Annotated in this window: 56 protein-coding genes and 1 pseudogene (2 of these 57 running past the window's edge); 35 read left to right on the top strand and 22 right to left on the bottom strand. The window is 70.1% G+C overall.

Annotated features, from left to right (window positions below):
* Together ACIBHX_RS35610 and ilvD are read left to right on the top strand one after the other, a co-directional pair.
* Positions 1–457, top strand: partial view of a thioesterase family protein gene (locus ACIBHX_RS35610; protein ID WP_397071876.1) — the 3' portion only. Its footprint begins 314 nt before the window's first position; only the last 457 of its 771 coding nucleotides appear in the window; its start codon lies off the left edge, out of view; it ends in the stop codon at positions 455–457.
* 114 nt (positions 458–571) lie between these two features.
* Complete coding sequence (gene ilvD, locus ACIBHX_RS35605) at positions 572–2,410, top strand: dihydroxy-acid dehydratase (protein WP_397071816.1); 1,839 nt, start codon at positions 572–574, stop codon at positions 2,408–2,410.
* Positions 2,411–2,912: 502 nt separating this feature from the next.
* Here the strand turns inward: ilvD and ACIBHX_RS35600 are convergent.
* Complete coding sequence (locus ACIBHX_RS35600; RefSeq protein WP_397071815.1) at positions 2,913–3,806, bottom strand: MBL fold metallo-hydrolase; 894 nt, start codon at positions 3,804–3,806, stop codon at positions 2,913–2,915.
* A gap of 82 nt (positions 3,807–3,888) precedes the next feature.
* On the opposite strand from ACIBHX_RS35600, the gene ACIBHX_RS35595 reads away from it, so the two are divergent.
* Both ACIBHX_RS35595 and ACIBHX_RS35590 read left to right on the top strand, forming a co-directional pair.
* Complete coding sequence (locus tag ACIBHX_RS35595; protein WP_397071814.1) at positions 3,889–4,740, top strand: LysR family transcriptional regulator; 852 nt, start codon at positions 3,889–3,891, stop codon at positions 4,738–4,740.
* A 531-nt stretch (positions 4,741–5,271) separates the two neighbouring features.
* On the top strand, positions 5,272–5,766 hold the full coding sequence (locus ACIBHX_RS35590) for a helix-turn-helix transcriptional regulator (RefSeq protein WP_397071813.1): 495 nt from the start codon (positions 5,272–5,274) through the stop codon (positions 5,764–5,766).
* Positions 5,767–6,323: 557 nt separating this feature from the next.
* On the opposite strand, the gene ACIBHX_RS35585 is transcribed toward ACIBHX_RS35590, so the two are convergent.
* The 3 genes from ACIBHX_RS35585 to ACIBHX_RS35575 all read right to left on the bottom strand — a co-directional run bounded on the left by ACIBHX_RS35585 (position 6,324) and on the right by ACIBHX_RS35575 (position 7,930).
* A complete protein-coding gene (locus ACIBHX_RS35585; protein ID WP_397071812.1) occupies positions 6,324–6,527 on the bottom strand; it encodes a zinc ribbon domain-containing protein in 204 nt (67 codons plus the stop codon).
* Positions 6,528–6,536: 9 nt separating this feature from the next.
* Entirely contained in the window at positions 6,537–7,343 is an 807-nt protein-coding gene (locus ACIBHX_RS35580) for a GNAT family N-acetyltransferase (RefSeq protein ID WP_397071811.1), read from the bottom strand.
* Positions 7,344–7,423: 80 nt separating this feature from the next.
* Positions 7,424–7,930 (bottom strand): HNH endonuclease, encoded by a 507-nt coding sequence (locus ACIBHX_RS35575; protein ID WP_397071875.1) that lies wholly within the window; start codon positions 7,928–7,930, stop codon positions 7,424–7,426.
* A gap of 293 nt (positions 7,931–8,223) precedes the next feature.
* Between ACIBHX_RS35575 and ACIBHX_RS35570 the strand changes: the two genes are divergently transcribed.
* The 4 genes from ACIBHX_RS35570 to ACIBHX_RS35555 are packed head-to-tail and all read left to right on the top strand — an operon-like array spanning position 8,224 to position 11,828.
* Positions 8,224–10,272, top strand: a complete 2,049-nt coding sequence (locus ACIBHX_RS35570; protein WP_397071810.1) for a prolyl oligopeptidase family protein — start codon at positions 8,224–8,226, stop codon at positions 10,270–10,272.
* Positions 10,269–10,682 (top strand): NUDIX hydrolase, encoded by a 414-nt coding sequence (locus ACIBHX_RS35565; protein ID WP_397071809.1) that lies wholly within the window; start codon positions 10,269–10,271, stop codon positions 10,680–10,682. Before ACIBHX_RS35570 ends, ACIBHX_RS35565 begins: the two co-directional genes overlap by 4 nt.
* An 8-nt stretch (positions 10,683–10,690) precedes the next feature.
* Positions 10,691–11,473 (top strand): helix-turn-helix domain-containing protein, encoded by a 783-nt coding sequence (locus tag ACIBHX_RS35560; protein WP_397071808.1) that lies wholly within the window; start codon positions 10,691–10,693, stop codon positions 11,471–11,473.
* A gap of 4 nt (positions 11,474–11,477) precedes the next feature.
* Positions 11,478–11,828 (top strand): VOC family protein, encoded by a 351-nt coding sequence (locus ACIBHX_RS35555; RefSeq protein ID WP_397071807.1) that lies wholly within the window; start codon positions 11,478–11,480, stop codon positions 11,826–11,828.
* Here ACIBHX_RS35555 and ACIBHX_RS35550 read toward each other — a convergent pair.
* Both ACIBHX_RS35550 and ACIBHX_RS35545 read right to left on the bottom strand, forming a co-directional pair.
* Positions 11,756–12,286 carry a DUF1772 domain-containing protein gene (locus ACIBHX_RS35550; RefSeq protein ID WP_397071806.1) on the bottom strand — a complete coding sequence of 177 codons (531 nt, stop codon included), beginning with the start codon at positions 12,284–12,286 and terminating at the stop codon, positions 11,756–11,758. The two genes, ACIBHX_RS35555 and ACIBHX_RS35550, sit on opposite strands and share 73 nt — an antisense overlap.
* Positions 12,286–13,095, bottom strand: a complete 810-nt coding sequence (locus tag ACIBHX_RS35545; protein ID WP_397071805.1) for an NAD(P)H-binding protein — start codon at positions 13,093–13,095, stop codon at positions 12,286–12,288. The genes ACIBHX_RS35550 and ACIBHX_RS35545 overlap by 1 nt, the downstream gene beginning before the upstream one ends.
* A gap of 61 nt (positions 13,096–13,156) precedes the next feature.
* Here ACIBHX_RS35545 and ACIBHX_RS35540 point away from each other — a divergent pair, with 61 nt between their 5' ends.
* From ACIBHX_RS35540 to ACIBHX_RS35490, 11 genes are all read left to right on the top strand, one after another.
* Positions 13,157–14,080 (top strand): LysR family transcriptional regulator, encoded by a 924-nt coding sequence (locus ACIBHX_RS35540; RefSeq protein ID WP_397071804.1) that lies wholly within the window; start codon positions 13,157–13,159, stop codon positions 14,078–14,080.
* 607 nt (positions 14,081–14,687) lie between these two features.
* Positions 14,688–15,377 (top strand): B3/4 domain-containing protein, encoded by a 690-nt coding sequence (locus tag ACIBHX_RS35535; protein WP_397071803.1) that lies wholly within the window; start codon positions 14,688–14,690, stop codon positions 15,375–15,377.
* A gap of 25 nt (positions 15,378–15,402) precedes the next feature.
* Positions 15,403–15,735 carry an antibiotic biosynthesis monooxygenase family protein gene (locus ACIBHX_RS35530; RefSeq protein ID WP_397071802.1) on the top strand — a complete coding sequence of 111 codons (333 nt, stop codon included), beginning with the start codon at positions 15,403–15,405 and terminating at the stop codon, positions 15,733–15,735.
* Positions 15,736–15,747: 12 nt separating this feature from the next.
* Positions 15,748–16,692, top strand: a complete 945-nt coding sequence (pip, locus tag ACIBHX_RS35525; protein ID WP_397071801.1) for a prolyl aminopeptidase — start codon at positions 15,748–15,750, stop codon at positions 16,690–16,692.
* Between the two features lie 110 nt (positions 16,693–16,802).
* Positions 16,803–17,903 (top strand): pyridoxal-phosphate-dependent aminotransferase family protein, encoded by a 1,101-nt coding sequence (locus ACIBHX_RS35520; RefSeq protein ID WP_397071800.1) that lies wholly within the window; start codon positions 16,803–16,805, stop codon positions 17,901–17,903.
* Positions 17,904–17,907: 4 nt separating this feature from the next.
* A complete protein-coding gene (locus tag ACIBHX_RS35515; protein ID WP_397071799.1) occupies positions 17,908–18,825 on the top strand; it encodes a LysR substrate-binding domain-containing protein in 918 nt (305 codons plus the stop codon).
* Positions 18,822–21,191, top strand: coding sequence for an FAD-dependent oxidoreductase (locus ACIBHX_RS35510; protein WP_397071798.1), 2,370 nt, complete (start codon positions 18,822–18,824; stop codon positions 21,189–21,191). Before ACIBHX_RS35515 ends, ACIBHX_RS35510 begins: the two co-directional genes overlap by 4 nt.
* The gene (gene purU, locus ACIBHX_RS35505) at positions 21,188–22,039 is read left to right on the top strand and encodes a formyltetrahydrofolate deformylase (protein ID WP_397071797.1); all 852 of its coding nucleotides are present in this window, start codon (positions 21,188–21,190) and stop codon (positions 22,037–22,039) included. The genes ACIBHX_RS35510 and purU overlap by 4 nt, the downstream gene beginning before the upstream one ends.
* Positions 22,040–22,180: 141 nt before the next feature.
* On the top strand, positions 22,181–24,220 hold the full coding sequence (locus ACIBHX_RS35500) for a phosphocholine-specific phospholipase C (RefSeq protein WP_397071796.1): 2,040 nt from the start codon (positions 22,181–22,183) through the stop codon (positions 24,218–24,220).
* Positions 24,221–24,404: 184 nt separating this feature from the next.
* On the top strand, positions 24,405–25,334 hold the full coding sequence (locus ACIBHX_RS35495; RefSeq protein ID WP_397071874.1) for an anion permease: 930 nt from the start codon (positions 24,405–24,407) through the stop codon (positions 25,332–25,334).
* 100 nt (positions 25,335–25,434) lie between these two features.
* Complete coding sequence (locus ACIBHX_RS35490; protein WP_397071795.1) at positions 25,435–26,067, top strand: DUF47 domain-containing protein; 633 nt, start codon at positions 25,435–25,437, stop codon at positions 26,065–26,067.
* A gap of 394 nt (positions 26,068–26,461) precedes the next feature.
* Here ACIBHX_RS35490 and ACIBHX_RS35485 read toward each other — a convergent pair whose 3' ends face one another.
* Positions 26,462–27,343, bottom strand: coding sequence for an LLM class F420-dependent oxidoreductase (locus ACIBHX_RS35485; RefSeq protein ID WP_397071794.1), 882 nt, complete (start codon positions 27,341–27,343; stop codon positions 26,462–26,464).
* A 33-nt stretch (positions 27,344–27,376) separates the two neighbouring features.
* On the opposite strand from ACIBHX_RS35485, the gene ACIBHX_RS35480 reads away from it, so the two are divergent.
* Complete coding sequence (locus tag ACIBHX_RS35480; protein WP_397071793.1) at positions 27,377–27,724, top strand: ArsR/SmtB family transcription factor; 348 nt, start codon at positions 27,377–27,379, stop codon at positions 27,722–27,724.
* Between the two features lie 268 nt (positions 27,725–27,992).
* Positions 27,993–28,418: an NUDIX hydrolase gene (locus ACIBHX_RS35475; RefSeq protein ID WP_397071792.1), complete on the top strand. Its 426-nt coding sequence runs from the start codon at positions 27,993–27,995 to the stop codon at positions 28,416–28,418.
* Here ACIBHX_RS35475 and ACIBHX_RS35470 read toward each other — a convergent pair.
* Positions 28,376–28,675, bottom strand: coding sequence for a hypothetical protein (locus ACIBHX_RS35470; protein ID WP_397071791.1), 300 nt, complete (start codon positions 28,673–28,675; stop codon positions 28,376–28,378). The genes ACIBHX_RS35475 and ACIBHX_RS35470 overlap by 43 nt on opposite strands.
* A gap of 157 nt (positions 28,676–28,832) precedes the next feature.
* On the opposite strand from ACIBHX_RS35470, the gene ACIBHX_RS35465 reads away from it, so the two are divergent.
* A complete protein-coding gene (locus ACIBHX_RS35465) occupies positions 28,833–29,651 on the top strand; it encodes a Scr1 family TA system antitoxin-like transcriptional regulator (RefSeq protein ID WP_397071790.1) in 819 nt (272 codons plus the stop codon).
* Entirely contained in the window at positions 29,648–29,884 is a 237-nt protein-coding gene (locus ACIBHX_RS35460) for a DUF397 domain-containing protein (RefSeq protein ID WP_397071789.1), read from the top strand. The genes ACIBHX_RS35465 and ACIBHX_RS35460 overlap by 4 nt, the downstream gene beginning before the upstream one ends.
* A gap of 93 nt (positions 29,885–29,977) precedes the next feature.
* Here ACIBHX_RS35460 and ACIBHX_RS35455 read toward each other — a convergent pair whose 3' ends face one another.
* Genes ACIBHX_RS35455 through ACIBHX_RS35445 form a run of 3 tightly spaced genes read right to left on the bottom strand, consistent with a single transcriptional unit; the run spans position 29,978 to position 32,046 of the window.
* Positions 29,978–30,814 (bottom strand): alpha/beta fold hydrolase, encoded by an 837-nt coding sequence (locus ACIBHX_RS35455; protein ID WP_397071788.1) that lies wholly within the window; start codon positions 30,812–30,814, stop codon positions 29,978–29,980.
* On the bottom strand, positions 30,815–31,534 hold the full coding sequence (locus ACIBHX_RS35450) for an MBL fold metallo-hydrolase (protein ID WP_397071787.1): 720 nt from the start codon (positions 31,532–31,534) through the stop codon (positions 30,815–30,817).
* Positions 31,531–32,046, bottom strand: coding sequence for a TetR/AcrR family transcriptional regulator (locus tag ACIBHX_RS35445; RefSeq protein WP_397071786.1), 516 nt, complete (start codon positions 32,044–32,046; stop codon positions 31,531–31,533). Before ACIBHX_RS35445 ends, ACIBHX_RS35450 begins: the two co-directional genes overlap by 4 nt.
* A gap of 72 nt (positions 32,047–32,118) precedes the next feature.
* Between ACIBHX_RS35445 and ACIBHX_RS35440 the strand changes: the two genes are divergently transcribed.
* Positions 32,119–32,535, top strand: coding sequence for a nuclear transport factor 2 family protein (locus ACIBHX_RS35440; protein ID WP_397071785.1), 417 nt, complete (start codon positions 32,119–32,121; stop codon positions 32,533–32,535).
* 19 nt (positions 32,536–32,554) lie between these two features.
* Positions 32,555–33,517, top strand: coding sequence for an ornithine cyclodeaminase family protein (locus ACIBHX_RS35435; protein ID WP_397071873.1), 963 nt, complete (start codon positions 32,555–32,557; stop codon positions 33,515–33,517).
* Between the two features lie 10 nt (positions 33,518–33,527).
* Here the strand turns inward: ACIBHX_RS35435 and ACIBHX_RS35430 are convergent, their stop codons facing one another.
* Positions 33,528–34,310, bottom strand: coding sequence for a hypothetical protein (locus tag ACIBHX_RS35430; RefSeq protein ID WP_397071784.1), 783 nt, complete (start codon positions 34,308–34,310; stop codon positions 33,528–33,530).
* Between the two features lie 201 nt (positions 34,311–34,511).
* Between ACIBHX_RS35430 and ACIBHX_RS35425 the strand changes: the two genes are divergently transcribed.
* Positions 34,512–35,477, top strand: coding sequence for a zinc-binding dehydrogenase (locus ACIBHX_RS35425; RefSeq protein WP_397071783.1), 966 nt, complete (start codon positions 34,512–34,514; stop codon positions 35,475–35,477).
* Between the two features lie 106 nt (positions 35,478–35,583).
* On the opposite strand, the gene ACIBHX_RS35420 is transcribed toward ACIBHX_RS35425, so the two are convergent.
* Genes ACIBHX_RS35420 through ACIBHX_RS35400 form a run of 5 tightly spaced genes read right to left on the bottom strand, consistent with a single transcriptional unit; the run spans position 35,584 to position 40,762 of the window.
* Entirely contained in the window at positions 35,584–36,735 is a 1,152-nt protein-coding gene (locus ACIBHX_RS35420; RefSeq protein WP_397071782.1) for a pyridoxal phosphate-dependent aminotransferase, read from the bottom strand.
* A 49-nt stretch (positions 36,736–36,784) separates the two neighbouring features.
* Positions 36,785–37,621 carry a citrate/2-methylcitrate synthase gene (locus ACIBHX_RS35415; RefSeq protein WP_397071781.1) on the bottom strand — a complete coding sequence of 279 codons (837 nt, stop codon included), beginning with the start codon at positions 37,619–37,621 and terminating at the stop codon, positions 36,785–36,787.
* A 29-nt stretch (positions 37,622–37,650) separates the two neighbouring features.
* Complete coding sequence (locus ACIBHX_RS35410; protein ID WP_397071780.1) at positions 37,651–38,436, bottom strand: CoA-transferase subunit beta; 786 nt, start codon at positions 38,434–38,436, stop codon at positions 37,651–37,653.
* Positions 38,433–39,329: a CoA transferase subunit A gene (locus ACIBHX_RS35405; RefSeq protein ID WP_397071779.1), complete on the bottom strand. Its 897-nt coding sequence runs from the start codon at positions 39,327–39,329 to the stop codon at positions 38,433–38,435. Before ACIBHX_RS35405 ends, ACIBHX_RS35410 begins: the two co-directional genes overlap by 4 nt.
* Positions 39,314–40,762: an aldehyde dehydrogenase family protein gene (locus ACIBHX_RS35400; protein ID WP_397071778.1), complete on the bottom strand. Its 1,449-nt coding sequence runs from the start codon at positions 40,760–40,762 to the stop codon at positions 39,314–39,316. The genes ACIBHX_RS35405 and ACIBHX_RS35400 overlap by 16 nt, the downstream gene beginning before the upstream one ends.
* A 335-nt stretch (positions 40,763–41,097) precedes the next feature.
* Here ACIBHX_RS35400 and ACIBHX_RS35395 point away from each other — a divergent pair, with 335 nt between their 5' ends.
* The 5 genes and pseudogenes from ACIBHX_RS35395 (at position 41,098) to ACIBHX_RS35375 (ending at position 44,921) form a co-directional block, all read left to right on the top strand.
* Entirely contained in the window at positions 41,098–42,132 is a 1,035-nt protein-coding gene (locus ACIBHX_RS35395) for an extracellular solute-binding protein (RefSeq protein WP_397071777.1), read from the top strand.
* Positions 42,133–42,269: 137 nt separating this feature from the next.
* Positions 42,270–43,097 carry an ABC transporter permease gene (locus ACIBHX_RS35390; RefSeq protein WP_397071776.1) on the top strand — a complete coding sequence of 276 codons (828 nt, stop codon included), beginning with the start codon at positions 42,270–42,272 and terminating at the stop codon, positions 43,095–43,097.
* On the top strand, positions 43,094–43,912 hold the full coding sequence (locus tag ACIBHX_RS35385) for an ABC transporter permease (protein ID WP_397071775.1): 819 nt from the start codon (positions 43,094–43,096) through the stop codon (positions 43,910–43,912). Before ACIBHX_RS35390 ends, ACIBHX_RS35385 begins: the two co-directional genes overlap by 4 nt.
* Positions 43,909–44,324: pseudogene (locus ACIBHX_RS35380) on the top strand (ABC transporter ATP-binding protein); the annotation flags it as partial. The gene ACIBHX_RS35385 and the pseudogene ACIBHX_RS35380, both read left to right, overlap by 4 nt.
* Before the next feature lie 195 nt (positions 44,325–44,519).
* Positions 44,520–44,921 carry a TOBE domain-containing protein gene (locus tag ACIBHX_RS35375; RefSeq protein WP_397071872.1) on the top strand — a complete coding sequence of 134 codons (402 nt, stop codon included), beginning with the start codon at positions 44,520–44,522 and terminating at the stop codon, positions 44,919–44,921.
* A gap of 137 nt (positions 44,922–45,058) precedes the next feature.
* On the opposite strand, the gene ACIBHX_RS35370 is transcribed toward ACIBHX_RS35375, so the two are convergent.
* The 4 genes from ACIBHX_RS35370 to ACIBHX_RS35355 form a co-directional block, all read right to left on the bottom strand.
* Positions 45,059–46,690: a tetratricopeptide repeat protein gene (locus tag ACIBHX_RS35370; protein ID WP_397071774.1), complete on the bottom strand. Its 1,632-nt coding sequence runs from the start codon at positions 46,688–46,690 to the stop codon at positions 45,059–45,061.
* 269 nt (positions 46,691–46,959) lie between these two features.
* Positions 46,960–48,165, bottom strand: a complete 1,206-nt coding sequence (locus ACIBHX_RS35365) for a DMT family transporter (protein ID WP_397071773.1) — start codon at positions 48,163–48,165, stop codon at positions 46,960–46,962.
* Between the two features lie 484 nt (positions 48,166–48,649).
* Positions 48,650–49,141, bottom strand: a complete 492-nt coding sequence (locus ACIBHX_RS35360; RefSeq protein WP_397071772.1) for a GNAT family N-acetyltransferase — start codon at positions 49,139–49,141, stop codon at positions 48,650–48,652.
* Positions 49,138–50,697 (bottom strand): XRE family transcriptional regulator, encoded by a 1,560-nt coding sequence (locus tag ACIBHX_RS35355; RefSeq protein WP_397071771.1) that lies wholly within the window; start codon positions 50,695–50,697, stop codon positions 49,138–49,140. The genes ACIBHX_RS35360 and ACIBHX_RS35355 overlap by 4 nt, the downstream gene beginning before the upstream one ends.
* Positions 50,698–50,973: 276 nt before the next feature.
* Between ACIBHX_RS35355 and ACIBHX_RS35350 the strand changes: the two genes are divergently transcribed.
* From ACIBHX_RS35350 to ACIBHX_RS35335, 4 genes are all read left to right on the top strand, one after another.
* Positions 50,974–51,258: a hypothetical protein gene (locus ACIBHX_RS35350; RefSeq protein WP_397071770.1), complete on the top strand. Its 285-nt coding sequence runs from the start codon at positions 50,974–50,976 to the stop codon at positions 51,256–51,258.
* 466 nt (positions 51,259–51,724) lie between these two features.
* Positions 51,725–52,591 (top strand): mechanosensitive ion channel family protein, encoded by an 867-nt coding sequence (locus tag ACIBHX_RS35345; RefSeq protein ID WP_397071769.1) that lies wholly within the window; start codon positions 51,725–51,727, stop codon positions 52,589–52,591.
* Positions 52,592–52,600: 9 nt separating this feature from the next.
* Positions 52,601–52,981: a globin gene (locus tag ACIBHX_RS35340; protein WP_397071768.1), complete on the top strand. Its 381-nt coding sequence runs from the start codon at positions 52,601–52,603 to the stop codon at positions 52,979–52,981.
* 17 nt (positions 52,982–52,998) lie between these two features.
* Positions 52,999–54,489 (top strand): alpha-amylase family glycosyl hydrolase, encoded by a 1,491-nt coding sequence (locus tag ACIBHX_RS35335; RefSeq protein WP_397071767.1) that lies wholly within the window; start codon positions 52,999–53,001, stop codon positions 54,487–54,489.
* A gap of 11 nt (positions 54,490–54,500) precedes the next feature.
* Here ACIBHX_RS35335 and ACIBHX_RS35330 read toward each other — a convergent pair whose 3' ends face one another.
* Positions 54,501–55,549: the 3' portion of an MFS transporter gene (locus ACIBHX_RS35330; protein WP_397071766.1), read on the bottom strand. It continues 127 nt past the right edge of the window; only the last 1,049 of its 1,176 coding nucleotides appear in the window; its start codon lies beyond the right edge, outside the window — the gene reads right to left on this strand; its stop codon occupies positions 54,501–54,503.

Here is a 55,549-nt window from a genome sequence, read left to right as displayed (position 1 = left end):
GAGCGAGGAGCCGGTCGAACTGCCCGACATTGACGCCTGCTTCCTGGCGCCGGTCGACCCGCCGGGCGCCGACTTCCCCGTCCCGCTCATGGACGTCGTCGAGGAGCACATCAACCCCGCCCACCTGGCCTTCGCCTTCGGCAACCCGACGCGGCGCGGCGAGATCGCCTCCTGGCAGCGCCTCGCGGACGGCTCGGACTGGGACCCGCTCAGTCTCCTGGTCGCCCTCGACCCCGTCCCCCCGGTCTCCTTCGACCTCGGTGCTCCAGGCTGGGTCCCGACGATCCAGCTCACCGCCTACATCCGCCGCCTCCCGGCCTCCGGCCCGGTTCGCGTCCGTCTCCGCGCCACGGACGTGACTTCCGACCGCATGGACGAAACCGCCCACATCTGGGACGACAAGGGCCGCCTGGTAGCCCAAGCCACTCAACTAGCCGCCATCCGCCTCCCCTCCTGACCAACCGCAGCCCCCGCCGTACACGGGCTGCGGTGTCCGGGCTGTGGACAGACGTCTCAGTTGCCGGGCGATAGCCGTACCATGTGAAGACTCGACAGCGATGGGAGAACCACCATGCCCGCCCTCAGGTCTCGTACGGTTACTCACGGCAGGAACATGGCCGGAGCCCGGGCGCTGCTCCGGGCGACTGGTGTAGCCGGGAGCGACCTCGGCAAACCCATCATCGCCGTGGCCAACAGCTACACGCAGTTCGTCCCCGGGCACGTGCATCTGCGCGACGTGGGTGACGTGGTCTCGGCCGCGATCCGCGCGGCGGGGGCGATCCCGCGCGAGTTCAACACGATCGCGGTGGACGACGGGATCGCGATGGGCCACGGCGGCATGCTGTACTCGCTGCCGTCGCGCGAGTTGATCGCCGACTCCGTGGAGTACATGGTCAACGCGCACTGCGCCGACGCGCTGATCTGTGTCTCCAACTGCGACAAGATCACGCCGGGCATGCTGCTGGCCGCGTTCCGGCTGAACATCCCCACGATCTTCGTCTCCGGCGGGCCGATGGAAGCCGGCAAGACCCCGGGCAAGAAGCTCGACCTGATCGACCCGATGATCGCCGCCGCCGACAGCAACGTCTCGGACGCCGAGCTGCTGGAGATGGAGGAGAACGCCTGCCCGACCTGCGGTTCGTGCTCGGGCATGTTCACGGCCAACTCCATGAACTGCCTGGCCGAGGCGATCGGTCTGGCGCTGCCCGGCAACGGCACGATCCTGGCCACGCACAAGCGCCGCAAGCAGCTCTACGAGGACGCCGGCCGTACCATCGTCGAGCTGACCAGGCGCTACTACGAGGAGGACGACTCCTCGGCGCTGCCGCGGTCGATCGCCACGAAGGACGCCTTCGAGAACGCGATGACGCTGGACGTGGCGATGGGCGGCTCCACCAACACGATCCTGCACATCCTGGCCGCGGCCCGCGAGGCGGGCGTCGACTTCGGGCTCAAGGAGATCAACGAGATCTCGCTGCGGGTGCCGTGCCTGTGCAAGGTGGCCCCGGCCACGGACAAGTACCACATCGAGGACGTCCACCGCGCCGGCGGCATCCCCGCCATCCTCGGCGAACTGGACCGCGCCGGGCTGCTGCACCGCGACGTGCCCACGGTCACCGGCGGCACGCTCGCGTCCACGCTGTCCGACTGGGACGTCCGCTCCCCGTCCGCCCTGCCCGAGTCCCTCGACCTGTGGCACGCCGCGCCCGGCAACGTCCGGACCGTCAAGCCGTACTCCCAGGACAACCGGTGGGACTCGCTCGACGTCGACCGCGCCGCCGGGTGCATCCGCGACCTCGAGCACGCCTACTCGGCCGACGGCGGGCTCGCCGTGCTGTACGGCAATATCTCCCGCGACGGCGCGGTCGTGAAGACCGCCGGGGTCGACGAGTCCATCTGGAAGTTCTCCGGCCCGGCCGTGGTCTTCGAGTCGCAGGAGCACGCGGTCGAGGGCATCCTCGGCGGCAAGGTCAACCCGGGCGACGTGGTCGTCATCCGCTACGAGGGTCCCAAGGGCGGGCCCGGCATGCAGGAGATGCTGTACCCGACCTCGTTCCTCAAGGGCAAGGGCCTGGGCAAGGCGTGCGCCCTGATCACGGACGGCCGCTTCTCGGGCGGCACGTCCGGCCTGTCGATCGGCCACGCCTCTCCCGAGGCGGCCGAGGGCGGCACGATCGCCCTGGTCGAGGACGGCGACATCATCGACATCGACATCCCGAACCGCTCGATGGAGCTCCGGGTCCCTGAGGCGGAGCTCGCGACGCGCCGTGAGCGCCTGCTCGCGGACCTCGGCGGCTACCGCCCGAAGGACCGCCAGCGCCCCGTCAGCGCCGCCCTCCAGGCCTACGCCGCCATGACCACCTCCGCCTCCACCGGCGCCTCCCGCGACCTAACCCAGCTGTCCCACTAACTCCCCGCTCCCGGAGCGGCAACTCCTCCCCTCGCATCGGCGGGCATCTTCCCGCCCTGCAGGGGCAAGCGTTCTGTCGTCCTCGTAGGGACGGGCGTCGCCCCGTCCCTACGAGGACGGACGTCTCATCGTCTCGGCAGGGCGCGGCGCCTCATCGTCCCGGCAGAGACAAGCGTCCTATCGCCCCAACAGGGCGGCGTCTCATCGTCCCGGGCAGCGCGGCGTCTTGTCGTCTCAGGCAGCGCGGCGTCTTGTCGTTCTGTACGGCGCGTGGCATGCCGTCCTGCGGGGTGGGGGTTTTGTCGTTCTGTACGGCGAGCCGCTCAACCGGCCGGCCGCCATACTTCGGCTGGCGGCCCGTGGGCGGCGCTCCTGGCGAGTCGGTGCACCTCCTCACCGCTACGACTCCGCTCTAGGCCCCCGATGGTCGAGGGGCTGGAACGAACGCGAGTGTTGGCGTGGCGGTTACTACGGCGGTAGCCCAGGCGTGGCGGGACGAGGGTCATGCGGCGTGCTCGGTGCACAGGCACCCGACGCCGCGTTCGATCCACTCCTGGCCGACCCACTCGGGATGCCGCTCGATCAGCAACGCCCGGACCTCGGCGACGATCTCGGCCTCACCCATCTCGGAGTCACGCCGCCGCCAGGTCTCGTCGCGCAGCTCGCGCAGATAGTCGCGGACGTCGTCGAGGATCTGCGGTCCACCGAGGTCCCCGTGACCGGGAATCACCACCCGGGGTCCGGCGGCGGCCAGCCGGTCCATCACCTCCAGCCAGCGCACGCCGGACACGTCCGTGTCGTACGGCGGAAACCACGGGAAGATGGCGAACTGCCCGGTCTCGGCAAGATCCCCGGTGAACAGCACGCCGGCGTCCGGCACCTCGACCACCTGGTCGCCCTTCGTGTGGCCCCGGCCGGTGGACCGCAGCCGTACGGTCCGATCGCCGAGGTCCAGGTCGTACCCGTTGTCGTAGACCACATCGGGGGTGGGCAACCGGACGCCGTCGAGGCGGTCGGCGATCGGCCCGCCGAAGCCACGGAACATCTCCAGGTAGCCCGGCCCCTTGATCTTCAGGTCGTCCGCCTGGGCGCGGTTGACCAAGTACGTGGCCTGGCCGGCGAACACCTGCGCGCCGAAAGCGTGCTCGGGGTGGAAGTGCGTCGTGGTCAGGTACAGCCGACGGCCCTTCGCCACCTCGGACGCGAAAGCGAGGACCTGCTCGGCGTTGGCCGTGCCGATGCCCGTCTCGACGACCAGTACGGCCTGCGTACCGCCGATGACGCCGATGTTGGGTACCAGCGCGACCCGGTCGTTCGGGATCACCAGCAGGTCGGGGGCGATCTCCCTGGCGCCGGCAACCTGCACGGCAGGGTCGGTCATCGGTTCGTCAGTCATGCTCCGATTCCACCGCCCGGGCACCGAGGCCGTCCAAGACCGATTAGGTGGCGTCGATACCGTACGGGTATCGTCGCCGATCATGGAGCTACGCACGCTGCGCTATTTCGTGGCCGTCGCCGAGGAACTCCACTTCGGCCGGGCCGCCGCCCGGCTGCACATGAGCCAGCCGCCGCTGAGCCGGGCGATCAAGCAGCTGGAGACCGACATGGGTGCCGTTCTGTTGCACCGCTCCGCCGCGGGCGTCACGCTCACCCCGGCCGGGGCGGTGCTGCTGGACGAGGCGCGTGCCCTGCTCGAACAGGCCGACCGGGTACGCGTGCGGGTGGCCGTGGCGGCCGGCGCGGCGACCATCACCGTCGGCATCCTGGGCGACAGCTCCGACCAGGGCGTGACGCGGCTGGCCGCCGCGTACCGGCGGCGGCACCCGGGCGTCGAGGTCCGCATCCGCGAGACCGACCTGACGGATCCGACCTGCGGGCTGCGCGCCGGACTGGTCGACGTCGCCCTGACCCGCGGGCCGTTCGACGAGACCGGCCTGACGGTGCACGAGCTGCGCGCCGACCCGGTGGGCGCGGTGCTGCGCGCCGACGATCCGCTGGCCCGCCGCGACCACCTGAAGCTGGCCGACCTGGCCGACCGGCGCTGGTTCCAGTTCCCGGACGGCACCGACCCGAACTGGCAGTCGTACTGGAACGGGGGCGAGCCTCGCGAGGGTCCGGTGGTGCGTGCCGTTCAGGAGTGCCTGCAGGCCGTGCTCTGGAACGGCACGGTCGGGATGAGCCCGCTCGATCTCGACCCACCCGAGGAGCTGACCGTGGTACCCCTGACCGACATGGCACCAAGCCGCGTGCTAGCAGCATGGAACGAAGGCGACCCGAACCCCCTGATCCAATCCTTCATCCAGATCGCCACAGCCGCCTACCGCAACTAACCCCCCATCCCCGGGTCTCCTGGACCCCGGACCCCTGGAGCTGGGAACGCGGTCCCGGAAGGTCCCTGGTCCGGAACTCCATGAGCTCCCGGGGTCCCGCGCCGCCTCGTCCGGGGCAGAGGGAAGCCGGTGTATGCGCGCATGCCGGCGGTCCCTGGCGCCGGGGCGGCGGGGTGGGGCGGGGCGGAGGTCGGCGCCCATGTACGGCGGAATGGGGACCGTGGTGCCCGGGGTACGAGGTGCCGTGGCGGCGGGGAAGCGGCGTCGACTCGCCGGCAGCGCCCGGGGGCGGGCCGCCAGCCTGAGTGCGGCGGGCGGTCGGTGGCGGCTGCTTGCCGTAAAAGCGCAAGAAGCCGTCCGAGAGCAAGAGGCCACACCACCGCAGGACACCGCACGAGCGCAAGACCCTGCACGAGGGCAAGACGCCGCACGAGGGCTGGAGGGCGCGGGAGGGGTATGTGGCCTGGGCGGGGGAGGAGGATATCGTCAGCGCGTTCGAAAACTGTCGGTGGTGGAGCGTAGTGTCTGGGTATGGCTACAGTCGTGAAGCCCTCCTCCCAGCTCCTGACGACCGCCGAGATCGCCGCGCTGGCGCTGTCCCTGGCCCATCTGGGCACGGGGCCGCAGGCCGTGACCGCGCGCCGCGGGCTGCGGCTCGCGCTCGAACACCTCGAGATCGACGACGACGTCATCGCCACCACGCTCGCGACCCTCACCGATCCGCTGCCCGCCGACGTCGCCGCACGGGCGCGGGTGTCGGCCGACGCCATCACCAGCCGTCTCGTCGTACGCCTGCACTATCGCGACGCCGCCGGGCGCGTCACCTCGCGTGACGTGGAGCCGGTGACGTGCCTGGTGCACCGCGAATACTGGTACCTGGTCGGCGTGTGCCGGATGCGCCGGGCGATCCGCGCCTTCCGCTTCGACCGGATCATCGCCGTCGAACCCACCTTGACGCCATCCCGTCCCCACCTGGCCGACCGTTTCCTCCCCTTCCAGCGCCGCAAGCGCCCCCGCGCCGCATAGCCCCCCGGCTTACGAGGGTGTGCCGTCGATGCCCGCCTGCCTGGGCGGGCGTCGGCCGCGCACCCCCGCTCCGCTCTGATAACGGGGCGCAGGATGTGCCGTCGATGCCCGCCTGCCTGGGCGGGCGTCGGTCGCACACCGCCGCTCCGTTCTGGCAAAGGGCCGCAGCTACAGCTCGGGCGAGTTGTATCGGGCGCAGGCGGCAGGTTGGGGGTACGGCACACGTATCCCGGACCCAGCTCGCGTTGAGGCATGACCACGAGCGTCCCGACGGAGCAGGTGTCTGTGACGGGACCCCGTCTCGAGGCCGATCCGGCGTTTCGCGATACGGCTCGCGTCGGGGCGCGACCACGAGCCTCCCGACGGAGCAGACGTCTGTGACGGGACCCCGACTCGAGGGCAACCCGGCGTTTCACGTTACGGGTCGTGCCCGACCAGCGGTGGGGCACGTCGCGGCTCATGTCAGGGGTCGTGCCCGACCAGCAGTGGGCGTGATCGCGGGGAGACGGAGTTCAAGAACGGCCGGCTGCCCGCGCGGATAGACGCGACCACGCGGGTTAGGAGCAGCAGGAGCCGCCGCAGCAGCCGCCGCCGGAGGGGCGGGGTGCGGCGGCGGAGCCGGTCATGCCGACCGTGGTGAGCAGCTTGACCGTGTCGTCATGGCCCTCGGGGCACGACGCGGGGTCGCCTGAGGACGCCATCGGGCGCGACACCTCGAACGTGGACCCACAGGCACGGCAGCGGAAGTCGTATCGCGGCATGACCACAGATTACGGCCTGTACATGACGTGGGCATAGTCGGTCAGCGGCTCGTACCCGATCGACTGGTAGACGGAGTTGCTGGTGGGATTGGCCAGGTCGGTGAAGAGCACGACCTGCTCACACCTCTCCTCCACCCCGGTACGGCTGGCGAAGGCGGTGACCGCGGCGCCGTAACCGCGGCGGCGGCACGAGGGCGGCGTGTAGACGGGCCCGATCCGGCACACCCCGCCGGCGGGCGGCTGGAGTGCGGCCAGCGAGACCGGTGCGCCGTCGTCCTCCCAGACGAAGAACTCGCGCCCGGCCAGGCGGCGCTCGACGTAGGCGACCACGTCGCCCGGGTTCAGCTCGACCTCCTGATGGAAGGCCTGGCACCAGGCCACCAGCAGCGGGAGGTCGGCGGCCGTGGCGAGCCTGCCGTGCCCGGGGACCGAAGGGATCTCGAGTGTGCCCAGGGCGTACAGGCGCTCCGAGACCACACGCACGACCTGCCCGCCGGAGGCGGCGGTGAACGCGTCGGTGAGCTCGACGGGGCCCACGACCTCGGGGACCTCGCGGTCGCGCAAGGCCTCGACGAGCGCGGGTATCGCCTCGACCGGCATCCTGGCCAGCCCGAGCGGGTGCGGCGGCGTGCGGAAGACGGCGCCACGGACCTGGCCGTCGGGGCGCCACCAGCCGAAGTAGGCGCCCTCCACGCGTATGCCCGCCTTCATCCCCACCAGGACGGTGAGCGGCACCGTGTTACTGATCGGGTCAGCGGTCAGGAAGGCCTCGGCGGCCTCGGCGTACTCATCGACGTCCTGTGTGAAGGTCCACATGCCCAAATGGTGGCAGCTCCCGAAATTTCGGTACAAAGGTTTTTACCCGGACCCGCGTAGGGTCCGGGCAAAACCTGTGCTCAGGCCGCGGCCTCCAGGTAGGGAGCCCACTGTGGGTCACCCACCTGCGACGCCCCGATCAGCCGCCAGTGGGCCCCTCGTGGCACCGCCGGAGCGAAGCGCAGCGCCCACCCCAGCTCCTCCAGGAACTTGTCGGCCTTGCGATGGTTGCACGGAGTGCAGGAGGCGACGCAGTTCTCCCAGGTGTGCGCACCACCGCGGGACCGCGGGATGACATGGTCGATGGTCTCGGCCCGCTGGCCGCAGTAGGCGCAGCGGAAGTCGTCGCGCCGCATGAGCGCCGCCCGGGTGAGCGGGATGCGCGACCGGTAGGGAATACGGATGTATCTTCGGAGCCGGATCACCGACGGCACGTCCAGCGTGCAACTGGCCGAGCGGAGCACGGCGCCCCGCCCGTCACGATGGATGACGTCGGCCTTCTCGCGCAGCACCAGCACGATCGCGCGGTGCAGGGAGAGGGTGGTGAGTGGCTCGTAAGTTGCGTTGAGCAGCAGGACCTGGCGCATCATCGTGCCTCTTCCCGCTGCACGGGTATCAAAGGGGACATGCCGCGGCATGTCCCGGCTGTCGGTCCCTCCTGGGGGACTGTCGCTTCCGTCACGTGGACCTCCGCCGGACGGCCCAGCGGATGGTCACCACGGCACCGTCCTTCACCCAAGTCTGGCGTTTCCCGACCGGTTCCCGCCACCCCATAACCTCCAGCCGATATGACCAGAGGGGCACACGATACGTTTTATGCCCGCAACACCAGGCCTTTACGCGCCCCGACCGGCATCGGGCTTGCCATAGGGTTCGGGGCATGACGCGAGAGCCGTATCCCACCGCCCGCCGTACAGAAACAGTCGATGACCTGCACGGCACGCCCGTCCCCGACCCCTACCGCTGGCTCGAAGACGCCGAGGGCGCCGAGACCGAGGCATGGCTGCTCGCGCAGCAGGACCTGTTCAAGCGCGAGAGCGAGCCGCAGCGCTTCAAGGAGCGGATCGCGGAGCTGCTGCGGTCGGGCTCGGTCGGCGTGCCGGCCTGGCGCGGCGAGCGGCACTTCTTCTCCCGCCGCACGCCCGACCAGGAGCACGCGGTGTACTACGTGGTCGACGCCGACGGCACCGAGCGGGCGCTGATCGACCCGATGGCGCTCGACTCCAGCGGCCTGACCACGCTGGACGCGGTGCAGCCCGACAAGGAGGGGCGCCTGCTGGCCTACCAGCTGTCGGTCGGCGGCGACGAGGAGTCGAAGCTGTACGTCATGGACGTGGCGACCGGCGAGAACATCGAGGGGCCGATCGACCGCTGCCGCTACTCCCCCATCGCATGGCTGCCCGGCGGCGAGTCGTTCTACTACGTGCGGCGGCTGCCGAGCGACCAGGTGCCGGAGGGCGAGTCGCAGTTCCACCGCCGCGTCTACCTGCACCAGGTCGGCGCCTCCCTCGACGACGACGTGATGATCTTCGGCGAGGGCCTGAAGATGACCAACTACTACGGGGTGTCAGTCTCGCGTGACGGCCGCTGGCTGCAGGTCTCGGCGAGCGAGGGTACGGCGCCGCGGAACGATCTCTGGGTGGCCGACCTGACGGCCTCGCCGACCGAGGCCCCCGCGCTGAAGGTCGTCCAGGAGGACGTGGACGCGCAGACCGGGCTGTACTTCGGCCGCGACGGGCTGGTCTACGTGCACACCGACCGTGACGCGTCCCGCGCGCGGGTCTGCGTGGCGGATCCTGAGACGCCCACCGAATGGCGGGACCTGATCCCCGAGGATCCGGAGGCCGTGCTGTCGGACTTCGCGATCCTCGACGATCTGGACAGTCCGGTCATGCTGGTCGGCTGGACCCGCCACGCCATCTCCGAGATCTCCATCCACGATCTCAGGACCGGCGAGCGCATCGGCGAGGTCCCCGCGCCCGGGCTCGGCACGATCGGCGGCATCTCCGAGCGTCCCGAGGGCGGGTACGAGGCGTGGTTCGGCTACACCGACAACACCACCCCGCCCACGATCCAGCGCTACGACGCCCGCACCGGCGAGACCACGCTGTGGGCGGCCTCCCCCGGCGCGGTCGAGGTGCCGCCCGTGCGCACCGAGCAGGTCGTCTACCAGTCCAAGGACGGCACCGACGTGCGCATGCTGATCATCTCTCCGGTCGACGGCGACGGGCCGCGCCCGACGATCCTGTACGGCTACGGCGGTTTCGGCCTGTCGATGACGCCGGGATACGCGGCCTCCGTCCTGGCCTGGGTCGAGGCGGGCGGCGTCTACGCCATCGCCAACCTGCGTGGCGGCGGCGAGGAGGGCGAGGACTGGCACCGCTCCGGCATGCTGGCCAACAAGCAGAACGTCTTCGACGACTTCCACGCCGCGGCCGAGCACCTGATCGCCACCGGCGTCACCACCTCCGAGCACCTGGCGATCTCCGGCGGCTCCAACGGCGGGCTGCTGGTCGGCGCGGCGCTCACGCAGCGGCCCGACCTGTATGCCGCGGTGGCCTGCTCGGCGCCGCTGCTGGACATGATCCGCTACGAGAAGTTCGGCCTCGGGGCGACCTGGAACGTGGAGTACGGCTCGGCCGACGTGCCGGAGCAGTTCGGCTGGCTGTCGGGATACTCGCCCTACCACCACGTCCGCGAGGGCGTGGAGTACCCGGCGACGCTCTTCACGGTCTTCCAGTCGGACACACGGGTGCACCCGCTGCACGCGTGGAAGATGTGCGCGGCGCTGCAGCACGCCTCGACCGGCGACAGGCCCGTCCTGCTGCGCAACGAGACCGAGGTCGGCCACGGCGCCCGCTCGATCAGCCGCTCGGTGGACCTGTCCGCCGACACGCTCACCTTCCTCGCCAAGCACACGGGTCTGTGAGGCGCCAGCGGGTCTCCGCGTACGCGATCTGCGTGCGCGGGGACGACCTGCTGCTGGCCCGCTGGATCGAGGGCGAGAGCCCACTGTGGACGATGCCGGGCGGCGGCGTCGAGCACGGCGAGGATCCCTTCGACGCGGTGGTGCGCGAGGTCGAGGAGGAGACGGGCTACCACATCGAGGTCGACGGGCTGCTCGGGATCAACAGCTACCACCCGCGCGAGGAGTTCCACGCCGTGCGCGTCTTCTACGCCGCCAGTGTGGTGGGCGGCGAGCTGCGGCACGAGGTCGGCGGGTCCACCGACCAGGCGGCGTGGTTCCCGTTGAGCGAGGTGAAGGGGCTGGCGCGGTCCGAGGTCATCGACCGGGCCCTCGAGCTGTACCAGGCGCGGCCGGTCACCGGCCACCTATAGTCGGACGTGTGAGCCTGGTCATGGTGGAGGCGCCGCCCAGCAGGGCGCTGGCTCCCTATGTGACCAGGCTGGCCGCCTACCGCGAGGACTACGGCGAGCCCGTGGCGCGGTCCGAGATGGCGATGCCCGGGGTGGTGCTGGTCCTGGGGCTCGGCGGGCCGATGGAGGTGAACGGGGTCCGGATGACGTCGTTCACCGGCGGGCTCGGCGACCGGTTCGCGGCGACCCGGGTGACCGGGGCGTCCGAGGGGGTCGAGGTGTTCCTGACCCCGTTCGGGGCGCGCAGGCTGTTCGGGATGCCGATGCGGGAGCTGGCCAACCTGATGGTCCCCGTGACGGACGTGCTCGGAGCCTGGGGCCTGGAGCTGCTCGAGCGGGTCGGCGAGATCGACGACTGGGGCGTACGGCTGGCGGTGACCGACACGCTGCTGGCCTGCCGGATCCGGCGGAGCCCCGAGGTGGGGCCCGAGATCGCCTGGGCCTGGGGCGAGCTGCTGGGCAGCGGCGGCGCGGTCAGCTCGCGGGTGCTGGCCGAGGGGCTGGGCTGGAGCCACCGGCACCTGGTCTCCCGCTTCCACGACCAGGTGGGGCTCGCGCCCAAGGCCGTCGGCCGGGTGATCAGGTTCGGCCGTGCCGTACGGCTCCTTCAGCAAGGCCGGCCCATCGCGGACGCGGCGCTGAAGTGCGGCTACTACGACCAGGCGCACATGAACCGCGAGTTCAGAACGCTGGGCGACACCACGCCCGGTCAGATTTATCCAAGACCCCAGGTGAGCGGCCTCGCACACTGAGAGCATGACGCGAACGGTTTACGCTCTGGCCAGGTACCAGGACTGCGCGGCGGCGATCGAGTTCCTGACCGCCGCCTTCGGATTCGAGCCGCACGAGGTGTCCAAGAACGACGAGGGCGTGGTCATCCACGCCGAGATCCTCGTCGGTGACGACATGATCATGATTGGGCAGGGCAAGCAGGGCGGGCCCGGCGTCTATGTCGCCGTCCAGGATCCCGATGCCCACCACGACCGGGCGAAGGCCGCGGGGGCCGAGATCACGATGGCGCTGACCGACCAGCCCTACGGCTCGCGCGAGTACGCCTGCACGGACCCGGAAGGCAACCCCTGGTTCTTCGGCACGTACCGCCCGTAGAGGACGAGCGCCCAGCTGAAGGCGGCGAACGAGCCGACGCTGGCGAGGGTGCGGACCAGGTTCCAGGTGTTCCACGGCCCTTCGAAGCGCTGCCGCACCGCCGCCAGGTGGGCGTTGCCCGCCTTGGCGAGCGCGTCGTTCAGCGGCACGTTGAAGGCGCTGGTGATCAGGAACATCACCACGAAGAGGGCGAGCCCGGCGGCCGTCCAGACCAGGACGGCCCGCCCGGAGCGACGGTGGACGATCAGCGCCGCGATGCCGACCACCGCCCCACCCATGAAGCAGACCATGAACCACGGATTCAGGATGGCGACGTTGATGTTGCGCATCGCCTCGACGAAGGTCTTGTCGCTGGACATGCCCAGTCCTGGCATGACCGCGTAGGAGAAGGCGGCGAACAGCCCGGCCATCAGGCCGGCGGCCAGGGCGGCCGCCAGCAGCATTGCGGATTTCATCATCAGCCCCAGATTCCCGCCGCCGCGCTCTCGCGGGCGAAGTCGGCGAAGTCGCGCGGCTCGCGGCCGAGCGCCCGCTGCACCCCGTCGCCGAGGTGTGCGTTGCGGCCGTCGAGCACGGTGGTGAACAGGTAGGTGAGGAAGTCGGTGTACTCGGCGGGGACATGCTCCACGTAGGCCTCGACCGGGATCTGCGTGTAGCCGATCTCCCGGCCGACGGCGGCGCCGATCTCGGCGGCGGCCTGCGCGAAGGTGAGCAGCCGCGGCCCGGTCATCTCGTAGATCTCCCCGGCGTGCCCGTCCTGGGTGAGCGCGGCCACGGCCACGTCGGCGATGTCGTCGGCGTCCACGAAGGGCTCGCCCACGTCCCCGGCGGGCAGCACGAGGTGCCCTTCCTGGATGGGCTCGAGCAGGTAGTTCTCGGTGAAGTTCTGGTTGAACCAGCTGCAGCGGACCACCGTCCACTCGGCGCCGGAACGGGCCAGGAGCTCCTCGGCGTGCTGCGCCTCCTCCTCACCCCGGCCCGACAGCAGCACCAGGCGCCGGGTCCCGGTCGAGACGGCCAGCTCGGAGAAGGCCGCGATCGCCTCGCCCGCACCAGGAACGGCCAGGTCGGGGTAGTAGGCGAGGTAGGCGGCGGAGGTTCCGGCCAGGGCGGGCGCCCAGGTCGAGCGGTCCTCCCAGTCGAAGGGGACGCCGCCCTTGCGGGTGCCGATCCGCACCGGCCTGTCCATCGCCGTCAGCTTCTCGACGACGCGCCGTCCGGTCTTTCCCGTACCCCCGGTGACCAGGGTCATCGTGTTCTTCGTCATGCCTTAACGATCGCGTTGTCCGGGATCGGCAACAATGAGAGCATCAGCAACGATCGTTAACGTGGAGGTTCACGAAGTGGAACGGCGAGACCTCGAGATCTTCCTCACGCTCGCCAAGGAGCTCCATTTCGGCCGCACCGCCGAGCGCCTGCACGTCTCGACGGCCCGGGTCAGCCAGACGATCAAGAAGCTGGAGCGCCGCATCAGCGTCCCGCTGTTCGAGCGCACCAGCCGCCAGGTCGCCCTCACCCCGGTCGGGCAGCGCCTCTTCGACGACGTGGGGCCGGCGTTCCAGCAGATCGAGGAGGGCATCGCCCGGGCCGTCGCCGCCGGCCGGGGCGTGGACGGCGTGCTGCGGGTGGGGTTCATCGGCACGGCGGTCGGCCAGTTCGTCATCGAGGTGGCCGACCTGTTCCACGGGCGCCATCCCGACTGCGAGGTCCAGATCGTCGAGTGCCGCTACTCCGAAGGCGTAACGCTCCTGCATTCCGACGAGATCGACGTGATGCTGGCCGGCGCGCCGTCGCTCAAGCCGGACGTCACCGAGAGCGCGATCCTGTTCCGGGAGCCGCCGGTGCTGGCGGTCTCGTCCCGGCATCCCTTCGCCCGCCGCGAGTCGGTGTCGATGGACGACCTGGCCAGGGACAAGGTGCTGCGCCCGCGCTCGTTCGCCGACGAGGAGGACGCGCTGGTCGTGCCCCGCACCACGCCCGGCGGCCGTCCCATCGAACGGGGCACCACGTTCGGCACGATCCAGGAGATGCTCGCCCTGATCGGGGCGGGCAAGGGCGTCTTCGTGGTGCCGGCGCACGCGCGCCGCTACGACGCGCGGCCGGACGTCACCTACGTCCCGATCCACGATGGGCAGCCGTTCGGCTGGCGCCTGACGTGGCTGACCTCAGGCGAAAGCGCCAGAATCCGCGCCTTCGTCCACACCGCCACCGACCACGTCCGCCTCCACCCCAATCCCCTCCTCGCCCCCTAGCTCTTTTGTCCAGTACGGCAAGCCGCCGCCCCCGGCCGCCCACCGCACTTCGGCCGAGGACCCGCGACCGGCGCTTCCGGCGAGTCGGGGCCGCTTCCCCCCGCTACGGCGCTTCGTTCTCCGGGCACCCCGGTCCCCGCTGCCCCACCACCACCCGCGCTCCCTTCCCCGGCACCACGGTCCCCCTGGGCCGCCGTGCAGGGCGCCGGACAGCCGCCGCGGTCCTCCTCGCCGACCCCGGCGCGGGAAGACCCTGCGGTTTTCCAGGCGCCGGGTCGGCGAGACGTGGGGCGGTGAAAGGCGGCGCCCTGTGCGGCGGGGCACCCGGGGCCGCGGCGCCCGTGTCACGGAGAGCCGTGGCGGCGGGCAAGAATCCCCGACTCGCCGGAAGCGCCGGTCGCGGGCCCTCGGCCGAAGTACGAAGGGCGGCCGGGGGCGGTGGCTTGCCGTACCCGAGAGAGATTATGAAAGGCGGCGGGGCATGCCGTACCCGAGAGGGATTATGAAGGGCGGCGGGGGCCTGCTGTGCGTGAGAGGGATTTGGACCAGGCGATCGGGGTTGGTTTGGTCCTGTGGGGCGGGGTGGGGAGGGGGCAGGATGGCGGGCATGCTGTTCGGTCATGCTGATGAGATGTGGCGGGACTTTCCCGAGCTGGTCCCCGGTGTGCTGCATGTGGAGGGGATCACGAAGGACGCCGTTCCCGAGGTCGAGCCGTACCTGATGATCGCGCGGGAGAGGCTGGCGGAGGCGTCCGAGAGCGAGTTGCCCGAGATCCAGGCGTGGCGGCGGACGTTCTCGCGGATGGGGTTGAAGCCGACCCAGTACCGCTGTGCCTCCGAGGCGTTGCTGCGGCGGTTCCGCAAGGAGGGGACGCTGCCGCGCATCCATCCCCTGATCGACCTGTGCAACGCGATCTCGATGGCGTTCGCGATGCCCGTTGCCGCCCTGGACCTGTCCGAAATTTCGGGAAACCTGGAGGTCAGGTATGCGGTGGGCGACGAGTCGTATGAGACGTTCTCCGGGGAGATCGAGCACCCCGACCCCCGGGAGGTGATCTTCGCCGACGACGCCCGCCGGGCGCACGCGCGCCGCTGGACGAACAGGCAGAGCGGCTCGTCGGCCATCCGCGACACGTCGTCGTCGGTGCTGATCGTGGCCGAGGCGATGCACGACTCAGCGGAGAGCGACGTGCCCAAGCTGGTGGCCACGATCGCCGGCGAGCTGACCGCGCTCTGGCCGGTCACGGCGAGGACCGCGATCCTGACCCGCGCGGAGCCGGAGTTCTCGGTCACATAGTCGATCGGCGCTCCGTCATAGGGGTATGAGCGATTCCATCACCTTGATCAACGCGTTCAGCGTCCCTCCCGCGGAGTCCGACAGGTTCCTGCTGCGCTGGAAGGAGCACGCGAGCATCATGACCAGGCAGCCGGGCTTCATCAGGGCCTGGCTGCACCGCGCGATCTCCGACGACGCCGAGCTGCGCTTCGTCAATGTGGCCGAGTGGGCGAGCGCGGAGGCCTTCGAGGCGGCGCTGGGGAACCCGGTGTGGCAGGCCTCCGTCCAGGTCATGCTGGAGGACCCCGAGCTGCACATCACCCCACGTCCCTCCACCTACCACGTGGAAATCGAGCTGCACCCCGGCGACGACGCCTAGTAGCTTGGCCGGGTGTATCCCGCGATAGAACCCTATGACCACGGCCATCTCGACGTGGGAGACGGCAACCTCGTCTACTGGGAGGCGTGCGGCAACCCTGACGGCAAGCCCGCACTCGTAGTCCACGGCGGCCCGGGGTCGGGATGCGGCCCGGGCCAGCGCCGCGGCTTCGATCCCGAGCGCTACCGCATCATCCTGTTCGACCAGCGCAACTGCGGCCGCAGCCTGCCCCACGCCAGTGACCCGGCCGTCGACCTGTCGGCCAACACCACCCACCACCTGGTGGCCGACATGGAGCGGCTGCGCGAGCACCTGGGCGTGGACAGGTGGCTGCTCTACGGCGGTTCGTGGGGTTCGACGCTGATCCTGGCCTACGCCGAGGCGCATCCCGAGCGGGTGTCGGAGATCGTCATCACCGGTGTCACCATGACCCGCCGCTCGGAGATCGACTGGCTCTACGACGGCGTCGGCCGCTTCTTCCCGCAACAGCGGCAGCGCTTCCGCGAGGGCGTTCCCGAGTCCGAGCGTGACGACGTGCTGGCCGCCTACGCCCGGCTCATGGCCGACCCGGATCCGGCCGTCAGGGCCAAGGCCGCCCACGACTGGACGGCGTGGGAGGACACGGTCATCTCCCTGGAGGTGAACGGCAAGCCCGACGCCTACAGCGACCGCCCGGACGACGCGCTGGCGGCCTTCGTCCGCATCTGCGCCCACTACTTCTCCAACGCCGCCTGGCTCGAGGAGGGCGTCCTGCTGCGCGAGGCGCACAAGCTCGCCGGCATCCCCGGCCTCCTCCTGCACGGCCGCTTCGACCTCGGCTCGCCCCTGGAGTACGCCTGGGACCTGGCCCAGGCCTGGCCGGACGCCCGCCTGGTGATCGTGGAGGACTCCGGTCACACCGGCAGCGACACCTACCGCAAGGAGGTCGGCAAGGCGCTGGACGGCTACGCCGGCTGAGCGCGTCAACCTCGGATGGGGCTATCGCGCGTATAGGGAAACGCGCCTGTCGTCCGCTGCGGGTCCTGGATAGCGTCCGTTATGCCGGATAACTACCCGAGATCGAGTGGATGATGGACGAAGAGCTCATTCTGCTGAACCCCGGTCCTGCCTGTACATCGAAGCGGGTCAAGGATGCCCTGCTTCGTGGTGACCTGTGCCACCGCGAGCCGGAGTTCACGCAGTTGCTGTTCAGGATCCGTGAGGCGCTGCCCCGCTGCCTGAACCTCGGCGACACGCACGAGGCGCTGCTGGTTACGGGGTCCGGGACCTCGGCCATGGAGATGGCGGTCATCAGCTCCGTCCGCGAGGGACGCAGCGTGCTCGTCGTGAACAACGGCGTTTACGGCGAGCGGATGATCAGGATCGCCAAGGCGAACGGCATCCCGTTCCACGAGGTCAAGAGCGAGTGGACGGTCCCGGCCGACCCGGCGGAGATCGAGCGGGCGCTGGCCGCGCACGACGACGTCGACGCGGTCGTGGCCGTCCACCACGAGACCACGACCGGGCTGATCAACCCGATCAAGGAAATCGGCGAAGCAGCGGCGAGGAACGGCGCGCTGTTCGTCGTCGACGCCATCTCCGGGACGGCGATCGAGGATCAGGACCTGGCCGAGGTCAAGGCCGACATCGTGTGCGGCACCGCGAACAAGGGTCTGCACGGCCTGCCCGGCATGTCGTTCATCCTGTGCAGCGAGCGCGCCGTCGAGCGCCTGCAGCAGGTGCCCGAGCGCAGCCTCTACCTCAACGCCGCCAGCTACCTGAAGGGTCAGCGCAAGGGCGACGTGCCCTTCACGCCGGCCGTACAGGTCTGCTACTCCCTCGACGAGGCGATCAAGGAGTACGAGGAGGCGGGCGGCTTCGCGGCGCGCACCAAGCTCTACCGCGAGCGGGCGGCGCTGGTGCGCGGCCAGTTCGAGCGGCTGGGGCTGCGGATCCTGGTCGACGAGCAGTACCGCGCCAACACCGTCACGATGCTGCACCTGCCGGATGGTGTGACGTACCCGGCGCTTCACGATGAGTTGAAGAAGCGTGGATATGTTATCTACGCCGGTCAGGGGCAGCTTTCAGCGGATTTCTTCCGCATTTGCACGATGGGAGAGATCCCCTGGCACCGGCTCGAGCAGCTGGAAGACGCGCTGCGCGAATCGATCGAGGCGGCTAGGGGTTAGATAGATGCAGCTCAACCTGCACCGGCTCTGGATCTTCATGACGGTCGTGGAGTGCGGCGGCTTCTCGGCCGCCGCGCAGAAGCTCTACCTGAGCCAGCCGTCCGTGTCACACCAGGTCAGGCAGCTTGAGCAGTCACTGCGCAGCACGCTGATCGACCGCAGCGGCGCCAGGATCCGGCTCACGCCCGAGGGCGAGGTCATGCTGGAGTACGCCAAGCGCGTCTTCCTGCTGGCCGACGAGGCCGTGGCCGCGATCAGGCAGGTCTCGGGCCTGCAGACGGGCAAGCTGGTCGCCGGGGGCACCACCACGGTCGGCACGTACCTGCTGCCGCCGCTGCTCGCGGCCTTCCGCGACCGGCACCCCGGCATCGAGATCGGCATCCAGGTCGCCAACGCCCAGCAGGTCGAGCGCGGGCTGGTCGACGGCGAGATCGGCGTGGCCGTGCTCGCCGGCCAGCCCGGCGCCGCCCAGCTGGTCAGCGAGCCGATCCTGGAGGATCGCCTCGTCGTCATCACCCAGCCGGGCCACCGGCTGTCGAGCAAGGGTACGGCGGAGCCGCACGAGCTGGCCGGGGAGCCGTTCCTCATCCGGGAGCCGGGCTCGTCCACCCGTGAGCTGCAGGAGCAGGCCCTGGAGACCTGGGGCCTGGAACAGCGCACGGAGATCTGGGGCCCCGAGACGATCAAGCAGGCGGTGGCCGCCGGGCTGGGCATCTCGCTGGTCTCCGAGCACTGCGTCGAGCAGGAGCTCGCCGACGGCCGCCTGTGCGCCGTCGAGGTCAACCCGGCGCCCAAGCCCCGCCCCATCGTCCTGGCCCACCGCAGGGACCGCCTCCTCGGTCCCGCAGAACAAGCCTTCATCGCCATGTTGCGGAACGTGCGCAGCTGGCCGGGTATCAATCGGCTTAGGAGCATCTCTTGATCAAGGCGCTGCCCTCCCGCGCCCAGGTTGTGATCATCGGTGGTGGCATCGTCGGCTGCAGCGTGGCCTACCACCTGGCCGAGCTGGGCTGGACCGACGTCGTCGTGCTCGAGCAGGGGCAGCTCTCCTGCGGCACCACCTGGCACGCGGCCGGCCTGGTCGGCCAGCTCCGCAGCACGGAGAGCATGACGAAGCTCATCCAGTACAGCACCGACCTGTACGGCAGGCTGGAGGCGGAGACCGGCTTCGGCACCGGATGGAAGCGGTGCGGAAGCGTGAGCGTGGCACGCACGCCGGAGCGGATGACCCAGCTCAGGCGGACCGCCGCCCAGGCACGCAACTACGGCATCACCGCCGAGATCATCACCCCGGCCGAGGCGGGCGAGCTGTGGCCCGTGATGCGGACCGACGACCTGGTGGGCGGGGTGTGGCTGCCGGGCGACGGCAAGGCCAACCCATCCGACCTGACCCAGGCGCTGGCGCGCGGGGCGCAGCGGCGCGGGGTGCAGGTGCTGGAGCGGATCCGCGTGACCGGCGTCTCCGTCGTCGACGGGCGGGTGCGGAAGATCGCGACGACCGAGGGCGACATCGAGACCGAGATCCTGGTGAACTGCGCCGGGCAGTGGGCCAAGCAGCTCGGCCGGATGGCCGGGGTGACCGTACCGCTGCACTCGGCCGAGCATTTCTACGTCGTGACCGAGCAGATCGAGGGCGTCAGGCCGGACCTGCCGGTCATGCGCGACCCGGATGGCTACGCCTACTTCAAGGAGGAGGTCGGCGGTCTGGTGGTGGGCGGGTTCGAGCCCGACGCGAAGCCCTGGGGGATGGACGGCATCCCGCACCCGTTCGAGTTCCAGCTCCTGGAGGAGGACTGGGACCAGTTCTCGATCATCATGGAGAACGCCGTCCAGCGCGTGCCCGCCCTGGAGACCACCGGCGTGCGGATGTTCTACAACGGGCCCGAGTCGTTCACCCCGGACAACATGTTCCTGCTCGGCGAGGCTCCGGAAGTCGCCGGATACTTCGTGGCGGCGGGCTTCAACTCCGCGGGGATCGCCTCGGCGGGCGGAGCGGGCAAGGCCCTCGCGGAGTGGATCGTGAACGGCTCGCCCACCACCGACCTGTGGCCGGCCGACCTGCGCCGTTTCGCCCGCTGGGCGGACAACGACACCTGGCTCAGGGACCGGGTCACCGAGACCCTGGGCCTGCACTACGCGATGTCGTGGCCCAACAAGGAGCTCGAGACGGCCCGGCCGCTGCGCCGCTCGCCCGTCCACCACCTGCTCGAGGCGGGCGGGGCCTGCTTCGGGTCGAAGATGGGCTGGGAGCGGGTCAACTACTTCGGCGTCCCGCAGCCGTACACCTTCGCCAGGCCGGGCTGGCAGGAGCAGGTCAACGCGGAGGTGAACGCCTGCCGTACCGGGGCCGCGCTCTTCGACCAGACCTCGTTCTCGAAGTTCACGCTCAAGGGGCCCGAGTCCGTCGACGTGCTGCAGTGGCTGTGCACCGCGGACGTGGACGTCGAGGTGGGCCGGGTCGTCTACACCGGGCTGCTCAACGAGCGGGGCGGCTACGAGTCCGACCTGACCGTGACGCGGGTGGCGCACGACGAGTACCTGATCGTGACCGGGTCGGCGCAGACCACGCGGGACTTCGACCACATCTCCAAGGGGATCGGGGATCGGCGGGCGGCCCTGGTGGACGTGACCGGCGCATACGCCGTCTTCGGCATCATGGGCCCCGAGTCACGAAATATCCTGAAGAAGGTGTCGAAGGCGGACTTTGATGATTTCCCCTTCGGCACGTCCAGGCTGATCGACCTCGGATACGCCACGGTGCGCGCCACAAGGGTGACCTACGTCGGAGAGCTGGGCTGGGAGCTCTACGTCCCCGCCGAGTTCGCCGTCACCGTGTACGAGACCCTGCGTGGCACAGGCGTCGCCGAGGCCGGCTACTACGCCATCGAGGCCATGCGGATCGAGAAGGGCTACCGCGCCTGGAGCAGGGAGCTGGGACCCGAGGTGACCCCGGCCGAGGCGGGACTCCGCTTCACCTGCAGGAAGTCCGGCGGCTTCCGCGGCGCGGACAAGGCGCTCGAGCCTCCGTCCCGCCGGGTCGTGTCGATCGTGCTGGACGACCCGGACGCGCACCTGTGGGGCGGCGAGTCGCTGCTGGCCGACGGTGCTCCCGTCGGCTACGTCACCTCGGCCGCCTACAGCCCCACGCTGGGCCGCGCCGTGGCGCTCGGATTCGTGTCCGACGTGTCGCTCGGCAAGTGCGACGTGGATGTCGCCGGCGAACTGTACTCTGCCCAGATCAGCCTCAAGGCGCCCTACGATCCCACCTCGGCGAGAGTGAAGGCATGACTGTGTTTCCCGGCTCCGAGTACGTCCTGACACTTGCGTGCCCCGACCGCCCAGGCGTCGTGGCCGCCGTCTCCGGCCTGCTCGCCGGCCGGGGCTGCAACATCATCGAGAGCCAGCAGTTCGGCGACCAGGTCGGGCAGCGCTTCTTCATGCGCGTGCAGTTCTCGGCGTCGGAGGATCTCACCTCCGACTTCGCCGCGCTCGCCCCTGACTTCGGCATGGAGTTCAAGCTGCGCGACACGGCGGTCAAGCCGCGCGTGCTCGTCATGGTCAGCAAGTTCGACCACTGCCTGAACGACCTGCTCTACCGGGTCCGCTCGGGCGGGCTCGACATCGAGGTGGTCGCGGTCGCCTCCAACCACCCCGACCTGCGGCCGCTCACCCAGTCCTACGGCATCGACTACCACCACCTGCCGGTCACGCCGGACAACAAGCAGAAGCAGGAGGCCGAGGTGCTCGCGCTGGTCGAGCACTACCAGGTCGACCTGGTGGTGCTGGCCCGCTACATGCAGGTCCTGTCGCAGGAGCTGTGCGAGAAGCTGGCCGGCCGGGCGATCAACATCCACCACTCCTTCCTGCCGTCGTTCAAGGGCGCCAAGCCCTACCACCAGGCCCACGCCCGTGGCGTCAAGCTGATCGGCGCCACCGCCCACTACGTCACCTCCGACCTGGACGAGGGCCCGATCATCGAGCAGGAGGTGGTTCGCGTGAACCACAGCCACTCGCCCGGGGACCTGGTCGCCATGGGCCGTGACGTCGAGTGCATCACGCTGGCCCGGGCGGTCAGGTGGCACGCCGAGCAGCGCGTTCTCCTCGACGGCCACAAGACCGTCGTCTTCCCCCGCTAAGTCACAGCAGCGCGCCATCCCGCCCGTATCCCTGTTCGACACCATCCCGTAGTTGACCACGGCTATCTGCACGTCTTATGTTCCGGTCAGCCCTTACGCAACTAGTTGCGTGGTACGCAACGACCGGAAGGAGCCGGCCCCATGCCCGAGGTCAACCGGCGTCGTTTCTTACAGGTGGCGGGCGGATCCGCCGCACTGTCCCTTCTCCCCGAGAGCATCGCCCGCGCCGAGTCGATCGCGCCGGCCGTCGTCACAGGAACCGTGCAGGACGTCCAGCACATCGTCGTCCTCATGCAGGAGAACCGCTCCTTCGACCACTATTTCGGCACCATGAAGGGCGTCAGGGGCTTCGGTGACCCACGCCCGTTCACGCAGCCCAGCGGACAGCCGGTCTTCAACCAGTCCGGCGTGCTGCCCTTCCACCCGACCGCGTCCAACCTCGGTCTGCAGTTCCTGCAGGACCTCGACCACGACTGGAACGGCACGCACTCGGCCTGGAACTCCGGCAAGTACGACAACTGGATCCCCGCCAAGACGGCCACCACGATGGCCTACCTCAACCGGGGCGACATCCCGTTCCACTACGCGCTGGCCGACGCGTTCACCGTCTGCGACGGCTACCACTGCTCGTTCATGGGCGCGACGGACCCGAACCGGTACTACATGTGGACCGGGCACACCGGCAACGACGGCACCGGGGGCGGCCCCGTACTTGGCAACCAGGAAGCGGGGTACGGCTGGACCACCTACCCCGAGCGGTTACAGGCCGCCGGCATCTCGTGGAAGATCTACCAGGACACGGGAGACGGCCTTGACGCGGCCGGAACCTGGGGCTGGACCGGCGACCCGTACATCGGGAACTACGGGGACAACTCGCTGCTGTACTTCAACAACTACCGGAACGCCTTACCTGGCGACCCGCTCTACGACCGGGCGCGGACGGGGACAGCCGTCAAGAACGGCGGGACCTTCTTCGACGTGCTCAAGGCCGAGGTCATGAACGGGCAGCTGCCGCAGATCTCCTGGGTCGCCGCACCCGAGGCCTACACCGAGCACCCGAACTGGCCGGCCAACTACGGAGCCTGGTACATCGCGCAGGTCCTGGACGCGCTCACCGCCAACCCCTCCGTGTGGGCCTCGACCGTGCTGCTGATCACGTACGACGAGAACGACGGGTTCTTCGACCATGTGCCGCCGGCGTTTCCTGGAACGTCGACGGCGCCCACGACACTCGACCTCTACACGAAGTCCGGCAGCTACGTGAAGGGGCCGTACGGCCTCGGACCCCGGGTTCCCCTGCTGGTCGTGTCCCCGTGGAGCCGGGGCGGCTGGGTGTGCTCGCAGACCTTCGACCACACCTCGATCCTGCGGTTCATGGAGAAGCGGTTCGGGGTCACCGAGACGAACATCTCGCCCTGGCGCCGCACGGTCTGCGGCGACCTGACCTCGGCGTTCGACTTCGCGCAGCAGGACGTGTCGGTTCCCGCCCTGCCGAGCACGTCGGGGTACGCACCACCGGACCACAACCGGCACCCTGACTACGTGCCCACCGCGCCGTCGCCGGGATCGATGCCGCGCCAGGAACCGGGTCAGCGGCCCGCCCGCGCCCTGCCGTACGACCTGCGGGTCTCCGGCCGCACCGACGCCTCGGCCGGCACCTACGGGCTGATCTTCACCAGCGCGGGCGCGTCGGGCGCGACGTTCCTCGTCTCGTCGGCCGTCGGCACCTTCGGACCGTGGAGCTACACCTGCGAACCAGGTAAATCCCTCTCGGCACCCTGGTCCACGGCGAAGAAGACCCGCCTGTACGACCTGACGGTCTCCGGCCCCGCCGGGTACCTGCGCCGCTTCAAGGGAACGGTGCCCTCGGCACGCGGCGCACAGCCCGCGAACCCCGAGGTCACCGCGGCCTACTCGGGCGGCGACGTCGTCCTCACCATCACCAACGGCGGCGGCGCGGCCTGCACCGTCACCATCGTCAACGCCTACGGCGGCGCCACCGCGTCCCACACCGTGGGCCCTGGCGCCACCGTCACCCACACGGCCACGCTGGCCGCCAGCGCCAGCTGGTACGACCTGACGGTCACCTCCAGCACCGACGCCGGCTGGCTCCGCCGCCTCGCAGGCCATGTGGAGACCGGCGGGCCGAGCCTCTCCGACCCCGCCATCCTCACCACCTGACGCCGTGAGACCCGCCGCCCCGCTCGCTGGAGGGGCGTCGGGTCAATCGGCTTCTGGCGCGAACGCCAAGGTCCGGGGCCGGAAGGACCGATCCGGGTAGGCCCGTCTATAGCAGTCATCAGGGAATGGGACTTGTCCCGCACAACCGGGGCGGGCTGGGATGGAGCGCATGCCGTTGAACGCCGTGGTTGTGATCGTGGTCGCCGCGCTCTTCGCGGTCGTCTCCGGCATGAACGACGGCGGCTCCCTCCTCGCGACGGGACTGAAGCTGCCCAACGTCCGCCCCGCCGTCGGCCTGCTGATCCTCGTCGTGCTGGTGGCCGTCGTGCCGCTGGCCACCAACCAGGTGGCGCTGACGTTCGTGACCCGGCTGGCGACCTTCTCCGGCCCCGGCGGCCGCAGCGCGATGACGATCGCGGTGATCTGCGCCCTGGCCGTGGTCACCGTGCTCAACGCCCGCGGCCGCCCGACCAGCCTCACGCTGGCCGTCGTCGGCGGCGTCACCGGCGCCGGCATCGGCTGGGGCCTGCCGGTGTCGTACGGGTGGGTGTCGCTCGTCCTCGCGATCGGGCTCATCGCCCCTTTCGTCGGCGGGCTCGCCGCCTGGGCGGCGAACCGGATGCTCCTGCTGGTGACCGACGGGCCGGGCCTGTCGCGCTGGCACTGGGGCGGGTTCCTGCTGCAGTGCGTGGCCTACGCGGCCAACGACGCACAGAAGATGCTCGCCGTCTTCATGATCGCGCTGGGCTTCACCGGGGCGCCGATCGGCGTGACGTCGATGGTGGCGGTCCTGTTCGGCCTCGGCGCCCTGTACGGGCTGCCCAGGGCGGGACGCACGCTCAGCCGGGAGATCATCGTCTCGCGCCCTCTTCACGGGGTGGCGGCCGAGCTCGGCTCGGGCCTCGCGGTCATCGCCTCGGCCCTGGTCGGGATGCCGGTCAGCATGACCCAGGCCATCGCGGGCGGCCTCGTCGGCGCGGGCGTCTCCCAGGGCGGCGGGCGCGTCCGCTGGTACGCCGCCGTCAAGATCGTCGTCGCCTGGCTCCTGACTCTCCCCGCCAGCGCCCTGAGCGCCGCCGTCATAGCCCGCCTCGTCCAAGGAGCCTCCCCGTAACCCCGTGGCGGCGTGCCGTACGACATGAGGCTCTCATCAGAGAGCCGGAAGCAATGGGAAGGAATCGGGTGAGCAGTGTGATCGCATGGGGGGAGGACCGATGAAGCGGCTGCGGCGGGTGCGGGACCTGCTGTCCGGGCGGATGGACAGGGCGCTGACCGAGGCGTTGCTGGGACAGTTGGAGGCGACCAAGGAGGGCGCCTGGCTGGCGATGGCGATGATCGCGGGCGAGGTGGGCAGGACGGGGGCGCACGAGCAGATGCGCGCCATCGAGCACCTCGGTGACGAGGAGCGCCGCCGGCTGGTCGACGAGCTGAAGAGCGCCCTGGTCACGCCGATCGACCGGGAGGACCTCTTCCGGCTGTCGCGGTCGATCGACGACGTGCTCGACTCGCTGCGCGACTTCGTCCGGGAGTCGCACCTGTACAGGGTGCCGGACCAGATCCGCTTCTCGCCGCTGCTCGACCAGGTCATCGTCGGCATCGACGCCCTCGAGAACGCCGTCAAGGACCTCGCCTCCCGCCCCTCGGCCGTCGTCCAGGACGCCCTCGAGGCCAAGAAGGTCGGCGGCGCGATCCGCCGCATGTACCAGTACGAGATCTCCCGCATCTTCTCCGGCGAGATCACGCCCGAGTCGATGAAGGAACGCGAGCTGGTGCGCCGCCTCGAGATCGTCGGCATGGCCATCGGCGACGCCGCCGACGCCATCGCCGACGGCGCCATGAAGCGCTGACCGCATCCCCCGCCGCCCTCCATACGTTCGCCCGCTCGGCGTTGCATTACCTCGCACGCCGCTTCTTCTAGTACGCCACTTCTTCTTGTACGGCGAGCCGCCCCGCCGCCACCCGCCGCACGGGGTCGGGCTCTGTCCAGGGGGACGCCACGGCTAGCAGGACGTGGCCGGCCGCCGTTACGGCGCTTCGTAAGCGTGGCACCAGGGTCCCCGGTCCCCGCCGCACAAGGCGCCGCCCTTCGCCGTACCCCTCCTCGCCGACCCAGCGCCGGGAAAGACCTCCGTGGGTGCCGAGAACACCTCCCGGCGGCTCCGTGGCCCAGGCGCAAAGCCACGGCCCCCCACAACCGGGAACCGCCCTCCCCATGGGACCGGCCTGGGTTGGGCGGAGCGGTTAGAGGTCGAGGGCGGGGGCGAGGGTTTGGAGTTGGGTGAGGGCGTCTGTGAGGTCGGGGGCGTGGGGTGACAGGGGTTGGAGGGCGACGTGGTCGGCGCCCGCGTCGAGGTGGGCGCGGACGCGCTTGACGACGGTCTCCGGGTCGCCCCAGGCGACGATGGCGTCCGCGAGGCGGTCGCTGCCCCCGTCGGCCAGGTCGGAGTCGGTGTAGCCGAGCGCCAGCAGGTTGTTCACGTAGTTGGGCAGTGTCAGGTAGTACGCCATGTGGGTGCGGGCGATCTGCCGGGCCCTGGCGGGGTCGGTCTCCAGGAGTACGGCCTGCTCGGGCACCAGGAGGCGGTCGTGGCCCAGGACGTCGCGGGCCAACGCGGTGTGCTCCGGCGGGACGAAGTACGTGTGGGCCCCGGCGGCGCGGTCGCGGGAGAGCTCCAGCATCTTGGGACGCAGCGCGGCGAGCAGGCGGGGCGCGTCGCCCTCGGGCAGACCGGGCTGCGCCTGGTCCATGCCGTCGAGATACTCGCGCATCGCGGTCAGCGGCTTGCCGTAGGCGTGGCCGCGGCTGCCGACCAGGGTGCTGTGGCTCACGCCGATGCCCAGCAGGAACCGCCCGGGGAACGCCTCCCCGACCGTGGCCCTGCTCGCGGCCATCGCCGTGGCGTCGCGCCCCCACAGGTTGGCGATGCCGGTGCCCACGGCGATACGGCTGGTGGCCGACAGCAGCAGACTCGCCACCACCAACGGGTCCTTGGACCCTGGCCCCTCGTTCACCCACACCGAGCCGTAGCCGAGCTCCTCGATCTCGACGGCCGCCCGGCGCGCCACGGCGGCGGGGGCCTTGCCGATCGCCGGATGCCACACGCCTACCTGTCCGGTGTCCATGGGCGCTCCTTCCGAGTAAGCTGTTCGATCGAGATGGAACACTACAGCAATGTTCGATCGTCGTCGAACAGGACGCGCTCGCTGACCCACGCCTCACCCGCCGAGGTGTCGCTCCAGGCCGCCCTCGACGCGCTCGGCGACCCAGTGCGCCGCCGCATCGTCAGGGAGCTGGCCGAGGTGCCCGACTGGACGCGCCCGTGCGGCACGTTCACCCACCTGACGGCCAAGTCGACGCTCAGCCACCACTTCGGCGTCCTGCGCAACGTCGGCCTGCTGGAGCAGCGCGACGAGGGCCCGCGCCGCCTCAACCGCCTGCGCAGGCAGGAGTTCACCGACCGCTTCCCCGGCCTGCTCGAGCTCGTCCTCACCGAACAGGATTAGAGGTACGGCATGCCCTCCACCCCCCCGAACCGACCCGCCAACCCAGCGAACCGCAGGGCGCCAAGGCACCGCGGGACCCGGGAAACGCGCGGCGCACAGCGCAGCACGGCAAGCGGCTGAGACGCCGAGGCGAGACCCACGAGAGTGGAAAACCAAAGCGCCGGGGCGGGACCCGGGAAACGCGGGGCCGAGGCTCGGTGGTGGGATTGGTCGGAGCTCATTCGGCTCGGACAACCGGGGCACGCCGTACAGAGAAGGAGATGGGCGCATGAGCAGTGACAGGCCCGCGGCACGGGTGGTGTGCGTGGATCCCGATGGCAAGGTGCTGCTGCTGCGCTGGCACGACCGCGTGAGCGGCGAGACGTTCTGGGAGCCGCCAGGAGGCGGGATCCAGGCCGGAGAGACCCCTCTGGAGGCGGCGAGGAGGGAACTGACCGAGGAGACGGGATTGCCGGGTTCCGCCGTGCAGGACCGCCACGTCGCGGTCCCCCGCGATTTCGTCTGGCTCGGCGTCCACTACGTCAAGACCGAGCAGTTCTACCTGGCCGAATTCGACGAGTGCGAGCTTCAAGTCGACCTCGGGTCTGGCGCCCCCGAGGAAGTGGACTCGTATCGCGGCGCAGGCTGGTTCTACGAGTTGCCAGCGAGGGTTCAGCCGCCGGAGCTGGCCGAGGTGATCAAGGAGCTCACGTAGGACGCGGTCTCCTCGGCGGTGGTGAAGCGGACGGGCTGGCAGCCCGGCAGCTCGACCACGTAGTCGCCGGTGTAACTCACCGTTACATGCCGTGCCGCCAGCACGGGGTCGTCGCTGACCGGCGGCTGGTAGGTGTTCTGCGAGAGGGTGAGCCTGACCCGGCTGACCAGGATGGCGCGGATACCTGCGGCGGCAAGCCGTTCCTGAACCCAGCACAGTTGCTGCACTCGCGCGGCGTGCAGGGCGGACATGGGCACCACTTGTCCTTACTTTTTACTGGATTTCTGCACTCCGATATCAGAGTGCACCGGCGCGACTACTCTATGTACGTCAACCGGTGGCACACACCGACTGTGCGCGTAGCGGGTGTCGTTTGTAGAACCCGTGTAGAACGTTTCTCCCCCCGGAGGGATCATGCCTTCCGCTCGCGAGCTCGAACCCGGTTCCAGCCCCCTCGCCTTCTTCGGCTCTGAGCTGCGAGAACACCGGATTCGGGCGGGTTTGTCGCAGGAGCAGCTGGCCGAACGGCTGAGCTACTCACTGTCCCTCGTGTGCGCCGTCGAGCTCGCCAACCGCACCCCCTCGCGCGACTTCGCCGAGCGGGCCGATCAGGTGCTCGACACACAGGGTGCGCTGACCCGGCTGTGGCCGCTGGTACGGCAGGCCGCCTACCCGGCCTGGTTCCGCCCGTGGCTGGAGATCGAGCAGACGGCGCGCACGCTGCAGACGTGGCAGCCGCTGCTGGTGCCGGGCCTGTTGCAGACCGAGGGCTACGCGCGCGAGGTGCTGCGCAGGGAGCCGGCGGCGACCGCCGAGCAGGTGGACGAGGCGGTGGCCGCCCGCATGACCAGGCAGGCGATCCTGCACCGGTCCGATCCGCCGATGTACTGGGTGGTGCTGGACGAGTGGATGCTGCACCGCCCGGTGGGATCCGCCGACACGATGCGCGGCCAGATCCGGGCCCTGCGCGAGAGCGCCGATGCGCCCAACATCACGATCCAGGTGGTCCCCAGGAACAGTCCGGCCATCGCCGGGCTCACCGGGGCGTTCGTGATCGCCAGAATTCCCGGAGAGCCCGATCTCGTTTACCTGGAAACGGCCCGGGAGGGGTACGTATCCGATCGACCCGCCGACCTCGAGTCGATCGTTCAGAGGTACGACGTGATCCGGTCTCTCGCGCTACCTGTCAACGCGAGCCTAGATTTGCTGTCAACAGTTGAGGAGAGCGTATGAACGACCTTGAGTGGCGCAAGGCCCGTCGCAGCGGTAGCAACGGCGGCGACTGCGTCGAAGTGGCCGTCCTCGACGCATCCGGGGATGCCGCCGTTCACAAATCCGGCCACGACAGGCTGTACGTCCTGCGCGACTCGAAGAACCCGGAAGGGCCCCGGCTGTTCTTCACCCCCGCCGAGTGGGAGGCTTTCCGCCTCGGCATGAAGGACGGCGAGTTCGACGACCTGACCTGACGTGAGGCAGGTCGCCGTGGCCTGAGGGGGATACGTCGTCCCTCGTCCGCTAGATCGTTCCAGCGCGGTGCCGGTCCCCCGGCACCGCGCTTCTCACTTCGCGAGCCAGGTGGCGACGGCGGTCACGAAGCGGTCGGCGTCGTCGTGCCACGGGTAGTGCCCTGCCCCCGGCTGGACGACGACCTCGGCGTCGCGGAAGAACCCGGCGTACTCCACCGCCACGCTCGGCAGGGTGTTGACGTCCACCTCGCCCGACACCAGCAGCACCGGCGCGTCGAGCTTGGCGAGGGCGGCACGGATGGACCCGGGGTCGAAGGCGCCGTCGGCGACGAAGATCGCCGCAGCCTGGTGATTGCGCATCCCGGCGTCGGCCGCCTGGTGCGCCTGCGCCGCCTCGTCCCACCGGCCGTGGAAGAACGGCCCGATCGCGTCCCAGTCGGTGCCGTTGCCCGCCACGATCGCCTCGAGGGCGGCCATCGCCTCCGGGTACCACGGCTCGCCCGCGCGCATCCGGGCGATCTCGAGCCTGGCCTCCCCGCCGACGTCGATCCCGACGGCGCCCGCGCCCGGGGTGACCAGGACGAGCCTGGCGACGTGCTCGGGGTGGCCGGTGGCGTACATGACCGCGATGTTGGCCCCGGCCGAGTGGCCGAGCAGGTCCATCCGGTCGAGCCCGAGGTGGACGCGCAGGGCCTCGACGTCGTCCACGAGCCTGTCGCAGCGGTAGGTGGCGGGATCCTCCGGCTCGGCCGACCGCCCGGTGCCGCGCAGATCGAGCACGATCAGCCGCCGGTGCGCCGACAGGCCGCCGAGCTCGCCGAGGTAGGCCGAGTCGCGCATGGGGCCGCCGGGCAGGCAGATCAGCGGCTCGCCCTGGCCGTACTCGCGGTAGGCCAGCTCGGTGCCGTCATAGGAGGGGAAGCAGGGCAATCAAAGCTCCATGATCAGGCGGGGGGATGAGATGCCGATCGTACCGGAGTACCCCTCGGCGGCGGCGGTGACGAACCGCTCGGCCGCCAGCCCCGGCCAGGGGTGCGTGAGGATCAGGCGCCCCACTCCGGCTCGCGCCGCGTTCTCCCCTGCCTGCCTCGCGGTCGACAGGTACGGCGCGTCCTCCTCGGGGACCTCGTCCGGGTACGTCGCCTCGGCCAGGAAGACGTCCGCGTCGCGTGCCAGGTCCACCAGGTCGGGCGTGGGCCCGGTGTCGCCGGTGTAGGCCAGGACGGTCCCGCCGGCGCTGAGCCGTACACCGTGGTTGGGCACGTGGTGCGGCAGCAGCCAGGTCTCCAGCCGGAACGGCCCGAGCTCCCCGGAAAAGGTCAGGCCGTCGGCCAGCATCCCCGGCCTGTCCAGCGTCAGCACCGCGTCGAGCGCACCCTCGGGAGCGTGTACGGCCAGCGGCGCGGGACCCCGCTCCCCCAGCACCCGGGCGCGCAGCAGCGGGTTGAGGTCGGCGCAATGGTCGGGATGGCCATGGGTGACCACCACGGCGTCGACGTCCTCCGGAGCCACGAACTCCTGCAGCACCTGCATCGTGCCGTAGCCGGGATCGATCAGGATCCGGTAGCCGTCGTGCTCCACCAGGTAGCCGCTGCAGGCCTGGGTGGCGGTGGGCCAGGCGCCCGATCCGCCGAGAATCGTGAGCTTCATACCTTCAGTCCGTCCATAACGATCCGCAGGGACATGGCCGCGTGCTCACCCGTCCTGGCGACGGCCGCGGTGAGCGCGAGCAACTCGGGCATCGACACGTCGCGCCTGACCACGCCTGCCCCCTGAGCACGGGTCAGCAGCGTATCCAGCGCCTGGGGCAGCTCGCGGCGGCCCTCGGCGAGCGTGTCCTCGGCGGCGGCCACCGCGTCGGCGTAAGCCGCCTTGGTGGCCGCCACCTCGACCATCCCGCGCAGGAAGTCGAACAGCGCCTGCCCCGGGTCGGGGGCGTCGCACAGCCGCCGCGCCTGGTCGACGAAGCCCTGCACGATGCCCGCGAACACCGCCTCGACCAGGGACTCCTTGGTCGGGAAGTGGCGGAAGACGGTGCCGATGCCGACGCCCGCCGTGCGGGCCACCTCCTCGGTGGAGGCGGTGATGCCGTGCTCGGCGAACACGGCCTCGGCCGCGTCGAGGATCTTGGCCCGGTTGCGGGCGGCGTCCGCGCGGATCATCGATTGACAAACGGAGTCATCGCTCCGTATCGTTCTTCCGGAGTCACGACTCCGATTCTAGGGAGGCAGGCCATGTCCGAGCAACGCGAGGTGCTCCAGCGCTACCTGCGCGCCGGCGTCGACGGTGATCGCGCGACCCGATCGGCCCTGTTCAGCGATGACGCCGTGGTCGAGTTCCCGTTCGCGCCGCAGGGATCGCAGCGGCGCTTCGCGGGGCGGCAGGAGATCGACGCGATGTTCAGCCTGATCGGCGACACCGCGCGGGCGGGCGACATCCGCATCGACGAGGCGGCCAGCTCGCTGACCGTGCACGAGACGGCCGATCCCGAGGTGCTGATCGCCGAGTCGGAGGTGCACGTCGACACCCCTTCCGGGCGGGTGGAGTTGCCCTACATCCAGGTGTTCAGGATCCGCGAGGGGAAGATCGTGCTGTTCCGCGACTACTTCGGGCCGCGCACCGGAGAGTTGACCAGGACTCTCTTCTCCTAGTAGGGAAGATCGGGTGCTGATGCTCACGCAGTCCGAGGTGGAGGCACTGCTCGCCCCGGGCGACTACATCGACCTCATCGAGCGCGCCTTCGCCCGCACCGACACCCTGCCCCGCCGGCTGGCCCACCTCGACAGCCCGCCCGGCGAGTTCCACCTCAAGGCCAGCGGCTTCGACGGCGTGGTCGGCGTGAAGATCGGCGCCTGCTTCTACGACCGGCCCGCCACGCTGGGGCTGCCGAGCATCGTCGGGGTCATCGCCCTGTTCGACGGCACGAACGGCCAGCCGCTGCTCTTGCTGGAGTCCGCCACGGTCACCCGCCTGCGCACCGCCGCGGCCACCGCCGTCGCGGCCCGCCACCTGGCCCGCACCGACGCCACCACGCTCGCCATCCTCGGCACCGGCGCCCAGGCCGCGGCCCACCTGGCCGCCATCCGCGCGGTCCGCCCGATCACCCGCGTCCTCATCTGGAGCCGCGATCCCGCCAACGCCGAGTCCTTCGCCGCCACTCACACGGCCGTGGGGCATGACGGCGGCGCGGCGTCTCGGGGGCTTGAGGTCGTGGCGGTGCCGCGTCCGGGAGAGGCGGGCAGGCAGGCGGACATCGTGGTGACCCTGACCCCTTCGACGGTGCCCTACCTGGGCCTCGACGACCTGCGCCCGGGCACGCTGGTGGCGGCGGTCGGGTCCGACGCCCCCGACAAGCGCGAACTGCACGACGACCTCCTGGCCGCGGCCACCCTGGTCACGGACGTGACCCACCAGTGCGCGGCGGTCGGCGAGCTCCACCACCGCCCCCACACCCCTGTCCACGCCGAACTGGGCGAGATCATCCGCGGCACCAGGCCAGGCAGGCAGACGCCGACCGAGATCATCGTCTTCGACTCCACCGGCACAGCCATCCAGGACGTGGCCGCCGCCCAAGCCCTCTACGCCGCCGCCCATCGCCACAAGACCGGCACCCCACTCCCCCTCTGGGACTGACCCAGTCCGGTCAGGGGTGCGGGGTGTGGCCGAGCTCGGCGAGAGTGGTGGTGAGCAGGGAGCGCAGGAGGCGGCCGCCGACCTTTTCGTGTTCGGCTTCGACCGGGAAGCCTTCCGCCACGCGGGCATGATAGATCTCGCGTTCACGCTCATCCGTGTACGGCTGGGCCGTCATGGCGACCGCCACGGTGGTGCGTGTGCCGCGGCGCGGGATGACGGCGACGGCGTGGGTACGCAGGCACGTCTCGTCCGCTCCGCCGTACCAGCCGCACTTGATGCCGGCGCTGGGCGCGCGGACCGCCTCGCGGATGCCGAACGTCTGCTCCCCCGACACCTCCCGCATCCAGCCCATGATCGTCTCGGCGACGGGGTCGCCGGCGAGGGCGGACTGGGCGAGGGCCGCGTAGGCGGTGGCGACCTCGTGGGCCGCCACCTCGACCGAGCCGAAGCGCGACGGGTCGCCGTTGGGCACGGCCCAGCGGACGCCCGTGCGGTGGTGGAGGTCGTCGAGGATGACCCCGGGGCCGACCGACAGCCACAGGTTGACCGTGTCGGCGTTGGAGGAGATGACGACGGCGGGCTGGGCGTGACGGCGCCAGCGTTCCGCGTCGGGGATGCGGGGCGCGGCCACCCACGCGTACAGGGGCTTGAGCAGGGAGGCGCAGCGCAGCCTGGTCAGGCCGGAGCTCACGCAGACGGTGCGGGCGGATGGCCCGCCGTAACCACGCCTGATGCCCGCCGCCTGGGCGCTGGCCCCCGGCTCCAGATGGCGCAGCAACTCGTCGAAACTCATCCGACCCCCAAACCGCCCGAACTCCTCCCAAACGCCCGCGTCCCCAGGTGCGAGCACCCTGACCAGCCATGATGGCACCAACCGCCGTCCCAGGGGATCAACTCGCCAAGGTCGATCTTGCCCCGGGAATCAACGCGCTTGCGGAGCGGTTTGCTCCGATAGGGCCGGAGCGATTTGCTCCGATTAGCGAAGGAGTGGGACATGCGTGCGGTCGTGGTGAGGGAGTTCGGCGGGCCTGAGCGCCTGGTCGTCGAGGAGGTCCCGGACCCTGTTCCCGGTCCCGGGCAGGTGCTGATCGAGGTGGGCGCGGCGGCCATCACGTTCGTGGACACCCAGTCGCGGGCCGGGCGGGGGCCCGTGCCCGCGCATCGGCCCGGCCTGCCGTACACGCCGGGGAACGGTGTGGGCGGCACGGTGGTCGCCGTGGGCCCGGGAGTGCCCGAGGGGTTGATCGGCAGGCGGGTGATCAGCTCGCTGGACGGCAAGGGGGGATACGCCGAGCTGGCCTTGGCCGAGGCGGCCGGGCTCGTCGAGCCGCCCGGCGGCATGTCGCTCGAGGACGCGGTGGCGTTGCTGGCCGACGGGCGCACGGCGGTGGGGCTGGCGCGGGCGGCGGCTCCGGAGCCGGGTGAATGGGTGCTGGTCGAGGCGGCAGGCGGCGGCGTCGGGAGCCTGCTGGTGCAGCTGGCCGTACGCGCGGGAGCCCGGGTGATCGGCGCGGCGAGCAGCCAGGACAAGCGCGGGAGAGCGGCGGACCTGGGCGCCGAGCTGACCGTCGACTACACCGACCCGGGCTGGACGGCCACGATCCGGGAGGCGACCGGCGGGCTGGACGTGGTGTTCGACGGCGTGGGCGGGCAGATCGGCGCCGCCGCCGCGTCGCTGCTGCGGGACGGCGGTAGGATCAGCGTGTACGGCATGGCCGGCGGATCCATGACCGAGCCGGGCGACCGCGTCACCAGGGTCGGCTTCCCGCAGGTGGACATGCGCGAGCTGGTCGAGGAGGCGCTCGAGGCCGGTCTCCGCCCGACGATCGGCCAGGTCCTCCCGCTCGAGCGGGCCGCCGAGGCCCACGCGGCGATGGAGGCGCGGACAGTCACGGGCAAGTCGCTGCTCATCCCCGGAATGCCCGCCGGGCCGCGCCGGCCCCGCCGTACAGCAGCCTGACCGTGGCGGAGGGGAAGCACCTGCTGCTCGACCCCGCGCATCCGGTGCGGTACGGCGAGCACTGGACGCCACCGCTGCTGGACCGGATCAACGCGCAGCGCTGAGATCAGGCCAGGGCGGCGTCGAAGCGGGCCCGCAGGTCGGACAGGCGTTTGACCGGTTCGTTGCTGTAGACCAGCCGGACGTAGCGGGGAGCCACCTCGGAACCCCAGGCGGTCATGGGAGTCGCGGCGATTCGTCCGAGCTCCAGGAGGCGAGCCGACAACGCGGGCGCGGTCAAGCCCAGAGCCTCCGCGTCGACCAGGCACGACCAGCCGCCGCCCGCCCGCACGACGGGCAGCCCGGCCAGCTGCTCGATCACGGTGTCGTGGCGCGCCTGGTACTCGGCCACCGCCTCCGCGACCCCGCCGCCGGCCGGGTCGGTGAGCGCGGCGGCCGCCCCGAGCTGGGCGAACCCGCTGGAGACCGTGGTGTTGTAGGTAACGGCCAGCCCCACGAGCCGCATGATGTCAGGCGGCCCGGCGATCCACCCGATCCGCCAGCCGATCATCCGGTACTCCTTGGACGTCGACCCGATCACGATCGTCCGGTCGGCGAGCCCGTCCACGTGGCACGGGTGGATCCGCGGGTGGCCGTCGTAGACGATCCGCTCCATCGCCGCGTCGTAGATCAGGTGGGCGCCGGTCCGCTCGCAGACCGCGGCCACCGCCGCCCAGTCGTCGGCGTCGAGGATCATCCCCGACGGCATCGACGGGCTCATCAGCAGCAACGCCGCCGCCTCGGTCACCGCGGAAAGCGCCTCCCTGTCCAGCCGCCAGAACCCGTCGACGACCCGGAGCGGCACGAGCCACGGCTGCGCACCCGACAGCCGTACCCGCTGGAGCAGGCCGGCGTAGGTGGGGTCGGTGAGTACCACGCGCTCGCCCGGCTGGGTGGCGGCCAGCAGCAGCGGCAGGACCGCCGAGGTGCCGCCCGAGGTGACGACGATCTGCCGCATCGGGTCGTAGCCGAGCCCCGTGCGCACGCGCAGGTCGGCCGCGATCGCCTCGCGCAGCACGGGCAGCCCGGTGAACGGCAGCCAGCTGTTGCCCTGCCCCTCGGCCAGAGCCGCCATGGTGGCCTCGACCGCGACGCGCGGCGGCGGCACGTCGGTGTCGAGGTTCTCCAGGCGCAGCACGTCGGGATCGTCCCCGGCGGCCGCGGCGACCTTCTCGATGTCGAAGGACAGGACCTCGGCGAATCGTGAGTTCGGACGCATGCCAACCTCCAGTCGTTCCGTTTATGGAACGACTGGAGGGGTGGTCCTGTCAAGCCAGAGTTCGGTCGGCAGGCCCGTCGTAGTGGTCGGGCCCCTGCATCTCCAGCGACAGCGGCTGGACCATGTCCGAGTTGGCGGAGGCGCGCCAGCCCTTCTCCCTGGTCATCTCCTCGATCGAGTGCGCGCACAGCGACAGCGAGCGGCAGACGATGAACAAGGCCTTCAGCTGCAGCGGCTCGTAGCCCATGTCGAGGCCGATGCAGCCCATCGAGCCGGGCCCGTTGATCCAGACGCGGCGGCCGAACACCGGCTCGGTGGCGTCCTCCATGGCGCGGGCGATCCGGACGTACCGCCCGGTGATGCCCAGCTCATCCGACAGCTCCATCAGCCGGACCGTGCGCGGGTCGCGGATGTGCTGGGCGTGGTGGAATCCGGGCATCCGCTCGCGCCGCTCGCGCATCTCGGCGACGACCTTCGCGGCGGCCTCCTCGTCGCTCAGCCCGTCGCGCTCGGCCCGCTCAGCTACGCTCATGAACAGCTCGGCGGGCCGGTCGGCGGTGCCGTGCAGGCGGCCGATGCCGGCAACGCCCGCCGCGACGGCCGCGTTGAGCTCGGCGCCGCCGCTGGTGGCGAAGCGGACGGTGGCGGAAGAGGGCGACATGGCGTGCTCGGCCATGTTCACCATGATCGCGTCCGTCATCCTGCCGACTTCGGGCGTCGGCAGCTCACCGCGGAGCACCAGGTGGAAGTGCTCGGCGAAGGAGATGTTGCCGGTCAGCTCGTTGACGTCATAGCCCCGGATGACGATGCGATCCTTGTTCTTCCACGCGATCGCCGTCTCCCAGGCGAACGGCTTCTTCTCGGTCAACGGCCTTGCGTCTTTCATGGTCGAGTCCATCTCACCTTGCACCTTGCTCATCGTTCGGGGGTCTCCGGGTGTCCGGTTCGACTCCCTCTCCGTTCAGGGAAGTACACGCACGCCGGGTCGATCTCCTCGCGCAGGAGCCGCAGCTCCTCGGGGTCCGGCGGCACGACAATGTCCAACGAGTCCCGAAATTTCGGGGTAAAGCCTGTGTTCTCCAGTACGGCTTCCGCCGTGACCCCGGGCATCAGGGCGGTCACGACCAGGGCGGAGTCGTCGGCCTCCATCACGCACAGATCGGTGACGACCTTGACGCGCAGCGGCCCGAGCCCTGCCTTGGCCCGCTCCCCCGGCCCGCCCAGAAAGCCCGGGCTGGTGATGTAGTCACATCTAGCGGGAAAGCGTCTCTTTTCGTGATTTGTCAGGATGACAACCTGCGAGCAGTGGCTGGCGATGTCGTTGGCCCCGCCACTGCCGGGCAGCCGCTTGCCGGATACCCAGGTGGAGTTGATGTTGGCGAACTCGTCCACCTGCGCCCCGCCCAGGAACCCGGTGCGCACCAGGCCCCGCTGCACGAGCCCGCCCAGGGCCTCGAACAGCGACCCGTGCCTGGACGCCCCGTGCATGAGCCGGGGGTCCACCACCGACACCGGCGTCGGCACAACCTTGGGGAAGATCACCCCCGACTCGATGACGAGCTTGGCGTCCGGCGCGTGCGTCTTCTGCGCCAGCGTGGCGGCCAGCAGCGGCAGCCCGGTCCCGACGATCACCAGGTCGCCGTCACGGATCTGCCTGGCCCCCTCGACCACGAGGATCTCCCGCGGAAGAGCGCCGCTCATACGAGCCTCCTCATCTGCTCCACCAGTCCGCCGCGAAGCACGCCGTCAGGGTCGCGGAGCTTGAGGTGGTCGTCGAAGGACGAGCCGAGATTGCCCGAGATCCACTCCCGCACCTCGCCGTCCCCGGCCCGCCCGAGCGCCTGGTACTCCTTGATCTCCGACTCGGCGAAGTCGTAGGCCCGGTAGACGGAGGTCGGGAACGCCCCGTAGGGCTGCTCGACCACCGCGGTCACGTACGCCTCGGGGATCGTCACCTGCTCGGGCCTGTCGGCGAACGCCCCGGCCGGCAGCACCTCCTCGGCGGTCACGATCGTGACCCTGGCCGCCCTGACCATGTCCACCTCATGGGAGGTCACCCCATCGATGATGACATTTCCGGCCACGTCCGCCCGGTTGGCGTGGATCAGCGCCACGTCCGGCGTCATCGCCTTCAGCAGCACCAGCGGCTTGCCGGAGAACGGATCCACCGACTCCACCGCGACCCCCTCCGACACCAGCCCGTCGAGCAGGTCCGTGCCCAGCAGGCTCCTGGTCGGCAGGTACGGCAGGCCGAGCGCTCCCGCGGCGAACCGGCTGGCCATGGCCAGATGCGAGTGGTCGCCCACGCTCACCTGGCCACGCTCGACCGCCCGCCGCCAGGCGAACAGCGTGCCGTAGCGCTCCAGGTTGCCGGTGCCCTGCTCGGTCCTGACCACGAGCCCGGTCGCCACCAGCATGTCCAGCGGGAGCGACAGGTTGCAGCCCACCACGGTGAGCCCGCCGATCCCCTGCCGGATCACCTCGTGCACGAGCGCCATCGGGCACCGGTTGATGTTCTGGCCACCCATGCCGACGACACTGCCCTGCCGTACGTGCTGGGAGACGGCCTCGGCGGCGGTCAGTAACTTATGCACGCCGACCGCCACTCGGTGTAGAAGTCCCAGACCTGCGGCGAGCACTCGGGCGGGCCGAACTGCGACAACTTGGCGCCCATGTGCGGCAGGTGCGCGTAGGCGCCGACGCCGGGGCGGTTGACGTGCAGCATCCCTGCCTCGAACCGGTCGAGCGCCTCGAAGATCGTCGCCGGGTCCTGGGTGAAGATGGTGCCGCTCATGCCGTACCTGACGGAGTTGGAGATGCGCATCGCGTCGTCGAAGCCGTCGCAGTCGACCACCGACAGCACCGGGCCGAAGATCTCCTCCTGGGCGATCTCGCTGTCCCACGGCACGTCGCGCAGCACGGTCGGCTCGACGTAGAAGCCGTTACCCGGCGCGCGCCCGCCGCCGACGACGACCTTGGCCCCGATCTCCTGGGCGGACTTGATCGCGTCCAGGCAGGCCCGCATGCGCCCCTCGTTGATCACCGGCCCGATCGTGGCGTCCGAGTCGAACCCGTAGCCGACCTCGAGCACCGAGACCTCGGCGGCCAGCTTCTCCAGGAATGCCTCCTTGACGGATTTGTCCACCACCACCCGGGACGTGGCGCTGCAGCGCTGCCCGGACTGCCCGAAGGCGCCGAAGGCGGCGGCCTTGGCCGCCTTGTCCAGGTCGGCGTCGGCCAGCACCAGCACCGCGTTCTTGCCGCCCAGCTCCAGCTGGGTGCGCAGCAGCCGAGGCGCCCCGGCGGTGTGGATGGCCAGGCCCACGGGCAGCGAGCCGGTGAAGCTGATCCCGGCCACCCGCGGGTGCCCGACCAGCGCCTCGCCGGCGGCGATGTCGCCCTGCACGAGGTTGAGCACCCCGGCGGGAACGCCCGCGTCCACGAACGCCTCCACCAGCAGCGCCGAGGTCAGCGGCGTGAACGGCGACGGCTTGAGCACCGCCCCGCACCCGGCCAGCAGCGCCGGCGCCACCTTCCACATCGGGATGGCCAGCGGGAAGTTCCACGGCGTGATCAGCCCGACGACGCCGATCGGCGAGCGGAAGGTGTAGGAGAACGTGCGCGGCTCCTCGGCCGGCAGCGTCTCACCCTTCAGCCGCCTGCCCTCGCCCGCGGTGAAGTCGAGGATCGCCAGCGCCCGCTTGACCTCGCCGCGCGCCTCCTTGAGCAGCTTGCCCTGCTCGCGGGTGATCGCCTGGGCGAAGTCCTCGGCGCGCTCCTCGATGAGCCGCTCGGCCGCCCGCAGGTACTCGGCCCGCTTGATCGGCCCGAGCGCCTTCCACGCGGGCATCGCCGCATCGGCGGCCTCGACGGCCAGCTCGACGTCCGCGCCGCCGGACTCGGCGAAGTCCCCGATGTGGTCGGAGAGGTCGCCGGGGTTGATGTTCGGCCGGGTCTGCCCGCTCTCGGGGGCGCGCCATTCGCCACCGATGTGGTTGAGCAGGTAGCGACTCGGGATCGTCGCCATCGGGGTCCTTTCCGGTCATGTTCTAGTACGGCAAAGCCTCACTGACCGGCAGTTATCGGACAAGAGGGATTAAGCCGATGCCCACGATAGACAGCCGCTATACGCCTCTCCCTATGGCGCCAATAGACAAATCACACGTTGGCCCGGCCGAACCTCTGCACTAGACATGCCGGGAAGCGACCTGCTCACGGGCGGTTCGCGGAGTTCACCCCGAATTCACCTGCGCGTCGGTTTAGCACATCCGACGTACGCGATCGTTCGGTGACGAAACTCCCAGAAAGGCATAAAAGATGACAAAACTCCGCCTAGGAGTAGCCGCCGCGTCGTCTGTTCTCGTGCTTACCGCGTGTGGCGGGTCGGGCACCGGAGACTACGACTGGTCGAAGGCACCGGACACCGCCAAGATCGCGGAGCAGGGCAAGGACCTGCCGACCTACGGGCTGGCTCCCGACTGGGCCAACTACGGCGAGGTCGTCAAGGCGTTCTGCGCGAAGTACAGCGGCACCTGCGCGCACAAGGACACCGACATGTCCTCCTCCGAGGAGATCGTCAAGTTCGACGCGGAGAAGGACAACCCCATCGGCACCGCCAGCGACATCGGCCTGATGTGGGGCCCGGTCGCCGAGGCCAAGGGCGTGGTGCCCGACTACCAGCCGCCCTCGGCGAGCAAGCTCAAGGACTGGCAGCGGGGCAAGGGCTGGGTCGCCACCTTCGTGGGCGCGCCCGCCTTCGTGGTCAACACCGACAAGGTGCAGAACCCGCCCAAGAGCTGGCAGGACCTGCTCAAGCCCGAATACAAGGGCCAGATCGCCATCAAGAACCCCACCTCATCCGGCACCGGCCAGGCGATGGTCGTGGCCGCGGCGGTGGCCAACGGCGGCTCGGTGGAGAACCTGGCCCCCGCCTTCGACTACTTCAAGAAGCTCAAGGACACCGGCAACATCAGCGACGTCAAGATGAGCGAGGAGACGCTGGAGAAGGGCGAGGCCCCGATCCAGATCAACTACGACTTCAACGGCATCGCGCAGAAGGCCGCGCTGAAGCAGAAGAACGTCAACGTCGACGTGATCATCCCCAGCGACGGCTCGATCTGGTCGCCGTCCGGGTTGATGATCAACAAGTACAACACCAAGAAGGGCGACTTCCTGAAGGGCTTCCTCGACTTCGTCCTGTCGGACCAGGCGCAGGATCTGTTCGCCAAGTTCGGCGCCCGGCCCATCAGGGCGCTCAACGGCGACCTGCAACTGCCGGCCGACGCCAAGGCCAACTGGCTGCCCGACTCGGCCTACGGCCCTGTCAAGGAGATCGAGATCACGAAGGTCAACCCGGAGCAGATCGTGGCCGACTGGGAGGCGAAGGTCCTCGCGTGACGTCCCAAGCACCGGAACCCGTGACGGCGGGGGGAGTGATCTCCCCGCCGTGCACGGCGTCCACAGAACAGGAATCATCAACCTCAGGCGTAACAACCTCCACTCCGGGGAGAAGATTCTCCACCCGGGAGTTCCTCGTGGCCTGGGGCCCCGCTTTGCCGCTGCTGCTCTTCACGCTCGTCATGCTGGTGCTCCCGGCGCTGCGGCTGCTTCACGACACGTTCGCGCTGCCTGGCGGCGGCTACGGGTTCGACCACATCGTCAAGGTCGTGCGGAATCCCGTCGACCGGCAGGCCATCGGCTCCTCGCTGGCGCTCGGGTTCGTGCAGGCGACGCTGGCCACCGCGATCGGCGCGCCGGCGGCATGGCTGATCACCCGGATGCGGCTGGGCGGGCGGGCCTTCTGGCTGTCACTGATGAACGTGGCCTCGAACTTCGCCGGGATCGGGCTGGCCTTCGGGTTCGTGGCGCTGATCGGCTCGACCGGCATGCTGACCCTGATACTCAGGGCGCTGTTCGGGATCGACGGCAACCCGTTCCCCCCGACCGGCTCGTTCGGCGGGATGAACCTGGTCTACCTCTACTTCAACATCCCGATGTTCGTGCTGCTCACGCTGCCGGCGCTGAGCGTGCTCAAGGATGACTGGCAGGAGGCGGCCGAGGTCTGCCACGCCACCCGGTGGCAGTTCTGGCGCTACGTCGGCATCCCGGTCCTGTCGCCGTTCGTCGTGGCCGGGTGGCTGCTGGTGTTCACCTGGACGATCGGCGTCTACGCCGTGGCCTACGCGGTCGCCTCGTCGCCGAGCGCGATGAAGCTGATCACGCTGCAGATCGGCACCACGCTGGAGACCTCGGTGTTCGGGCTGGGCCGGGCCGCGGTGCTGTCGGTGCTGCTCATGCTGATGGCCATCCTGGCGACCGTGCTCTACCGACTCTCGCTCAAGCGCGCTGCGAGGTGGCTGTGACCCGTCGCGTCTTCCTCGCCCTGCTGGCCGTCTACTTCGGGCTGCCGCTGCTGGCCGCCCTGCTCTACTCGGTGGCGACCCGGTGGACCGACACCGCGCTGCCTGACGGCTACACGCTCTCCCACTGGGTGAGCGTCTTCACCAAGCCCGACGTGATGGCCGCGCTCGGCCGCTCGCTGGTGCTGTCGGCGGTGGTGGTGGCCATCGACGTGCTGCTCGTGGTGCCCGCGGCGTACTGGTCGGTGGTGCACAACCCGCGCATCGGCTCGGTGGTGCAGACGATCGCGGTCATCCCGTTCGCGGTTCCGTGGGTGGTCGTCGGGGCCGGCATCCAGCTGGTCACCAAGTCGGTGGCGCCCGCGCTGTTCGGCACGTTCTGGCTGCTTGCCGCCTCGACCGCGGCGATCGCCTTCCCGTTCATGTACCGCGCGGTGGAGAGTTCGCTGCTGGCGGCGGGAGCCGTACAGCTCAGCGAGGCCGCGGCGACCTGCGGCGCGAACCCCGCGCAGGCCCTGGTCAGGGTGATCTTCCCGGTCATCCGCAACGGCGTCGTGTCCGGGTCGCTGCTGGTCATCGCGACCGCCATGAACGAGTTCGCGCTGGCCAAGATCCTGGTCGGGGTCAGCTACGAGACGCTGCCTCTGTGGTCGGCGCGGCAGTTCGTCTCGCGCACCCTCGGCGACCCCAACGCGCTCGCCGTCGTCACCATCTTCACCTTCGGCCTGCTGTTCGCGCTGTCCGCCCTGGTCGTCTGGCTCGGCCGCGGCCGGGTGAGCGCGTCCATGGCCGCCATCACGAAGGACGCCTCGTCATGAGCCATGTCGTACTCGAGCACGTCACCAAGCGCTACGCGGGACACAACGCGCTCAACGGGGTGTGCGTCAGCGTCGAGCAGGGCGAGATGCTGGCCCTGCTCGGCCCGTCGGGCTGCGGCAAGACGACGCTGCTCCGCTGCATCGCCGGGCTGACCGGCGATGCAGCGGGCGGCTGACGATCGGCGGGGCGGACATGACCGGCGTGCCGGCCCGCAAGCGGCCCATCGGGATGGTCTTCCAGTCCTACGCGCTGTTCCCGAACCTCACCGTGCGCGGCAACATCGGCTTCCCGCTGACGGTCAGGAAGGCCCCGGACATCAAGGCCCGGGTGCAGGAGATGCTGGAGCTGGTCGGGCTCGAGCACCTCGGCGACCGGCTGCCCAACCAGCTGTCCGGCGGGCAGCAGCAGCGCGTCGCGCTGGCCCGCGCGCTGTCGCCGCGGCCCGAGGTGCTGCTGCTCGACGAGCCGCTGTCGGCCCTGGACGCCCAGGTACGGCACCGCCTGCGCGACGAGGTGCGGCGCATCCAGCACCAGATCGGGATCACCACCGTCTTCGTCACCCACGACCAGGCTGAGGCGCTGGCGATCTCCGACAGGGTGGCGGTGATGAACTCCGGCGACATCGAGCAGTGCGCTCCGCCGGCGGAGATCTACACCGCGCCGTCGACCCGCTTCGCGGCCGGCTTCGTCGGCAACCGCAACACGCTGGAGCTGTCGGCGGCCGGCGGCCGGGTCACCGCGGGCGGCGCGTTCGACGTGGCGGCACCCTCGGATCGGGTGCTGTGCATGTTCCGCCCCGAGGACGTGGAGCTGTCCGCCGAGGGCCCCGGCGCTCGCGCCACAGTCGACGTCACGGTCTTCCTCGGCGCCACGACTCGCGTCTACGCCCAGGCGGATCAGGCCGTCATCTTCGCCGACGTCCCTTCACGCGCGGCGAGCGGCTTCTCTCCCGGGGACGAGGTCTACGTCCGCGTCCCCAACGACCACGTCCAGATATTTCCTGCTTGACCCGTACGGCAGGCCACACCACCCCACCGGGATCCAGGCGCCGTGACGGCGGGCGACCATCACCGACTCGCCGGAAGCGCCGCCCGCGGGCCCTCAGCCGAGTGCGGCGGGCGGCGGGTGGGACGGCTTGCCGTACTTCAGTGGAGAGCGGCGCGTTCGTCAGCGAGCGCCTCGGAAACACGCCCCAGGGCGCGCAGGGCGATGGCGCGGTTGGTGTAGAGGTCGTGTTGGGGTTCGAGCTCAATGGCCCGGGTCAGGTCGGCGACCGCGCCCTTGGCGTCGCCGGCCGTGTAGCGCAGGATGCCGCGGTTGGCCCAGGCCGCGGCCAGCCCGGGGGCCGTCTCGATGGCCTGGTCGAAGGCGGCGCCGGCGGCGTCGAAGCGCCCGGCGGACGTCTCCAGCTGGCCGAGCACCGCCAGCAGGTGCGGGTTGCCGGGCGCGAGCGCCAGCCCGGCCTCCACGTCCGTGCGGGCCTCCTCGTCGCGGTCGAGCCCGGCCAGCAGCCCGGCCCTGTTGATGTAGGCGTCCAGGTAGGCAGGATCCAGCTCGATCACGTAGCCCAGGTCCGCAAGCGCCTCGTCGACCTCGTCGCGGGCGATCCGCAGCTCGGCCCGGTTGTAGTAGGCCTCGGGCAGCGGCGGGCTGACCCGTATCGCCTGCTCGTAGTCGGCCAGCGCCTCCTCGTGCAGGCCCAGCTTGAAGCGGAGGTTGCCCCGGTCCAAGTAGTAGTCGGGGAATGCGGGGTCGATCGCGATGGCCGCCGCGTAGTCCTCCAGCGCCTCCTTCACGTATCCGAGCGCGCCCCGCAGCTGGGCCCGGTTGGCCAGCAGCACCATCCGGTGCACCGGGTGGTGTCCGCCCAGCTCGCGTGCCAGCGCCAGCGCCGACTCCACCAGCGCGAGCGCGGCCGCGGGACGGCCCTGCCGCAGCTCGATGAGGGCCAGGCCGTTGCGGTCGAAGCCCAGCTTGAAGGCACGTTCCAGGGGATCGGGCAGCAGCGTGGAGATGGCGATCGCCTGGTTGATCCAGCCTCTGGCTCGGCCCAGGTCGCGCTGGGCGGGATCCGGGTGGCGGGCGTCCAGCATGGCCGTGCCGTACGCGCCGGCGGCGTGCATCGCGGGCTGCTGGCTGGTCCTGCGCACCCGCTCCCACAGCGCCCGCGCCTCCCACGTACGGCCGAGCGCGCCCAGCGCCGTGGCGGTGCGCTGCGCGAAACGCCACCACAGGTCGCCGCCGGGCTCGGCCAGCGCCAAGCCGCGCTCGCCCAGCTCCACCACGGCGTGCAGGAACCCCTCCCGCACGCAGTGGTCGACGGCCGCCCACAGCTCGCCCGCGTCCCTGTCATCGGGGGCCGCGGGCGGGCCGTCGCTGTAGAGGAGTATGCGCAGGGTCTCGGGCGGGATCCGGCGCATCAGGACGTCGAGCAGCTCGACGTCGGTGGGGTCGGCCTCGGCCACGTTGCACACGGCCAGCACCGTGCCGGGCCGGGCCGCCGTACGGACGAACTCGGCCAGGCCGTTGGCCAGCCTGAGCGTGCGACGGGGAGCGGGCACCAGGATCCGTTCGTTCTCCGGCAGGCCGGGCTCGATGCCCAGGTGCCTGGCCGGCACCCGGTCGCGAACGCCGGGTGCCGCCGCCCGGATCTCGATGTCATGAGCCGCCACGAGGTCACGGGAACGTTCCAAGGCGGCCGGGAGCAGGTGTTCCACCAGTTCGGACCCCACGGTGTAGGGCCCGTGTCGCCGGCGGTGCCCGTCGATCACGGGCATCAGCAGCGGGATGTTCTCCCAACGGCCAGGTGGAGCACCCTTAACCCTGACGTGGGCCCGCCCCTCGGTCACCCCTTGTGTATGACGCTGGAGGTCCCGGTGAGCTTGGCAGGGCCGGGCTTTCGGACGACGATCCGCTTCATGGTGCACCTTCCATTGGAGGATAAGTAACCATTATTCGGACACTCCAGCGATTATCAAGATTCGCCTTGAATAAGTGCGTGATTAACGGATACCAAGCTGCTGGTATTTACCCGGCGACGAGGTACCTACCGTGCCCGAAACCAGCCCGACGTCGGCTGTTGATCCGATTCCTGCATCAGTGAGCAGAGGCAGCGCCCCACCAGCGTCACGGACTGACAGCAGCCGGGGCCCGGCTGGTTCTTGGCCCTGACGATGGACTTGGCCCGCTCGATGAGCTGGTCCAGGCTGGGCTCCCTGTTGCCCTTGGGCGCGAGGTTGCTCCACGGGCAGGACTCGGTGTCGTCGCAGGTGTTCCGGCTGATGGGCGGCAGCGGCGTCGCGTCGAACTTGAGCGGATCGTCGCGCTTGATCCGCAGGTCGGCCAGGACCCGGGAGGCCTTGCGCGACACCTGTACGGCCGGCGGCAGCGGCCGCGGTCGCCGTGGCGGAGCCCCCATCGGCACGGCCAGCAGCATGGCGCCGGCCATCAGCCCGCCCCCGATGGCCATTGGCCAGCCGATCGGCTCGTTGAACCAGATCACCGCGATCGCCGTGACCCACAGCGGCTGCGACGACATGAGCACCGCGCTGGGCACGGCGGGGACGTGCTTCTGCCCGTACGACCTGGCCAGGAAGCCCAGCGCGCAGGAGATCACCGACAGGTGCGCCAAAATCGCCCAGTCCGACACCTGGCCGGGCAGGACGATCCCGTCGTGCACCGCCACTCCCCCGGTCAGCACCCCGATGGTGCCCAGCTGGATCACGGTGAGCGCGTAGGCGTCGAAGCGCTTGCCGGCCCTGGTCAGGTGCGCCAGCAATAACGTGTGCCCGGAGTACAGCCCCGCGGCCATCAGCGTGGCCGCCAGCGCCAGCAGCGAGAAGTCGTGTCCGTTGACGCCCCTCAGCAGCGTGAAGACGGTCATCCCCAGCAGCGCGAGCCCGACGCCGAGCCAGACCCGCCCTGGCACCCGCACCCGGAACAGGACCAGTGCCAGGATCGGCGTGATCACCACACTGCAGCCGACGGCGAAGCCGGACACGGCCGACGGCAGGTCGTCCAGCGCCACCGCCTGCGCGCTCTGCCCGACGCCGAACATGATTCCCAGGACGATCCCATTGATCCAGGTCTCGCGGCTGAGCCCCCGTAGGCTCTGCGGCCGGATGAGAAAAAGCGTCACCGCCGCGATCAGATATCGCTCGGCGAGCAGGTCCTCCACCGGCATGCGGAGGATGAGATTCTTCATCAGCGGGAACGCCGACCCCCATGCGGCGCTGACGAACAACAGAAGCACGGCTCCCAGGAGGGGTCGGGGAGCGGGCACGACTGCCATGGCGGAAGCATCTCACTACAATCAGCAGTCGTTGGTGTACAGCCAGCTCACGGTGATGTTCCTCTACCACTCAGAGTGAAGAGCCTCACTCGTAGGTTCGTACATCCCTATCCGCGGGCAACGCCGAATCGGCCATTCCCTACATATCCCCCGCCATTGCTTGGCGGTTCCTGCCCATCCGGGCGCCTTCCCCCAGAGGCCGAATTAGCACACGAAGCGTGATCGCACGGACGCTACAGCGCGTCACCATCCCAGGAAAACGGTCGTGCCCGGAGAGCGGCGTGGGTCGCGTCGTCACGGATCCGTGCCGGCGCCGGCGCGGTGTCCCGGACGCCCGTGTCGCCCTGGAATCGGCGACCGCGCGGCGGTGCGGACGGTGGAAAAGACCACGCCCGGGCACGACGAGGCGGCCCCTTGGGGCGAGCGCGTACGAGGGGAGAGATCTCTATCTGAGGTCCTGAGCGAGGGCTGGGAGGAGGCGCTTCTCGCCATAGATGACCGTGAGGTCGCCTACGCGGGTGCGTGACAGCTCGCGCCAGCCGCGGCGCTCGTAGAGGGCCAGGGCCGCACCCTGGTTGAGCGTGGTGTCTCCGCGGACGCTGTGGAAGCCGAGCTCGACCGCGCGAGCCTCCAGGGCGTCCAGCATGGCCGCGCCGTATCCGCGCCGCTGTTGTTCGGGGTGGACGCGCAGGCGGCAGATCTCGGCGGTCTCCGCGCCGATCGGCTTGAGCCCGCCCATGGCGACCACGCGCCTGTCCACCTCGCCCACCAGGAACTCCCCGCCGCAGGCCAGGTAGATCTCCTGGACGCGGGGGAAGTCGTCGTCGTAGTAGACGCCGTCGCCGGGGACCAGGCCAACCTGTGCCAGGCAGACGCGGTGCAGGGCGAGGATGGTGTCGAGATCAGACCAGCGGTAGCGTCGGATCTTCAGCTTCATGCACTGCCTGTCCCTTCCGCGAGGGAGATCGTCGGGCGAAGCTGCTCCCGGTAGACGGGCAGCAGGTGATGGTTCGGCTCGCGCTCCGCGATGGCCCGCTCCAGCGCGACGGCCGGACGCATGATGAAGTCGGTACGGAAGTCGGAGCCCAGCAGGTTCAACGCGTTGATGGCGATCTTGATCGCCTCCTCCACGTCACCCTCGATAAGCCGGCACTGGGCCTGGTCGAACCTGATCAGCGTCTGGTCGAGGATGTGGTCCTGGTACTTGTCAAGGGCCTGGTCCAGCACGACCTCGGCCTCGAGCGTCTGGCCCAGCTTGGTGAGCACGTCGCCCTGGTAGAAGTACAGCTGCCGCTCGGTGTAGCCGAAGGCGATGTCCTCGCGCTCGGTGCCCCTGATGTGGGAGAAGGCGTTCCTGGCCCGCGCCAGCGCGCGCTTGGCCTGGTCGACCACTTCCTTGCTGCTTTCGGTGCCCGTCAGCATGGCCAGCGCACGGGCCTCGACGACCGGGGCCATCGCCTGCGCGGCACACGGCGTCTGGCCGGCCAGGTCGCGGCTCTTCTTGGCCAGGTTCAGCGCCTCGCGGGCGTCGCCATAGTAGAGCGGCACGAGCGCCTCGCGGGCGGTGACCCAGGCGCGCAGCGCGCGGTCGCCGGTCTCGTCGGCGGCGGTGCGCCCGGTGCGGAAGAAGGAGCGGGCCAGCCGGTGGTCACCGAGGTTGATCATGATCATGCCGCTCAGCCCGGACAGCTGAGCGGCCATGCGGCACAGGCGTTCTTGCAGGTCGATGGGTTGGCGCCGGTTCATGGCGGCGCGGACGGAGCTCAGCTCGAGCAGCACGTCGCACAGGAGCCTGAGGGGGGCGGTGGTGGTGTACTGGCGGCCGAAGCTGAGCGTGGCCTCTTCCCACTGGTCGAGCATGGCGGGCGAGACGGAGGCGCACACCAGCGTCTCGTCCATCCGTCGCCTGATGCCCTCGATGGCGCCGAGCACCGGACCGTCGAGCTTGGCCTTGCTCGGCTCGGTCGACAGCAGGGTCAGCAGCGTCCTGCGCAGGATGTTCTCGTCCTCGCTGATCCCCTCGCTGGGGGCCTCGCCCGTGTGCGGCTGCAGGATCAGCTCGCGCGGCGCCCCCGCGCCCGCCATGTCCCAGTGGGTGGCGGTGAGGATGGGGCGCTGATGGCCATGGCCGCCGCAGATGCAGGGACCGTCGAAGCCGAGCGTGGTGGGCTCCACCCGGTAGACGGCACACAGGTAGTGCAGGTATTCGGGTCCCGGACGCTTGAGTCCGCTCTCGTAGGCGGACAGCAGTGTCTCACCTATGCCCGGGGGCGCCTTCTTGTCCTGCTCGAACAGCGCCCGCACCTGTTCGATGACGTCGGCCAGCGCGATCCCGTACGACAGGCGGTGCGACTTGACCTTCGTCGTCCCGAACTGAGGCCCGCACGTCTCATGGATCTCTTCGGCAATCTGGGCATTCGTACGTCCCACGGCCAGGCCCTTGGCCCGAATCCGCCGCGCGATCTCCGTTTCCCTGTGCTGCCTGCCGGACATCCCGGCCCCTCTCACACACAATGTCCCGACCGAACTGCAACCGCTGACGCAGCGTAGTTATGTGGGCGCTCTGCGTCTACATACGACTATGACCCATCAATGACCGCTTGAAAACGTGCAGTTGAAGCTTACGGTTAAGGATCGTCCCCCCGCGGACTGTTTCTTACAACCCACGAGGGAGAAGGCAACTCCCCGTGAGCATAGGGCCCTCATTGCGTCACTCGCTGTTCTGAGTCATCTTTGGCGCACCAGCAACGAAACAAAGGGAGGGACGAGGTGGGGGACGACAACTTCGGGCACCTAGAGCGACTGGTCTCAGAGCTCGGAGCCCGCGGATTGCTCGCCAGAGTGGTCCGCACACAGACAGGCCGGCTCTTCGTCAGGGTCATCAACCCCAACGCGACCAGCCTGTCCGAGAACGTCACCTGCCGACCGACTGATGTCTCCGACATCCCCGACTGGTGGTACTGCTGGTCCTGGGGTGAGCGGATGCACACGGCCGACGACCCGGCTGGAGCCGCGACCAAGGTCGCGCGCGTGCTCGCCGCGGTGGGGGAGTGACGAGGCGGTGACTCGGGTGGAGCGCAGCCACCCTGGCTCACCGCACCCACGGCGGCCACACGGAGCCGGCGGGATGCCCGGTGCGGAGGGCCTCCTGTACGCAGGGGCCCTGGGCATCCCGCCGGTTCCGGCTTCCACGAAAGATCGCAGGAACACATAAAGCATAGGAACGGTACGGGACATGCTTCCGGGTGTGTGTCCCGTCCGAGCCGCCCGTCACCGGAGCGTCAAGGCCCGCCCTCCGCGGCCCCGGGCCCTGACGACCCCGTCTTCCCCGGCGTGATGTGACGGCGGCCGGTTCGGTCGGCGGTAGATTTTGGGTCTAAACGGCCTAAAGCCGCCGACCGAACCGTTTCCTAGGAGGATCTCGCCAGTGTTCACGTCGCCTATGGAAGGCCTCGAGAAGATGGGCTCCCAGCTCGCTCTGAGCTGTGGTGGCGACAGCATCTGCTCTACTCTCGTCGGGGTGTTCGGGAATGCGCCGTGGGCTCCCCTGGTCGCCAGCGGCATCACCATTGTCCTGATCCTGATCCTGGCGTTCGTTGTGCGGAACATCACACATCGCTTGATCACCAGGGTCGTCAACCAAGCGGCGACCGGATCGTCGATCACCGGCCGCTTCCGCAAGGGCAACGGCGCGACCGAAGGCATCGACGCGCTCCTCCACGAGCGGCGCAAGCAGCGCGCCGAGACGATGGGCTCGGTGCTCAAGCACGTCGCCTCCATCGTCGTGATGGGCACCGCCGTGCTGACCGTGCTCGACCGGCTCACCATCCCGATCGCGCCGCTGCTGACCAGCGTCGGCATCCTCGGCGTGGCCATCGGCTTCGGCGCGCAGGAGCTGGTCAAGGACTTCATCGCCGGCATGTTCATGCTGCTGGAGGACCAGTACGGCGTGGGCGACGTGATCGACGCGGGGGCCGCCTCCGGCACGGTCGAGGCCGTCACCCTGCGCGTCACCCGGCTGCGCGACGCCGACGGCCGCGTCTGGTACGTCCGCAACGGCACCATCACCCGCGTGGGCAACGAGTCGCAGGGCTGGTCGCGCGCCTACCTCGACGTCCCCGTCGCCTACGACAGCGACGTCCCCGCCGTCCGGGCGCTGCTCGACAAGGTGGCGGACGAGATCTGGGGCGACCCCGAGTTCCGCGAGACGATGATCGTGGAGGAGCCGTCGGTGTTCGGCGTCGAACAGCTGTCCGACAGCTCGATGGTGTTCAGGATCTCGGCCAAGACGCTGCCCGCCCAGCAGGCCCAGGTGGCCAGGGAGCTGAGGCTGCGGGTGAAGTCGGCACTCGACTCGGCGGGCATCGCCATGGCCGCCAGCGCATAGGCTAATCGGGTGACAGAAACCTCCTTCTATGAGGCCGTCGGGGGCGAGGAGACCTTCCGGCGGCTCGTGCACGCCTTCTACGAAGGAGTCGCCGAGGATCCGCTGCTGCGCCCCCTCTACCCCGAGGAAGACCTCGCGGGCGCGGAAGAGCGGCTCCGCGGGTTCCTCATCCAGTACTGGGGCGGGCCGAACACCTACAGCCAGGAGCGCGGCCATCCGCGGCTGCGGATGCGGCACATGCCGTTCGTCATCGGCGAGGCCGAGCGCGACGCGTGGCTCAAGCACATGCACGACGCGGTCCAGTCGCTGGAGCTGGCTCCCGAGCAGGAGACCCGGCTGTGGGACTATCTCGTCTACGCGGCGCAAAGCCTGGTGAACTCGCCGACATAACGGGCAATACACGCCACATGGATATCCCCTGGTGGCGTGATGCCGTCGTCTACGAGATCTATGTCCGCAGTTTCGCCGACGCCTCGGGCGACGGCGTGGGTGACCTGCCCGGGATCAGGGAACGCCTGCCGTACCTGAAGGAACTGGGCGTCGACGCCATCTGGCTGACGCCCTTCTATCCCTCGCCGATGGCCGACGGCGGGTACGACGTGGCCGACTACCGGGATGTCGACCCGCTGTTCGGCACGCTGGGCGACTTCGAAGCGCTGGTGGGCGACGCGCACGAGGTGGGGCTGCGGGTGATCGTCGACATCGTGCCCAACCACAGCTCCGACCGGCACCCGTGGTTCCGCCAGGGGCTGCGCGACCGGTACGTCTTCGCCGACGAGCCGAACAACTGGCAGTCGACCTTCGGCGGGCCGGCCTGGACGCGGGTCGCCGACGGATCGTGGTACCTGCATCTGTTCGCGCCCGAGCAGCCGGACTTCAACTGGCGCAACCCTGCGGTGCACGAGGAGTTCCTCGACATCCTGCGGTTCTGGCTGGACAGGGGTGTCGACGGGTTCCGCATCGACGTGGCGATGGGGCTGTACAAGGCCGAGGGCCTGCCGGACGTCAAGGACCAGTCGTTCAAGTCGCACTCGCCGGTGTGGGGGCAGCCCGAGGTGCACGGCGTCTACCGCGCGTGGCGCAAGGTGCTCGACTCCTATCCGGGCGAGCGGATGGCCGTGGGCGAGGTGTGGACCGACAGCGCCGGGGATCTCGCGCGGTACGTGCGGCCTGACGAGCTCCAGCAGAGCTTCAACTTCGCCTGGCTGCTGGCCCCTTGGTCGGCGCAGGCCTTCAAGAAGGTGATCGACGACACGCTGGCGGCGGTGCCGTTCGCCACCTGGGTGCTGTCCAACCATGACGTGGTGCGCCACCGGACGCGCTACGCAACCGCCGATCCCGGAACTGGACTCATGCGGGCAAAAGCCGCATTACTGACAATGCTCGCGCTTCCCGGGTCGGTATATCTCTACCAGGGGGAGGAACTTGGCCTACCCGAGGTAGAGGATCTTCCCCCGGAGGCTCGCCAGGATCCCGTTTTCGCCCGATCCAAGGGCAAGATCCCAGGGCGGGACGGCTGCCGGGTGCCCCTTCCCTGGACTACCGGCAGCCGGTCCTTCGGTTTCTCCTCCGACGGCGTCGCACCCTGGCTTCCGCAGCCGGCCGGATTCGCCGAACTCAGCGCCGAGCGCCAGAGCGGGGACCCCGACTCCACCCTCGAGTTCTACCGCCGAGCCCTGTCCTGCCGCCGTGACCTGGTGCGATCGATTCCTTACGCCTTGGAGTGGCTGGCTTCCCCCGAGGGTGCGCTTTTCTTCACCCGCGGCCTGCTGACCTGCGCGATCAATTGCGGCACCGATCCGGTACGGCTACCGCCCCACACCGCGGTCCTGCTGACCTCCGGCCCCCTCGACGGAGACCGTCTGCCTCCTGACACGGCGGCCTGGCTGTCCGGTTGACCTCCGAAGGCTTAGCGGGGGTCGCGTTCGCCGCGGGCCGGGATGAGCGGGAGTGAGATCAGGGCGCAGGCCAGACCCGCGGCGAAGCCGGCGCCGTAGCCGGGGCCTGCGATCAGGAGCCCGGCCAGCGGCGTGACGATCAGGGCGACCACGTTCTGGACGCTGTTGTGGACGCCGAGCACGCGGCCCGCCCAGCCTGGTCCCGCCAGCTCGCCGGCCTTCAGGTAGGCCAGGCCGTTCCCCGCGACCGTGATCACCGTGGCCAGGGCGAGCATGACGGGGCCCAGCCAGGAGCGGGTGACCACGCCGAGGATGAGCAGCGACACCACCGCCACGGTCCCGAGCGTGAGCCGCCGCAGCGGCCCCATGCGCATCCCGACCCGGTCGGACCACCGGCCGACCACGATCCTGACCGCCGCGCCGCCGATGGCCGCCACGCCGAACAGCTGCCCGGCGGCCACGCTGTCCCATCGGTAGAGGCCCACCAGGCAGGCCACGCCGTACGTGCTGACGATCACCTGGGGCACCGTGTGCAGCCCGCTGGTGGCGTGCACACGCCACAGCGACCGCTGCCGGTACGGCGAGCCGTCGGAAGCCGCGGGCCCGCTGGACAGGGACCGCGGCGGCTCGGCCAGGAACAGCCCGGCCAGCACGGCGGCGACCAGGCTGACCGCGGCGCAGACGAGCAGCACGCCGGTGATGCCGTGCGCGTGGGAGACCGGCGGCAGGACGAAGGCGGCCACCGCCATGCCGAGCGTGTAGGACACCTGGCGCAGACCCATCGCGACGCCGCGCTCCGGCGGTTCGAACCAGCGCAGCACGATGCGTCCGCCGCCCACCATGGCGGCCGAGCCCGCCGCGCCGGCCAGCGCGAGCAGGGTCACCACCGCCCAGGCGGAGCCGGCCATCGCCACGGCGGCGAACAGCACGGCGGCGGCGCCGACGCCCGTGCCCAGGATGAGCCGCTCGCCGCGCCGGTCGGCGAGCAGGCCCCAGACGACCAGGGCGGCCAGAACCCCGAAGCTGGGGGCGTTGGCGATGACGCCCGCCACGGGCAACG

It is taken from the genome of Nonomuraea sp. NPDC050536, from assembly GCF_044457685.1.
In the GTDB taxonomy this organism is placed as follows: domain Bacteria; phylum Actinomycetota; class Actinomycetes; order Streptosporangiales; family Streptosporangiaceae; genus Nonomuraea.
This window is presented reverse-complemented; position numbering and strand designations above follow the sequence as displayed.

Excerpts from the sequence above, each read along its gene's own strand:
- ilvD (WP_397071816.1), top strand. The coding sequence starts at position 572 with ATGCCCGCCCTCAGGTCTCGTACGGTTACTCACGGCAGGAACATGGCC.
- ACIBHX_RS35600 (WP_397071815.1), bottom strand. The coding sequence starts at position 3,806 with ATGACTGACGAACCGATGACCGACCCTGCCGTGCAGGTTGCCGGCGCC.
- ACIBHX_RS35595 (WP_397071814.1), top strand. The coding sequence starts at position 3,889 with ATGGAGCTACGCACGCTGCGCTATTTCGTGGCCGTCGCCGAGGAACTC.
- ACIBHX_RS35590 (WP_397071813.1), top strand. The coding sequence starts at position 5,272 with ATGGCTACAGTCGTGAAGCCCTCCTCCCAGCTCCTGACGACCGCCGAG.
- ACIBHX_RS35585 (WP_397071812.1), bottom strand. The coding sequence starts at position 6,527 with ATGCCGCGATACGACTTCCGCTGCCGTGCCTGTGGGTCCACGTTCGAG.
- ACIBHX_RS35580 (WP_397071811.1), bottom strand. The coding sequence starts at position 7,343 with ATGTGGACCTTCACACAGGACGTCGATGAGTACGCCGAGGCCGCCGAG.
- ACIBHX_RS35575 (WP_397071875.1), bottom strand. The coding sequence starts at position 7,930 with ATGCGCCAGGTCCTGCTGCTCAACGCAACTTACGAGCCACTCACCACC.
- ACIBHX_RS35570 (WP_397071810.1), top strand. The coding sequence starts at position 8,224 with ATGACGCGAGAGCCGTATCCCACCGCCCGCCGTACAGAAACAGTCGAT.
- ACIBHX_RS35555 (WP_397071807.1), top strand. The coding sequence starts at position 11,478 with ATGACGCGAACGGTTTACGCTCTGGCCAGGTACCAGGACTGCGCGGCG.
- ACIBHX_RS35550 (WP_397071806.1), bottom strand. The coding sequence starts at position 12,286 with ATGATGAAATCCGCAATGCTGCTGGCGGCCGCCCTGGCCGCCGGCCTG.
- ACIBHX_RS35545 (WP_397071805.1), bottom strand. The coding sequence starts at position 13,095 with ATGACGAAGAACACGATGACCCTGGTCACCGGGGGTACGGGAAAGACC.
- ACIBHX_RS35535 (WP_397071803.1), top strand. The coding sequence starts at position 14,688 with ATGCTGTTCGGTCATGCTGATGAGATGTGGCGGGACTTTCCCGAGCTG.
- ACIBHX_RS35530 (WP_397071802.1), top strand. The coding sequence starts at position 15,403 with ATGAGCGATTCCATCACCTTGATCAACGCGTTCAGCGTCCCTCCCGCG.
- ACIBHX_RS35520 (WP_397071800.1), top strand. The coding sequence starts at position 16,803 with ATGATGGACGAAGAGCTCATTCTGCTGAACCCCGGTCCTGCCTGTACA.
- ACIBHX_RS35515 (WP_397071799.1), top strand. The coding sequence starts at position 17,908 with ATGCAGCTCAACCTGCACCGGCTCTGGATCTTCATGACGGTCGTGGAG.
- purU (WP_397071797.1), top strand. The coding sequence starts at position 21,188 with ATGACTGTGTTTCCCGGCTCCGAGTACGTCCTGACACTTGCGTGCCCC.
- ACIBHX_RS35500 (WP_397071796.1), top strand. The coding sequence starts at position 22,181 with ATGCCCGAGGTCAACCGGCGTCGTTTCTTACAGGTGGCGGGCGGATCC.
- ACIBHX_RS35490 (WP_397071795.1), top strand. The coding sequence starts at position 25,435 with ATGAAGCGGCTGCGGCGGGTGCGGGACCTGCTGTCCGGGCGGATGGAC.
- ACIBHX_RS35485 (WP_397071794.1), bottom strand. The coding sequence starts at position 27,343 with ATGGACACCGGACAGGTAGGCGTGTGGCATCCGGCGATCGGCAAGGCC.
- ACIBHX_RS35480 (WP_397071793.1), top strand. The coding sequence starts at position 27,377 with ATGGAACACTACAGCAATGTTCGATCGTCGTCGAACAGGACGCGCTCG.
- ACIBHX_RS35475 (WP_397071792.1), top strand. The coding sequence starts at position 27,993 with ATGAGCAGTGACAGGCCCGCGGCACGGGTGGTGTGCGTGGATCCCGAT.
- ACIBHX_RS35465 (WP_397071790.1), top strand. The coding sequence starts at position 28,833 with ATGCCTTCCGCTCGCGAGCTCGAACCCGGTTCCAGCCCCCTCGCCTTC.
- ACIBHX_RS35460 (WP_397071789.1), top strand. The coding sequence starts at position 29,648 with ATGAACGACCTTGAGTGGCGCAAGGCCCGTCGCAGCGGTAGCAACGGC.
- ACIBHX_RS35450 (WP_397071787.1), bottom strand. The coding sequence starts at position 31,534 with ATGAAGCTCACGATTCTCGGCGGATCGGGCGCCTGGCCCACCGCCACC.
- ACIBHX_RS35445 (WP_397071786.1), bottom strand. The coding sequence starts at position 32,046 with ATGATCCGCGCGGACGCCGCCCGCAACCGGGCCAAGATCCTCGACGCG.
- ACIBHX_RS35440 (WP_397071785.1), top strand. The coding sequence starts at position 32,119 with ATGTCCGAGCAACGCGAGGTGCTCCAGCGCTACCTGCGCGCCGGCGTC.
- ACIBHX_RS35435 (WP_397071873.1), top strand. The coding sequence starts at position 32,555 with ATGCTCACGCAGTCCGAGGTGGAGGCACTGCTCGCCCCGGGCGACTAC.
- ACIBHX_RS35430 (WP_397071784.1), bottom strand. The coding sequence starts at position 34,310 with ATGAGTTTCGACGAGTTGCTGCGCCATCTGGAGCCGGGGGCCAGCGCC.
- ACIBHX_RS35425 (WP_397071783.1), top strand. The coding sequence starts at position 34,512 with ATGCGTGCGGTCGTGGTGAGGGAGTTCGGCGGGCCTGAGCGCCTGGTC.
- ACIBHX_RS35420 (WP_397071782.1), bottom strand. The coding sequence starts at position 36,735 with ATGCGTCCGAACTCACGATTCGCCGAGGTCCTGTCCTTCGACATCGAG.
- ACIBHX_RS35415 (WP_397071781.1), bottom strand. The coding sequence starts at position 37,621 with ATGAAAGACGCAAGGCCGTTGACCGAGAAGAAGCCGTTCGCCTGGGAG.
- ACIBHX_RS35410 (WP_397071780.1), bottom strand. The coding sequence starts at position 38,436 with ATGAGCGGCGCTCTTCCGCGGGAGATCCTCGTGGTCGAGGGGGCCAGG.
- ACIBHX_RS35400 (WP_397071778.1), bottom strand. The coding sequence starts at position 40,762 with ATGGCGACGATCCCGAGTCGCTACCTGCTCAACCACATCGGTGGCGAA.
- ACIBHX_RS35375 (WP_397071872.1), top strand. The coding sequence starts at position 44,520 with ATGAACTCCGGCGACATCGAGCAGTGCGCTCCGCCGGCGGAGATCTAC.
- ACIBHX_RS35370 (WP_397071774.1), bottom strand. The coding sequence starts at position 46,690 with ATGCCCGTGATCGACGGGCACCGCCGGCGACACGGGCCCTACACCGTG.
- ACIBHX_RS35360 (WP_397071772.1), bottom strand. The coding sequence starts at position 49,141 with ATGAAGCTGAAGATCCGACGCTACCGCTGGTCTGATCTCGACACCATC.
- ACIBHX_RS35355 (WP_397071771.1), bottom strand. The coding sequence starts at position 50,697 with ATGTCCGGCAGGCAGCACAGGGAAACGGAGATCGCGCGGCGGATTCGG.
- ACIBHX_RS35335 (WP_397071767.1), top strand. The coding sequence starts at position 52,999 with ATGGATATCCCCTGGTGGCGTGATGCCGTCGTCTACGAGATCTATGTC.